Source organism: Bacteroides sp. AF39-11AC (genome assembly GCF_003474285.1).
Lineage (GTDB): Bacteria > Bacteroidota > Bacteroidia > Bacteroidales > Bacteroidaceae > Bacteroides.
Window position 1 is genome coordinate 173,015 of the sequence record NZ_QROH01000001.1, and the last position, 57,671, is coordinate 230,685.

General features: G+C 42.4%; 47 protein-coding genes (2 of these 47 running past the window's edge). 30 read left to right on the forward strand and 17 right to left on the reverse strand.

Translation table 11 applies throughout. The annotated features are described in order from the left end of the window. Window positions 1-2,987, reverse strand: partial view of an efflux RND transporter permease subunit gene (locus tag DW036_RS00515; protein WP_118460454.1) — the 5' portion only. The gene continues 226 nt to the left of window position 1, outside the view; the window shows 2,987 of its 3,213 coding nt (coding positions 1-2,987); the start codon lies at window positions 2,985-2,987; its stop codon lies off the left edge, out of view. 90 nt (window positions 2,988-3,077) lie between these two features. Then, a complete protein-coding gene (locus DW036_RS00520; RefSeq protein WP_118460456.1) occupies window positions 3,078-4,250 on the reverse strand; it encodes an efflux RND transporter periplasmic adaptor subunit in 1,173 nt (390 codons plus the stop codon). Between the two features lie 516 nt (window positions 4,251-4,766). On the opposite strand from DW036_RS00520, the gene DW036_RS00525 reads away from it, so the two are divergent. Continuing rightward, a complete protein-coding gene (locus DW036_RS00525; RefSeq protein ID WP_118461128.1) occupies window positions 4,767-6,689 on the forward strand; it encodes an Ig-like domain-containing domain in 1,923 nt (640 codons plus the stop codon). Next, complete coding sequence (locus tag DW036_RS00530; RefSeq protein WP_118460458.1) at window positions 6,634-7,512, forward strand: DUF3108 domain-containing protein; 879 nt, start codon at window positions 6,634-6,636, stop codon at window positions 7,510-7,512. Before DW036_RS00525 ends, DW036_RS00530 begins: the two co-directional genes overlap by 56 nt. 80 nt (window positions 7,513-7,592) lie before the next feature. Here the strand turns inward: DW036_RS00530 and DW036_RS00535 are convergent, their stop codons facing one another. Further along, window positions 7,593-7,994: a PaaI family thioesterase gene (locus tag DW036_RS00535; protein ID WP_118460460.1), complete on the reverse strand. Its 402-nt coding sequence runs from the start codon at window positions 7,992-7,994 to the stop codon at window positions 7,593-7,595. Window positions 7,995-8,149: 155 nt separating this feature from the next. Here DW036_RS00535 and DW036_RS00540 point away from each other — a divergent pair, with 155 nt between their 5' ends. Both DW036_RS00540 and DW036_RS00545 read left to right on the forward strand, forming a co-directional pair. Then, window positions 8,150-9,349 (forward strand): glycoside hydrolase family 88 protein, encoded by a 1,200-nt coding sequence (locus DW036_RS00540; RefSeq protein ID WP_118460462.1) that lies wholly within the window; start codon window positions 8,150-8,152, stop codon window positions 9,347-9,349. Next, window positions 9,346-10,893, forward strand: a complete 1,548-nt coding sequence (locus DW036_RS00545; RefSeq protein ID WP_369905551.1) for a sulfatase — start codon at window positions 9,346-9,348, stop codon at window positions 10,891-10,893. Before DW036_RS00540 ends, DW036_RS00545 begins: the two co-directional genes overlap by 4 nt. 82 nt (window positions 10,894-10,975) lie before the next feature. Here the strand turns inward: DW036_RS00545 and cysS are convergent, their stop codons facing one another. Together cysS and DW036_RS00555 are read right to left on the reverse strand one after the other, a co-directional pair. Further along, window positions 10,976-12,451 (reverse strand): cysteine--tRNA ligase, encoded by a 1,476-nt coding sequence (cysS, locus tag DW036_RS00550; RefSeq protein ID WP_118460464.1) that lies wholly within the window; start codon window positions 12,449-12,451, stop codon window positions 10,976-10,978. 117 nt (window positions 12,452-12,568) lie between these two features. Beyond that, the gene (locus tag DW036_RS00555) at window positions 12,569-13,300 is read right to left on the reverse strand and encodes a hypothetical protein (protein ID WP_118460466.1); all 732 of its coding nucleotides are present in this window, start codon (window positions 13,298-13,300) and stop codon (window positions 12,569-12,571) included. Window positions 13,301-13,368: 68 nt separating this feature from the next. Here DW036_RS00555 and mnmA point away from each other — a divergent pair, with 68 nt between their 5' ends. Together mnmA and DW036_RS00565 are read left to right on the forward strand one after the other, a co-directional pair. Then, window positions 13,369-14,421, forward strand: a complete 1,053-nt coding sequence (gene mnmA / locus DW036_RS00560) for a tRNA 2-thiouridine(34) synthase MnmA (protein WP_118460468.1) — start codon at window positions 13,369-13,371, stop codon at window positions 14,419-14,421. Window positions 14,422-14,527: 106 nt separating this feature from the next. Continuing rightward, complete coding sequence (locus DW036_RS00565; RefSeq protein WP_118460470.1) at window positions 14,528-15,409, forward strand: DUF3078 domain-containing protein; 882 nt, start codon at window positions 14,528-14,530, stop codon at window positions 15,407-15,409. A 193-nt stretch (window positions 15,410-15,602) separates the two neighbouring features. Here DW036_RS00565 and DW036_RS00570 read toward each other — a convergent pair whose 3' ends face one another. Then, the gene (locus DW036_RS00570; RefSeq protein ID WP_118460472.1) at window positions 15,603-17,114 is read right to left on the reverse strand and encodes a GH3 auxin-responsive promoter family protein; all 1,512 of its coding nucleotides are present in this window, start codon (window positions 17,112-17,114) and stop codon (window positions 15,603-15,605) included. A gap of 192 nt (window positions 17,115-17,306) precedes the next feature. Here DW036_RS00570 and DW036_RS00575 point away from each other — a divergent pair, with 192 nt between their 5' ends. Then, a complete protein-coding gene (locus DW036_RS00575; protein ID WP_022393277.1) occupies window positions 17,307-18,317 on the forward strand; it encodes an ATP-dependent 6-phosphofructokinase in 1,011 nt (336 codons plus the stop codon). Between the two features lie 15 nt (window positions 18,318-18,332). Here DW036_RS00575 and rnc read toward each other — a convergent pair whose 3' ends face one another. From rnc to DW036_RS00590, 3 genes are read right to left on the reverse strand one after another with little or no spacing between them, the layout of a single operon-like run. Beyond that, the gene (gene rnc / locus DW036_RS00580; protein WP_118460473.1) at window positions 18,333-19,208 is read right to left on the reverse strand and encodes a ribonuclease III; all 876 of its coding nucleotides are present in this window, start codon (window positions 19,206-19,208) and stop codon (window positions 18,333-18,335) included. A gap of 6 nt (window positions 19,209-19,214) precedes the next feature. Then, window positions 19,215-20,480: a beta-ketoacyl-ACP synthase II gene (fabF, locus tag DW036_RS00585; protein ID WP_118460475.1), complete on the reverse strand. Its 1,266-nt coding sequence runs from the start codon at window positions 20,478-20,480 to the stop codon at window positions 19,215-19,217. A gap of 19 nt (window positions 20,481-20,499) precedes the next feature. Further along, a complete protein-coding gene (locus tag DW036_RS00590; protein WP_004291965.1) occupies window positions 20,500-20,736 on the reverse strand; it encodes an acyl carrier protein in 237 nt (78 codons plus the stop codon). A 149-nt stretch (window positions 20,737-20,885) separates the two neighbouring features. On the opposite strand from DW036_RS00590, the gene purN reads away from it, so the two are divergent. Beyond that, window positions 20,886-21,461 carry a phosphoribosylglycinamide formyltransferase gene (purN, locus tag DW036_RS00595; protein ID WP_118460477.1) on the forward strand — a complete coding sequence of 192 codons (576 nt, stop codon included), beginning with the start codon at window positions 20,886-20,888 and terminating at the stop codon, window positions 21,459-21,461. A gap of 114 nt (window positions 21,462-21,575) precedes the next feature. Here the strand turns inward: purN and pdxB are convergent, their stop codons facing one another. Then, window positions 21,576-22,619 carry a 4-phosphoerythronate dehydrogenase PdxB gene (gene pdxB / locus DW036_RS00600; protein ID WP_118460479.1) on the reverse strand — a complete coding sequence of 348 codons (1,044 nt, stop codon included), beginning with the start codon at window positions 22,617-22,619 and terminating at the stop codon, window positions 21,576-21,578. A gap of 145 nt (window positions 22,620-22,764) precedes the next feature. On the opposite strand from pdxB, the gene DW036_RS00605 reads away from it, so the two are divergent. After that, window positions 22,765-23,481, forward strand: a complete 717-nt coding sequence (locus DW036_RS00605; protein ID WP_118460481.1) for a glycosyltransferase family 2 protein — start codon at window positions 22,765-22,767, stop codon at window positions 23,479-23,481. Window positions 23,482-23,488: 7 nt separating this feature from the next. After that, a complete protein-coding gene (locus DW036_RS00610; RefSeq protein WP_118460483.1) occupies window positions 23,489-24,970 on the forward strand; it encodes a glycosyltransferase family A protein in 1,482 nt (493 codons plus the stop codon). 23 nt (window positions 24,971-24,993) lie between these two features. Here DW036_RS00610 and DW036_RS00615 read toward each other — a convergent pair whose 3' ends face one another. From DW036_RS00615 to DW036_RS00625, 3 genes are read right to left on the reverse strand one after another with little or no spacing between them, the layout of a single operon-like run. Continuing rightward, window positions 24,994-25,914, reverse strand: a complete 921-nt coding sequence (locus DW036_RS00615; RefSeq protein ID WP_118461132.1) for a capsular polysaccharide synthesis protein — start codon at window positions 25,912-25,914, stop codon at window positions 24,994-24,996. 23 nt (window positions 25,915-25,937) lie between these two features. Then, window positions 25,938-26,813, reverse strand: a complete 876-nt coding sequence (locus DW036_RS00620) for a beta-1,6-N-acetylglucosaminyltransferase (protein ID WP_118460485.1) — start codon at window positions 26,811-26,813, stop codon at window positions 25,938-25,940. Window positions 26,814-26,818: 5 nt separating this feature from the next. Then, a complete protein-coding gene (locus tag DW036_RS00625; protein ID WP_369905557.1) occupies window positions 26,819-27,730 on the reverse strand; it encodes a glycosyltransferase family 2 protein in 912 nt (303 codons plus the stop codon). A gap of 201 nt (window positions 27,731-27,931) precedes the next feature. Between DW036_RS00625 and DW036_RS00630 the strand changes: the two genes are divergently transcribed. From DW036_RS00630 to DW036_RS00660, 7 genes are read left to right on the forward strand one after another with little or no spacing between them, the layout of a single operon-like run. Next, the gene (locus DW036_RS00630; protein ID WP_118460489.1) at window positions 27,932-28,942 is read left to right on the forward strand and encodes a glycosyltransferase; all 1,011 of its coding nucleotides are present in this window, start codon (window positions 27,932-27,934) and stop codon (window positions 28,940-28,942) included. After that, entirely contained in the window at window positions 28,935-30,026 is a 1,092-nt protein-coding gene (locus tag DW036_RS00635; RefSeq protein ID WP_118460491.1) for a glycoside hydrolase family 99-like domain-containing protein, read from the forward strand. The genes DW036_RS00630 and DW036_RS00635 overlap by 8 nt, the downstream gene beginning before the upstream one ends. Before the next feature lie 24 nt (window positions 30,027-30,050). Further along, window positions 30,051-30,983, forward strand: a complete 933-nt coding sequence (locus DW036_RS00640) for a glycosyltransferase family 2 protein (protein WP_118460493.1) — start codon at window positions 30,051-30,053, stop codon at window positions 30,981-30,983. Between the two features lie 2 nt (window positions 30,984-30,985). Then, window positions 30,986-32,278: a glycosyltransferase family 4 protein gene (locus tag DW036_RS00645; protein WP_118460495.1), complete on the forward strand. Its 1,293-nt coding sequence runs from the start codon at window positions 30,986-30,988 to the stop codon at window positions 32,276-32,278. A 2-nt stretch (window positions 32,279-32,280) separates the two neighbouring features. Next, a complete protein-coding gene (locus DW036_RS00650; protein WP_118460497.1) occupies window positions 32,281-33,156 on the forward strand; it encodes a glycosyltransferase in 876 nt (291 codons plus the stop codon). Between the two features lie 11 nt (window positions 33,157-33,167). Further along, window positions 33,168-34,307, forward strand: a complete 1,140-nt coding sequence (locus DW036_RS00655; protein WP_118460499.1) for a glycosyltransferase family 4 protein — start codon at window positions 33,168-33,170, stop codon at window positions 34,305-34,307. Between the two features lie 29 nt (window positions 34,308-34,336). Continuing rightward, a complete protein-coding gene (locus DW036_RS00660; RefSeq protein ID WP_118460501.1) occupies window positions 34,337-35,152 on the forward strand; it encodes a glycosyltransferase family 2 protein in 816 nt (271 codons plus the stop codon). On the opposite strand, the gene DW036_RS00665 is transcribed toward DW036_RS00660, so the two are convergent. The 3 genes from DW036_RS00665 to DW036_RS00675 all read right to left on the reverse strand — a co-directional run bounded on the left by DW036_RS00665 (window position 35,123) and on the right by DW036_RS00675 (window position 39,133). Continuing rightward, the gene (locus DW036_RS00665; protein WP_118460503.1) at window positions 35,123-36,256 is read right to left on the reverse strand and encodes a glycosyltransferase family 1 protein; all 1,134 of its coding nucleotides are present in this window, start codon (window positions 36,254-36,256) and stop codon (window positions 35,123-35,125) included. The two genes, DW036_RS00660 and DW036_RS00665, sit on opposite strands and share 30 nt — an antisense overlap. A gap of 29 nt (window positions 36,257-36,285) precedes the next feature. Next, window positions 36,286-37,257: a hypothetical protein gene (locus DW036_RS00670; protein ID WP_118460505.1), complete on the reverse strand. Its 972-nt coding sequence runs from the start codon at window positions 37,255-37,257 to the stop codon at window positions 36,286-36,288. A 112-nt stretch (window positions 37,258-37,369) separates the two neighbouring features. After that, the gene (locus tag DW036_RS00675) at window positions 37,370-39,133 is read right to left on the reverse strand and encodes an LTA synthase family protein (protein ID WP_118461134.1); all 1,764 of its coding nucleotides are present in this window, start codon (window positions 39,131-39,133) and stop codon (window positions 37,370-37,372) included. 196 nt (window positions 39,134-39,329) lie between these two features. Between DW036_RS00675 and DW036_RS00680 the strand changes: the two genes are divergently transcribed. Beyond that, complete coding sequence (locus DW036_RS00680) at window positions 39,330-41,171, forward strand: ABC transporter ATP-binding protein (RefSeq protein ID WP_118460507.1); 1,842 nt, start codon at window positions 39,330-39,332, stop codon at window positions 41,169-41,171. A gap of 166 nt (window positions 41,172-41,337) precedes the next feature. Here DW036_RS00680 and DW036_RS00685 read toward each other — a convergent pair whose 3' ends face one another. Then, window positions 41,338-41,973, reverse strand: coding sequence for a viroplasmin family protein (locus tag DW036_RS00685; RefSeq protein WP_118460509.1), 636 nt, complete (start codon window positions 41,971-41,973; stop codon window positions 41,338-41,340). A gap of 109 nt (window positions 41,974-42,082) precedes the next feature. Between DW036_RS00685 and DW036_RS00690 the strand changes: the two genes are divergently transcribed. The 12 genes from DW036_RS00690 to DW036_RS00745 all read left to right on the forward strand — a co-directional run. Next, entirely contained in the window at window positions 42,083-42,691 is a 609-nt protein-coding gene (locus DW036_RS00690) for a nitroreductase family protein (RefSeq protein ID WP_118460511.1), read from the forward strand. 54 nt (window positions 42,692-42,745) lie between these two features. After that, window positions 42,746-43,273, forward strand: coding sequence for a shikimate kinase (locus tag DW036_RS00695; RefSeq protein WP_118460513.1), 528 nt, complete (start codon window positions 42,746-42,748; stop codon window positions 43,271-43,273). Between the two features lie 107 nt (window positions 43,274-43,380). Next, window positions 43,381-45,273: a biosynthetic arginine decarboxylase gene (gene speA, locus DW036_RS00700; protein WP_118460515.1), complete on the forward strand. Its 1,893-nt coding sequence runs from the start codon at window positions 43,381-43,383 to the stop codon at window positions 45,271-45,273. Window positions 45,274-45,277: 4 nt separating this feature from the next. Then, window positions 45,278-46,051, forward strand: coding sequence for an acetylglutamate kinase (argB, locus tag DW036_RS00705; RefSeq protein ID WP_118460516.1), 774 nt, complete (start codon window positions 45,278-45,280; stop codon window positions 46,049-46,051). A 61-nt stretch (window positions 46,052-46,112) separates the two neighbouring features. Beyond that, entirely contained in the window at window positions 46,113-46,622 is a 510-nt protein-coding gene (locus DW036_RS00710) for an RNA polymerase sigma factor (RefSeq protein WP_118460518.1), read from the forward strand. After that, the gene (locus DW036_RS00715) at window positions 46,612-47,094 is read left to right on the forward strand and encodes a hypothetical protein (protein WP_118460520.1); all 483 of its coding nucleotides are present in this window, start codon (window positions 46,612-46,614) and stop codon (window positions 47,092-47,094) included. The genes DW036_RS00710 and DW036_RS00715 overlap by 11 nt, the downstream gene beginning before the upstream one ends. A gap of 403 nt (window positions 47,095-47,497) precedes the next feature. Next, window positions 47,498-47,893 (forward strand): hypothetical protein, encoded by a 396-nt coding sequence (locus tag DW036_RS00720; protein ID WP_022392291.1) that lies wholly within the window; start codon window positions 47,498-47,500, stop codon window positions 47,891-47,893. Between the two features lie 218 nt (window positions 47,894-48,111). Next, complete coding sequence (locus DW036_RS00725; RefSeq protein ID WP_118460522.1) at window positions 48,112-49,767, forward strand: DUF6377 domain-containing protein; 1,656 nt, start codon at window positions 48,112-48,114, stop codon at window positions 49,765-49,767. A 424-nt stretch (window positions 49,768-50,191) separates the two neighbouring features. Beyond that, window positions 50,192-53,170: a SusC/RagA family TonB-linked outer membrane protein gene (locus tag DW036_RS00730; protein WP_118460524.1), complete on the forward strand. Its 2,979-nt coding sequence runs from the start codon at window positions 50,192-50,194 to the stop codon at window positions 53,168-53,170. 35 nt (window positions 53,171-53,205) lie between these two features. Next, window positions 53,206-55,002 carry a RagB/SusD family nutrient uptake outer membrane protein gene (locus tag DW036_RS00735; RefSeq protein ID WP_118460526.1) on the forward strand — a complete coding sequence of 599 codons (1,797 nt, stop codon included), beginning with the start codon at window positions 53,206-53,208 and terminating at the stop codon, window positions 55,000-55,002. Window positions 55,003-55,020: 18 nt separating this feature from the next. Then, complete coding sequence (locus DW036_RS00740) at window positions 55,021-56,700, forward strand: starch-binding protein (RefSeq protein ID WP_118460528.1); 1,680 nt, start codon at window positions 55,021-55,023, stop codon at window positions 56,698-56,700. A 187-nt stretch (window positions 56,701-56,887) separates the two neighbouring features. Next, on the forward strand, window positions 56,888-57,671 hold the 5' portion of the coding sequence (locus tag DW036_RS00745) for an alpha-amylase family glycosyl hydrolase (protein WP_118460530.1). 560 nt of this gene lie beyond the right edge of the window; the window shows 784 of its 1,344 coding nt (coding positions 1-784); its start codon is at window positions 56,888-56,890; the stop codon falls past the right edge of the window.

A 57,671-nucleotide genomic window follows, 5' to 3' on the forward strand; every position in this document is an offset into this window, starting at 1 on the left:
ACGATCATGGCCAGTGATGTCATCAAGATAGGACGCAGACGGGCTGCGGCACCCAGTACGGCTGCCCATGTTATACTCATACCCATCTTACGACGGTCGAGGGCAAACTCAATAATCAAGATGGCATTCTTAGCCAACAGACCCATCAACATGATCAATGCAATCTGCATATAAATGTCGTTAGACATAGACCCCATTATCATCTTCAGAATAGAGATATTACCGATGGCACTCATACCGTTGACGAACAGGAAGCTACCCAACAGACCGAACGGAATAGACAACAGTACGGCAAGCGGCAGGATGTAACTTTCATACTGTGCACTCAGCAACAGGTAAACGAATACGAAGCAGAGAACGAAAATCAATCCCGTGGTACTACCACTGGTTTCAGCCTCTTCACGTGCCATACCTCCCAATTCGTAAGCGAAACCGGCAGGCAGGTTCTCTTTGGCAACCTCAGAGATAGCCGCCAGTGCCTGACCGGAAGTATAACCGGAAGCAGGAGCAACCATCACCTTCATAGAAGTATACAGGTTGAAACGGCTGATAATGTCGGGGCCGTATACCTTCTTGATGGAAACGAACTGAGTGATCGGGGCCATTTCATCACCGTTGCGCACCTTGATGCTGGATAATGATTCCAGATTCTTGGTGGCTTCGGGTTCTGCCTGAACCATTACACGGTACATCTTACCGAAACTGTTGAAGTTAGAGGCATACAGACCGCCGAAATATCCCTGCATAGTGCTGAGGATGTCACTCGGACTGATACCTGCCTTCTTACAGGCGGCAGCGTCGATGTCCAGCATATATTGCGGGAAGCTCGGATTGAAAGTCGTCTTTGCCGAGTTGATTTCCGGGCGTGCTTCCAATGCCGCATTATAAGATTTCACTACATCGAAGAAGTGGTTCAGGTCACCACCGGTCTTATCCTGCATGTTCAATTCGATGTCACTGGATGCAGAGTAACCCGAAATCATAGGAGGAGCGAAGAACAGTACCTGCGCTTCCTTGATAATCTTTTGTGCACGCATAAAGAGCGTGATGTATACGATGTTTGAATTCTGCATTGTGGAACGTTCGTCCCAGTTTTTCAGCTTGATGATGATAGAGCCGTAAGAAGGTCCCTGTCCGCCGATGAAGCTATAACCCGAAATCACTGTACGGGATGCAACGGCAGGCTCGGCAGCTACAAGGCTGTCCACGCGGTGCAGCACCTCTTGTGCGCGTTCCTGTGAAGTACCCGGAGGCAGAGTTACTACACCCATGATGGTACCTGTATCTTCGTTAGGCACCATACCCGTCGGAGTGATCTTCATGAAGAAAATCAGTAATACGATGGAACCGGCTACAAGACCAAAACTCAACCATTTCTTCTGGATGAAGAACAATACATTCTTCTTGTATTTCTTCAGCAGCTTGTCGTAAGCCACATTGAAGCCTGTATGGAAGCGGCTGATGAAGGTCGATTTCTTTTCGCCATGTTCTTCGTGCGGTTTCAGGAAGATGGCACACAATGCCGGGCTCAACGTCAAAGCGTTCAATGCGGAGAAACCGATAGCGATAGCCATCGTCAGACCGAACTGCCGGTAGAATATACCTGCCGTACCACCCATGAAACTTACAGGGATGAATACAGACATCATGACCAGCGTAATAGAAACGATGGCACCACCCAATTCACTCATGGCGTCGATGGAAGCGGCACGGGCAGATTTATACCCCTGGTCCAACTTCGCATGGACACCTTCGACGACGACGATGGCGTCGTCGACCACTATCGCAATGGCAAGCACCATGGCCGAAAGGGTCAGCAAGTTGATACTGAAGCCGATTAGTTTCAGTACGAAGAACGTTGCAATCAATGCTACCGGAATAGCGATGGCGGGAATCAGTGTAGAACGGAAATCCTGCAAGAAGACATATACCACGATGAACACAAGGATAAAGGCCTCAATCAATGTCTTGATTACCTCATGGATAGAGGCGAACAAGAAGTCGTTGGCACTCTGTGCGATATTGATATGCAAGCCCGAAGGCAGTTTATCGGAATAGTCATTCAACAATGCTTCCAAGTCGCTGATGGTTTGTGTAGCATTACTTCCGGCCATCTGGAACACGATACAGCTGACAGCTTTGTGACCGTTTACGGTATTATTGAAACTATAGGTCAGACGTCCCAGCTCGATTTCAGCGATATCCTTCAGACGGAGTACCTCTCCGTTTTCCATTGCTTTGATAACGATGTTCTCAAACTCTTCCGACTGTTGCAGACGTCCTTTATATCGTATTGTATATTGGAATGTCTGGTTACCACGTTCACCAAACTGTCCGGGGGCAGCCTCGATATTCTGTTCTGCCAAAGCTGCTGCTACGTCATTAGGTATCAGTTTATACTGGGCCATCACGTCAGGCTTCAGCCAGATACGCATGGAGTAGTCAGTACCCAATACCATCGCATCACCTACACCGGCAACACGTTTTACTTCAGGAATAAGGTTGATGTTGGCATAGTTTTCCAGGAACTCGATGTTGTATTGGTCCGTCTCATCATAAATAGAGAATACCATCAACATGGAAGTCTGTCTCTTTTGTGTCGTCACACCTACCTTGGTTACTTCGGCGGGCAGCAGACCTTGTGCCATAGATACACGGTTCTGTACGTTTACGGCAGCCATATCCGGGTTGGTGCCCTGCTTGAAGTAAACGGAAATATCGGCAGAACCACTGTTGGTGGCATTGGAAGTCATGTACATCATGTTCTCCACACCGTTGATCTGGTCTTCCAGCGGTGCAATGACGGAGTTCAACACCGTTTGGGCATTGGCACCCGTGTAGGTGGCGCGCACCGATACGGTTGGCGGTGCAATGTCCGGGTATTGGGTGATAGGCAAGGTTGCCAGACCAATAAGACCCAGGATTACTATCAGTACGGAGATTACCGTAGATAGTACCGGACGATTAATAAATCTATCTAATTTCATGTTATTTAGTGATTAGGGGTTAGTGATTAGTGATAAGTACCTGCGGTATAATGGCGCAGCCGCTTATCACTGATCACTAACCGTTAAACGTTAATTGAACGCAGTTTGGATATTACCTTCTTTCTGGTCTTTCAGTGCTTTCTGATATTCAGCTTCTTTTTCAGCAGGAGTGATGGGAGTGATAGATGCTCCGTCTCTCAGGTTCTGTACACCTTCCATTACTACTTTATCACCGGCTTTCAGGCCTTCGGTCACGTAGTAATACTTACCGTCGTTTAGCTTGAACACCTGAATTTCCGTATTCTTCAGGGTGTTGTCGGGCAGCACTACAAATACGAACTTCTTATCCTGTATTTCTGTAGTGGCAGATTGCGGTATCATGATAACGTTTGTCATCGGGTTGGGGAATACTACATTACCTGTACTTCCGCTGCGCAGAACATTACGCTTGTTGGGGAAAAGGGCACGCATGGTTACAGAACCGGTTTTCTGTTCGATTACACCACTGATCGTTTCCACACGTCCGCTGTCAGCATACATGGTTCCGTCGATGAGCTGCAACTGTACGTCCGGCATCTTCTCCAGAATTTCCTTGGTGCTGCCACCTTCGCGTATCTGTGAAAGTAATTGTCTTTCAGTCATGGAGAAGTAAGCATACATTTCGGATATATCGGCAACGGTAGTCAGCGGAGTAGCTACGGAAGGGCTCACCAGACTACCTACACGGTAGGGGATGCTACCTACTACGCCATCGCTGGGGCTGGTTACACTAGTATACGACAGATTGTTTTTGGCGTTTACTAATTGTGCTTCAGCTTGTGCCAATTGTGCTTTTGTTTGTGCCAGCTGATTCTCAGCCATCTGCAAGTCATAGTTGCTGATGATGTTCTTCTTGTTTAATTCGCGCTTGTTGTTCACGGTAAGTTCCTGCGTGTTTACTGCAGCTTTGGCTGTTTCAACAGCAGCTTTAGCTGAATTCACGGCAGCCTGATACTGTACGGGATCGATGCTGAACAGCACTTGTCCTTTGCGTACTACTGAACCTTCGTCTACATGTAATTTGGTGATGAAACCGCTTACCATAGGGCGGATTTCGACATCTTGTTTACCTCTGATTGTAGCCGGATAGCTGTTCGTTAAGTTGGCAGTGGTTGTTTCCACTGTAATCACTGCAAATTCGGGTGCTTTACCCGTAGTTTTGTCACTTTGTCCGCAACTGAACAGTGACAGGCAACATGCCAATAAAATCAATCTACTCTTCATACTTGTAATTATTCTCTGTCTTTTGGTTTATTTTTTCATCTTGTTGAATACAGGCTTTTCATGTCTTGTCATAGTTGGATTATGCGGAGGACAAAGGGGGAAAACTAAAAGCACTCTTCGGGTTTTCCGGCTGCAAAATTATCTATTTTTGAACAGATTAGTTCTATTTGCGTCTATTTTTAACTATGTTTCATACATATATTATATATAGGGCACTTTTCTGGCTGTATAAAGTGCTTTACTCCACTGCTTATACTTGATTGCTGAGTCTTAATCTTCCAAATATAAAACTTTATGGTTTTAGAAGTGGAACAATAAACAGACTTGAGATGTAATCCCCCCGGGTGTTTAGTTTCATCGAAGTTATTGTTAAGACTCTTATACTTTAGAACCTTTCCTCTATCTCATATGTTTTAACTATCTTCATGCTCTTTTTTGATAAAATACTGTAAAGCATACTGCTTATTAAGGGATAACCTTTATTTTTGCAGCATGTTACGTAACAAATATTCAAATATGAAATCTCTTTTCAATCGTTTGGCAGGTGTTGCCATCGTTGCTGCCGTGTTTTATTCCTGCGCCAGCATCGGTCGTCCGGAGGGTGGTGCTATTGATGAAACTCCCCCCCACTTCGTTGGTAGTACGCCTGTGCCGGGTGCACTCAATAATAATCGAAAGAAAATAACGATTGAATTCGATGAATTCATCAAGCTTGATAAGCCGGGTGAGAAGATCGTGATTTCTCCTCCTCAGGTGCAGCAGCCGGAGATAAAATCCAATGGGAAAAAGGTGGTGATCACCTTGAAAGATAGCCTTAAGCCGAATATGACTTATTCGATAGATTTTGCGGATGCTATTCAGGACAACAATGAAGGTAATCCGTTGCCCGATTTCGGATTTACTTTCTCTACCGGTTCTGTAATTGACTCGATGGCGGTATCCGGTACCGTATTGAATGCATTCAATCTGGAACCGGTGAAAGGTATGCTGGTAGGCATGCATTCCAATCTGGCGGATTCGGCCTTTACAACGTTGCCTTTCGAACGTGTAGGTCGTACCGATAGCCGCGGACGCTTTACGATTCGGGGGGTCGCTCCGGGTGAATACCGTATCTATGGATTGCAGGATGCCGACCAGAATTTCTATTATAGTCAGCCCACCGAGGTGATTGCTTTCGAAGACTCCCTGATTATTCCTTCTATGGATCAGCGGATGCGCTTTGATACACTTTGGAAAGACTCTCTGACGATAGATACGATTATGGAGAAGATGTATACCCATTATTCTCCGGATGATGTTATATTGCGTTGTTTCAAGGAACTTACTTTATCGCAACGTCTTATTAAGAGTGAGCGACCTGAACCCCGGAAGTTCTCCTTCTATTTCTCGGTTCCGGCAGACAGCTTACCATTGTTGAAGGGACTGAATTTCGATGAAACCGATGCTTTTATTGTGGAGAAACCTACCGGACGCATCGATACGCTGCAATACTGGATAAGGGATTCCTTGGTCTATCAGATTGATACCCTGAAGATGAGCCTTACCTATCTTTATACAGATACGCTCAATCAGCTGGTTCCCCGTACGGATACGCTGAAACTTGTGTCAAAGCTCAGACCCAAGTCCGAGAAAGAACTGGAGAAAGAGCGCGAGAAGAAAGAGAAAGAGCTTGAAAAGGCCAAAAAGAAAGCCGAAAAGGAAGGCAAGGAGTATGTAGAGCCGACGGTATTCTTGCCCGTCGATGTATATGCGCCGGGTACGATGGATATTTATGATTATATTTCCCTTACGTTCACTGAACCGCTGGCAAGTGTTGCTGATAGCACAATTCATCTGAAACAGAAGATAGACAGCTTGTGGCGCGATGTTCCTTTCGACTTTATTCCGGACTCATTGAACCTGATGCGTTACAATGTATATGCGGATTGGGAACCCGGTGAAAGTTATACCTTTGAGGTGGATTCTACGGCTTTCCAAGGAATATACGGCCTTTTCACCGATAAGGTAAAGAAAGAATTCAAGGTGAAGAAGCCTGAAGAATATGGACAGATATTCTTTGATGTGAGCGGGGCGGACTCACTGGCATTTGTTGATTTGCTGGATGCACAGGACAAGGTAGTGCGTACAGTACCAGTCGTCAATGGCAGGGCGGATTTTTACTTCCTGAATCCAGGTAAATATAGTGCACGCCTCATTAATGACAGGAATGGAAACGGTGTATGGGACACCGGAAAATATGAAGATAAACGGCAACCGGAAGAAGTGTATTATTACTATCAGGTGTTAGAGCTGAAAGCTAATTTTGACCTGACACAGAGCTGGAATATACATGATAGGCCACTGGATAAACAGAAACCGGGAGAACTCAAAAAACAAAAACCAGATGAAGACAAGAAAAACAAAAACCAGAATAACCGCAACTCCGGCAATCGCCGGTAAACGCGGATGGGTATTCTGCCTATTGGGAGCCCTGTTACTTACTATTGCTACACCTGCCAAAGCACAATGTACGGCAGAAAATACCGCTTTTCAATCCGGTGAGCATGTGATGTATGATTTATATTTTAACTGGAAGTTTATTTGGAAGAAGGTAGGGCTGGCAAGCCTGACAACTTTCTCCACAACTTATCAGTCGAAACCAGCCTACCGTTTCAACTTGCTTTCGGTAGGTAGTAAAAAGACGGACTTCTTTTTTAAGATGCGTGATACGCTGACATGCTATGTCAGTGAGAAACTGGAACCGCTTTATTTCCGTAAGGCAGCCGAAGAGGGTGACCGCTATACGGTAGATGAGGCATGGTTTTCTTATAAGGATGGTGTATCCAACGTAAAACAGAGGCGTATCTGGCACAATCCGGTTCGCGATCCGCAAGAGATGGAATATAGTGACAGCCGTTGTATCTTCGATATGCTGAGTATACTGGCGCAGGCGCGTTCTTACGATCCGGCAGATTATAAAGTAGGCGACCGCATCCTGTTTCCTATGGCTACCGGACGCAAAGTAGAAGAGCAAACGCTGATTTATCGTGGAAAAGAGGAAGTGAAAGCCAATAATGATACGATTTACCGTTGCCTTGTATTCTCTTTTGTAGAATATAAGAAAGGAAAAGAAAAAGAGGTGATTACTTTCTATATCTCAGATGACAAGAACCATCTTCCAGTCCGCCTGGATATGTATCTCAACTTCGGTTCGGCAAAGGCGTTCTTTAAGAGTGTACAGGGGAATCGTTATCCGATGACTTCGGCTATAAGAAAGAAATGAGGGGGTAGTGATTAGGGGTTAGTGATTAGTAGGCTGCGCTATCCGCACGGTGCTAATCACTAATCACTAACCCCTAATCACTAATAAAACGGTAACGGATCGCCTTTTCGGAATACGCTGGATTCAAACGTAGCAATCAGCTTTTCATCTTGGTTGGTGATGTCTATCTGATAATATCCGGTAGTACGTCCGATGTATCGTTCGCGTGCTTCGGCATACAACGTATCGCCCGGACCACTGGCACGCAAAAAGGTAATATTGGAAGAAAGGGAGAATGCCAATGAGCCATGCGAATTGGCTGCGGCAGCCAATGCCAGGTCGGCAAGGGTGAAAATAGCGCCTCCTTGTGTACGATGTCCTGCATTGAGGTGATTTTCTGTGATAACAAGGCGTGCTTTACTATATCCTTCGCGCACTTCCAGCAATTCTACACCGGTTTGTTCTGCAAAGAGATCTTTTTTGAAAAATTCTTGTGGAGTCATGTTTTTAATATGATTAAAAAGTTCAATCTGTATGATTTATGTGCAAATGTAACAATTTTGCCCTTTTCCTGTATAATTTAGGGGGGTCTTTTCTGTAAACCTGCGCTACATTTGCTGACGAAAGAATACGAAACTTTAATAAACAAATCATTATTATGAAAACAATCCTCACGACATTGGGAGTATCTCTCCTTGTTCTGGCGGGTTGCACAGGTCAGAAGCAGGCCGAAAGCAACTTTATCCAAGAGAATATTGATAATGCGGTGGCACAGGAGACCATTCAGACCGACATTATTGAGAAATCAGGAAAAATTCTGAATCCAAGAACCATTAACAAAGACGGTAGCATTGTGTATGTACCCATTGATGACTGGTGTTCCGGTTTCTTTCCCGGTAATATCTGGTATACCTATGAACTGACGGGTGACAAGAAATGGTTGCCGTTGGCTGAAAAGTATACTGAAGCATTAGACTCTGTACAATACTTGACTTGGCATCATGATGTAGGTTTTATGGTTGGTAGCAGTTACCTGAACGGATACCGTTTTGCTAATAAAGAGGAATATAAGCCTGTAATAATCCAGACTGCAAAATCTCTTTCCACCCGTTTCCGTCCGGCAGCAGGAGTACTTCAATCCTGGGATGCAGATAAAGGCTGGCAGGCACAGCGTGGTTGGAAATGTCCGGTTATCATAGATAATATGATGAATCTGGAACTGTTATTCGAAGCTTCTAAACTTTCAGGAGATTCTACTTACTATAACATTGCTGTGAAACATGCTGATACAACCATGAAGAATCACTTCCGTGATGATAATAGTTGTTATCATGTAGTGGACTATGATCCTGTAACCGGTGAGGTACGTAAGAGACAAACTGCGCAAGGCTATGCTGATGAGTCAGCCTGGGCGCGCGGACAAGCTTGGGCCATCTACGGATATACCATGTGTTACCGCTATACTCACGATCAGAAGTATCTGGATATGGCTGAGAAGATTTATAACTTTATCTTCAATAATCCGAACTTGCCGGAAGACCTTGTTCCTTATTGGGATTTCAATGCTCCTAATATTCCGAATGAACCACGTGATGCTTCTGCAGCAGCTTGTACGGCATCTGCTTTGTATGAACTGAGTACATACATTCCCGGCAAGAACTATAAGGAAACCGCAGATAAAATCATGGAAAGCCTTGGTTCTCCAGCTTACCGTGCCGAAGTGGGTACTAATGGCAACTTCATCCTGATGCACTCTGTAGGTAGTATTCCTCATGGTGCTGAAATTGATGTTCCATTGAACTATGCAGACTATTATTTCCTGGAAGGAATCATGCGTAAAAGAGACTTAGAAAAATGATAATCAATCGGTTTAGTTTGTTTTTGGGAGGCTTGGGCCTGTTTGCCTTGCAAGGCTGCAAAACCCAGCAAGAAGAGCAGGCGCAACTTCCAAATGTTATTTATGTCTTCCCCGACCAGTACCGCAATCAGGCAATGGAGTTTTGGGGACAAGACGGGTTCCGTGATAAGGTAAACTTCCGCAATGACCCGGTGCATACACCTAACCTGAATGGCTTTGCCCGTGAAGCACTGGTGTTGAGTTCCGCCCAGAGTAACTGTCCGTTGAGTAGTCCTCACCGTGGTATGTTGCTGACGGGTATGTATCCCAATAAGAGTGGGATTCCTTTAAATTGTAATTCAAATCGCCCTATCAGTTCCCTGCGTACTGATGTGGATTGCATAAGCGATGTGTTCAATAAGTCCGGGTATGACTGTGCTTACTTTGGTAAGTTGCATGCTGATTTTCCTACACCGAATGATCCGCAACGCCCCGGCCATTACGTAGAAGACCGTGTTCCGGCTTGGGATGCTTATACACCGAAAGAACGGCGTCACGGCTTCAATTATTGGTACTCTTATGGTACTTTCGATGAACATAAGAATCCCCGTTACTGGGATACGGATGGAAATCGTCACGATCCGAAAGAATGGTCACCGTTGCACGAGTCCAAGATGGTAGTTTCTTATCTGAAGAACGAGGGGAATGTGCGCGATCCGAAGAAACCATTCTTTATAATGGTAGGTATGAATCCGCCTCACAGCCCGTACCGTTCATTGGACGACTGTATGGAAGAGGATTTTAACCTGTACAAAGATCAACCTTTGGATAGTCTTCTGATCCGTCCCAATGCAGACAAGAAACGTGAGAAGGCAGAGAGCGTTCGTTATTACTTTGCTTCTGTTACCGGTGTAGACCGTGCTTTTGGTCAAATACTGGAAACACTGAAAGAACAGGGACTGGATAAGAATACGATTGTAATCTTTGCTTCCGATCATGGTGAAACCATGTGTAGCCAGTTTACGGATGATCCGAAGAACTCTCCTTATTCCGAATCTATGAACATACCGTTCCTGGTACGTTATCCCGGTCATATACAGCCGCGTGTAGATAATCTTCTGATGTCTGCACCGGATATCATGCCGACTGTCCTGGGGTTGTGTGGTTTGGCTGATTCCATTCCGGCCAATGTGCAAGGACGTAACTGGGCACCACTTTTCTTCGATGAAAAGGCGGAAATTGAACGTCCCGGTGGTGCTTTGTATATCCAGAATTTGGATGGAGACAAAGATGCGGATGGTAAGGTACAAACTTACTTCCCTTCTTCAAGAGGATATAAGACAGCACGTTATACTTTGGCTTTCTATATTGATAAGAAAGACCATAAGTTGAAGAAAAGCCTGTTGTTTGATGATGAAAAGGACCCTTATCAGATGAATAATCTTCCGTTGGAAGAAAATAAAGAGATCGTTGCAGAGCTTTGCCGTGAGATGGGCAAGGAGTTGAAAGCAATAGACGATCCCTGGTATAAGGAGCGTATTCTTTCCGACATGATACCTTACTAAAACTCTCTTTTTTAAATGGAACTGCCTCCCTTGATTCTACAGAAATCAGAGGGAGGCAGCTTTTTTACAGTTACAGTGGAATTTACTTATTCAGTTTCCACTCAGAACTATCTTTACCGTCTTTAATTTCAAAGCCGAGTGCTGTAAGTTCATTGCGGATCTTATCACTGGTAGCCCAGTCCTTATTGGCTTTGGCCTTCATGCGCTCTTCCAGTAACATATCTACTACTTTACCGAAAGCAACTTCACGCTCTTCATTGGAATTGCTTTCTTCTTTCAATCCCAAAATATCGAAACAGAAGAGATGGAATGTCTCTTTCAAGTCTTTCAAGTCTTCGGCAGTAATGGTATCATTACCTGCAATGATATTGTTAATCATTCTGGCTCCATCGAAGAGGTGAGCAATGACTATCGGAGTATTTAGGTCATCATTCATGGCTTCATAACACTTCTCACGCACAGCTTTTACATCTACACTGGATGTAGCAGACGGGGTGATCTTTTCCAGTCCGTTTACGGCATCCATCATTCGACCCAATCCCTTTTCTGCAGCTTGCAGAGCTTCGTTGCTGAAGTCTACCGTACTGCGGTAGTGAGCTTGCAGAATGAAGAAGCGGATGGTCATCGGGCTGTAAGCCTGTGTCAGCAACTTGTGTGTACCGTTGAAGAACTCATCCAGATTGATGAAGTTACCATATGATTTACCCATCTTCTGTCCGTTGATGGTAATCATATTGTTGTGCATCCAGTAGTGTACCATATCATTGCCCTGTGATGCTACCGATTGTGCAATCTCACATTCATGATGAGGGAAAATCAAGTCCATACCACCGCCGTGAATGTCGAAATGCTCACCGAGGTATTTCTTACCCATGGCTGTACATTCGGCATGCCATCCCGGGAAACCGTCGCTCCACGGAGAAGGCCAACGCATGATATGCTCCGGTTGGGCACATTTCCACAAGGCGAAGTCGGCGGGGTTATGCTTTTCGGTTTGTCCGTCCAGTTCGCGGGTGGTGTTCAGTACGTCATCCAGATTGCGACCGGAGAGTTTTCCGTAATGGTAATTCTTATTGTATTTCTCTACGTCGAAGTAAACGGAACCTTCGCTGACGTATGCATATCCATTCTTCAGAATCTCTTTCACCAATTCTATTTGCTCGATGATATGTCCTGAAGCATGCGGCTCAATGCTGGGAGAAAGTACGTTTAACGCTTCCATAGCCTTATGGTAGCGGTTGATGTAGTATTGCGCTACTTCCATCGGCTCCAGTTGCTCCAGTCGTGCTTTCTTGGCTATTTTATCTTCTCCGTCGTCAGCATCATGCTCCAGATGGCCTACATCGGTAATGTTGCGTACATAGCGTACCTTATATCCCAGATGGGTAAGGTAGCGGAAAAGCAAATCGAAAGTAATGGCAGGACGTGCATGTCCCAAATGCGCGTCACCGTAAACGGTAGGACCGCAGACATACATACCTACATGTGGAGCGTGCAATGGCACGAATAGCTCCTTTTTCCTATCTAAGGTGTTGTAAATTGTCAGTTGATGTTCCATAACGTTTGATTTTTAGTTTTTTTAAAAGCACAAAGTTACAACAAATTCATAAGATAATAAGTTCTTTCATTCTTTTTTCTTACTGACAGCTAAGAGGGAAGCGGCTATTGGATGAATTTATTCTTCTTTAGGAACGGGGTCTTGCAGTTGGAAACGTTCCGTCAGGTAGAGCAGTGTCTCTGCGGCTTGCTTAACTTCCGTCTGAGAGGGGATAGGGCGGCTATTGAATGCGAATAGCATATATTTCGGACCCATAGCAAAGGAGGCGAATAGCTTTCCTTCAAGGAAGCCTTTTATTTCTTTAAATAGTTCATCTGTAGTCCGTTGTTGTGTGTCCTGATAAGGTAATAGGAGTATGAGATCGCCTTTTGCTACTGCCACAGTTGTAGTCTTTTCTTTCTCTTCGAATATGGCATGAAACTCTTTTTTATGGTAGCGTAAGGTATAAGATACCGGGGAAGTACGTTTTACATCTTCTGTTTCGGGAAGGGAGGCTATGAATTGTTGTAAAAGGGAATTGATCTTTCGGAGATTTTTATACCATCCGAAATAAGCTAATCCCCAAGTGAGGGGAACGACAAATATTGCCGGACAAGCCATTGAGAAGATGATTACATCGAACAGGGTCGCTGTCTGTTCTGTAGTTCCGGACAGGATGTCAGCTATGAATTTGATTAATCCGAATACTAATATAATGAGACTTGCCATGGCGCTAAGGCTGAGTGAAAGCATCAGTACGTCTCGTGTCATTTGCCAAAGGTTGGAGTAGACACGTTGCCCGTCCATGTCATTTTTTAGTAGTGAAAGGGATTTCTTCCAGGTGATATGATCACAGATGTAGTAGTTCATTAGCGTTGTTGTCTTTTTAAAGATAGCAAATGTAGTGATTTTCTTTTTCCTTTGTTATTTTTGCACCCATGAAATCAAAGAAACGTGTATTACTGGGTATGAGTGGGGGGACGGATAGCTCCGTTGCCGCCATGTTTTTGCAGGAATCCGGTTATGAAGTTACCGGTGTGACGTTTCGTTTTTATGATTCGGAAGGCTTTGAGGAGTCTCTGGATGATGCTCGTACTCTTGCTTCCCGTCTGAATATCTCACATATTATCTATGATGCCCGCGAGCTATTCAGTGAACGTATTATAAGCTATTTTATAGATGAATACCTTTCTGCCCGTACTCCTGTTCCTTGTACTGTTTGTAATAATGAACTGAAATGGCCCTTGTTGGCGAAGATAGCCGATGAAATGGGTATTTATTGGATTTCAACTGGGCATTATGTCCGTAAAGTTCTTCAAGGAAATCATTACTTTATAGCACCGGCAGCCGACCGGGATAAGGATCAGACTTTCTTTCTTTGGGGGCTTAAACAGGATATTCTGGAACGTATGATTCTTCCAATGGGGGATTGGACTAAAGATAAAGTCCGTACCTATGCTGCCGCACGCGGCTTTGAACGAGCGGCAACAAAGAAGGATAGTCTTGGCGTTTGCTTTTGTCCCATGGATTACCGCTCTTTTCTACAACGTGAAGTTCCGCAGGAGCTTTTGCCGGGAAAAGGCAGATTTCTCGATGAAGGCGGTGCTATTTTAGGATGGCATGAAGGATATCCTTTCTACACAATCGGTCAGCGTCGAGGGTTGGGTATCCATATGAACCGGGCTGTCTTCGTGAAAGAGATACGTAAAGCATCGAATGAGGTAATACTTGCTCCCCTTGCTTCCCTTTATAAAGAAGAAATGTTGCTGAAGGATTGGAACATCGTGGATGCTTCACGCTTAATAAACTCCAAAAACGTTATCGTCAGGATTCGCTACCGTAAGCAAGCCAATCATTGCACAGTCAGCATTACAGAAGAAAACCTTCTTCATGTGCAACTGCATGAACCGTTGGAGTCTATAGCTTCCGGGCAAGCTGCTGTTTTTTATGATGAGGCTGGTATACTGTTGGGAGGAGGGATCATCATATAATCTTCATACCGTCATTCTTTAATTTGTTCCTGAACAAAAAATAGTTTACGTTGTTTGAAATAGAAAGACGTCTATTTTTTACGAAACAATTAAAACGAACAACAGTATGAAACGTATATATTTGATGATATTATTTGCCGTCTTGGCAACGATCGTCTCTGCCCAAACGGACGATAAAGGATACAAAGAAGGAGCATGGGTACTGAAAGGTGTGACAGGTGTGAATATGTCGCAAACTGCTATGACAAACTGGTCGGCTGGTGGTGAGAACTCTGTAGCCGGGAATGCCTACCTGAATGGTTCGCTGACGCATAAGAGTGGAGACTGGCTGTGGGTAACGAATCTGGTGCTGGATTATGGTTTGTCGAAGACCAAATCTCAGGGGATGAGAAAGAGTACCGATAAAATTGGATTATCTACCCAGTTGGGATATGCAGCTACCAAAGTTTGGTACTATACGCTTATGGCTGACCTGAATACTCAGTTTGCCAAAGGTTATAATTATCCGGACAAGAGTCACTATATATCCAATTTCTTTGCTCCTGCTTATTCCAATTTCGCTTTAGGTATGGAGTATAGACCGAAGAGTAACTATTCTATTTTCCTTTCACCGGCTTCTACCAAGATGACCTTTGTGTGCGATGATTATCTCTCTGATTTAGGTTCCTTTGGAGTTGATCCGGGTGATCATTTTAAGATTGAAGCCGGTGCTTTCCTGAAAGCTCGTGCAGAATTGCCTGTCATGGAGAATGTAAACCTGATTACTACGGCTGACTTCTTTACTCCTTATAATAAAGACTTTGGCAATGTAGATGTAAACTGGGATGTACTTATCAGTATGAAGATCAATAAAGTACTTTCGGCAACTCTGAATATGACTTTGAAGTATGACAATGATGTGAAAACCTTTACTGATGAGGGCATTGAAAGAGGTCCAAAGGTACAATTCAAAGAGATACTGGGCGTTGGATTGGCTTATAATTTCTGATTGCCTGGGATGACTGTCTGTTTCCCCTGCTGAAACAAAATGTTTCATTACTTGAAACTGTTTGTTTCTCGGCGTGAAACTACTTGTTTCCCGTAATGAAACTGTTTGTTTCAAGGCATGAAACAATTAATAGGAAAGGCCGTACTAATTCTTATCAGTACAGCCTTTCCTATTATAGTATTACTTTATAATTTTATTTGTTTAGTTCTAACATCTCCTCGATATATACCCTTGTATTGCTGAGGCGCGGTACTTTATGTTGTCCGCCCAACTTTCCTTTTTGCGCCAACCAATCATGAAACAAGTCTTTACGGGCAATAATAACTTCCAGGGGTTGCAGGGCAATGTTCTTTTGTCGTTTAGCTTCGTAATCGGAGTTGACTTCTTTCAATGTATCATCCAGTATCTTGGCAAAATTCTCCACGCTATCCGGCATCTGAGCAAACTCAATCAACCATTGATGGCGGCATTTGGCTTTAGCATCCATAAATACAGGAGCAGCCGAATAATCAGAAATCAATGCTCCGGTCGCTTCACAAGCTTTAGCTAACCCTCTTTCTGCATTATCCACAATTAATTCTTCACCGAAGGCATTGATGAAATGCTTGGTACGTCCGGTGATAACGAACTTATATGGGTCTTTCTGTGTGAATTTTACAGTATCCCCAATCATATAGCGCCACAATCCTGCAGAAGTAGAAATGACCAGTGCATAATTCTTGTCTACTTCGACTTCCTCCAGACAATAGATGCGGGGATTCTCTTTCTCCACATCTTCCAATGGAATAAATTCGTAGAAAATACCATAGTCAATCATCAGCAGCATAGCCGGATCATTCGGATCGTTCTGTGTCCCGAAATATCCTTCAGAAGCATTGTACGTTTCTACGTAATGCATCTTGGGCGAGCGGATTACTTCTTTGTATTGTTCGCGATAAGGTGTAAAAGCAACGCCCCCATGGAAGAAGACTTCCAGATTGGGCCATATTTCCTCCAGAGATTCCTTACCGGTTTTTTCAAGAATACGCTTGATGAGCACCAACATCCACGAAGGGACACCGGAGAGGCTGGTTACATCCTTTGAAACGGCACTGTTGGCAATAGCTTCTATTTTCTTTTCAAAGTCGCTCATGAGGGCAATCTTCTTACTCGGAACGCGAACACAGTTTACTAATGGATGTATGTTTTGAATCAGAATAGCGGAAAGGTCGCCCACGAGTCCGTGTCTGGAATTGAGGTTGGGACTATGGCTTCCACCTAAAATCAGACCTTGTCCGGAGAAGAAACGGCTGTCGGGGTTCTGTGCCAGATAAAGAGTAACTGCATCTTTGCCACCTTGATAGTGTGTGTCGTTCAGTGCCTCTTTGCTGACGGGCAGGAATTTGCTTTTATCGTTTGTAGTACCCGAAGACTTGGCAAACCAGCGTATCTCTGATGGCCAGAGCAGGTTTTGTTCTCCTGCACGCAGGCGTTCCACATACGGCTTTACCTCTTCGTAAGTCTGTATGGGCAGTCTGTTTTTAAAGTCTTCATAAGTATGAATGCTTTTATAATCATATTTCTTTCCCCATTCTGTATTCTCGGCCATGCGCACCAGACGGTTCAATACTTGGTGTTGCAGCTCTTCTGCACGGTTGGCATATAAGTCGATTCTTTTCAGGCGGGGGCTAAAATACACTTTATTCAGCAATGTTGTGATATTCATCTCTCTTAGTTAAAACTATTTTGTAGCGCAAAAATAATCTTATTTATTGGCTTCTCTATCTTTTTTCTCTTTTTTTTCTATCTTTACGGACGTATTCAGTTGACAAGTTAACAAGTTGACCAGTTGGCAAGACAAAAAGACAAGTTTACCTGTACCTGATACCTTTCAACTTGTTTTCTAAAAAAGGTAGTTATGAGAATCGGAATTTTGACTTCGGGGGGCGATTGTCCCGGCATTAATGCCACCATTCGTGGAGTATGCAAGACTGCAATCAATCATTATGGAATGGAAGTAATAGGCATTCATAGCGGCTTTCAAGGATTGCTGACTAAAGATGTGGAGTCGTTTACCGATAAGTCTTTGTCTGGTTTATTGAATCAGGGCGGAACGATGCTGGGTACTTCCCGTGAAAAGCCTTTCAAGAAGAATGGTGTGATGTCCGATGTGAATAAACCGGCACTTATTGAGCAGAACGTTAAAGAGTTAGGACTGGATTGCGTGGTCTGTATCGGTGGTAATGGTACGCAGAAGACTGCTGCGAAACTGGCTGCCATGGGGCTGAATATTGTATCCGTACCCAAAACAATTGATAATGATATTTGGGGGACAGATTTCTCTTTTGGATTTGATTCTGCTGTGAGCATTGCTACGGATGCCATCGACCGGTTGCACTCTACCGCCAGTTCGCACAAACGGGTGATGGTGATTGAAGTGATGGGACATAAAGCAGGTTGGATTGCACTTTATTCCGGTATGGCAGGTGGTGGAGATGTGATCCTGATACCCGAAATTCCTTATAATATACATAATATAGGTGAGACTATTCTGAATCGCCTGAAGAAAGGGAAACCTTATTCCATTGTAGTGGTTGCCGAAGGGATACAGACGGATGGACGGAAACGTGCTGCCGAGTACATTGCTCAGGAGATAGAGTACGAGACGGGTATAGAAACCCGTGAAACGGTGCTTGGTTATATTCAACGTGGAGGTTCACCTACGCCGTTCGACCGGAATCTGTCTACTCGCATGGGCGGACATGCCACAGAACTAATAGCCACAGAGCAATTCGGTAGAATGATTACATTAAAAGGGGATGAAATATCTTCTGCACCTCTGGAAGAGATAGCCGGAAAGCTGAAGTTGGTAACGGAAGATAACGACCTTGTGGTTCAAGGGCGACGGATGGGAATCTGCTTTGGTTGAAATACGGGCGAATGATTATTCGCCCACCTCATGTCCGGTTACTGTAGTAACTTCCTGATTCTCTTCAATCAGGGCACTCTCAATAATTTCTTCAGCTTCCTCCGTATTTTCCTGCGGATGGTTTTGCGCTTTACTTGCCTCAATCTGTTCTTTGAAGGGGGCATCATTCTTTATTTTCTTTAAAGCAGCCTGAGCAGCATTTTGTTGGGACTCTTTTTTAGAATATCCGGTTCCTTTCCCTGCCGATATGCCTTCGATGCGTATTTCGGTGTGGAACATAGGATTGTAATCTTCGTCAAGAAACTGTTCGATAAGTTCGAATGAAACTTCGACTTTGCTCTTCTGGCTCCACTCAATCAACTTCGATTTAAAATTCACCTCTTTGCGTGACATCTTATCGAGGTCGATGTAATTCTTGAATATCTTTTCTTCCATGAACCGCTTACAGCGTTCGTACCCCTGATCCAGATAGATAGCACCGATAAATGCTTCGAAAGCATTTCCGTACATATAGCTGTTGTGCGAGGAAGAACGGGTGGAATATTTTACCAGTTTGTCCAAACCGATTTCTACCGCCAGTTTATTTAGTGTCTCCCGTTGCACGATTTTGGAACGTGTATTTGTGAGGAATCCCTCGCGGCGGCCTTCAAAATGCTTGTAGACAATATCTCCCACGATGGCGTCAAGAATGGCGTCACCCAAGAACTCCAGTCGCTCATTATTTAAAGGGCGGCCTTTCTCCGAACGGATGGAGGTAGATTTGTGCAACAATGCCTGCTGATATAGCTGGATGTTGCGGGGATAGAATCCCAGTATCTTATAAAAACAAAAATAAGACTCTTTGTCCTTACGGAATAAGAGCCTTATTTTGTCTATTTGATTACGTAACACGACTGATTATTCTGCGTATTTTTTGAAAATAACACATGCGTTATGACCGCCAAATCCAAATGTATTGGACAGAGCTACGTTCACTTCGCGCTTTTGAGCCTTGTTGAACGTAAGGTTCAGGTCATAGTCGATGTTTTCGTCGTTATCACCCTCTTCGTGGTTGATGGTCGGAGGCACAATGCCGTTTTGGATGGCAAGGATACTTGCAATAGCTTCTACCGCACCAGCGGCACCCAGTAAGTGACCAGTCATGGATTTTGTTGAACTGATGTTCAAGTCAAATGCATGTTGACCAAATACCTCTTTAATGGCTTTAGCTTCCGATATATCACCTACGGGAGTAGAAGTACCGTGAACATTGATATAATCTACTTCTTCGGGTTTCATTTCGGCATCTTCCAACGCGTTTCTCATTACTAACTTGGCTCCCAGTCCTTCCGGATGTGAAGCTGTCAGATGATGAGCGTCGGCAGACATTCCTACACCGGCAACTTCTGCATAAATCTTAGCACCACGTGCTTTGGCATGTTCCAGTTCTTCAAGAACCAGGCAACCGCCACCTTCACCCATCACGAAACCGTCGCGGCTTGCGCTGAACGGACGAGACGCGGTTGTGGGAGATTCATTGCGGGTTGATAATGCATGCATAGCATTGAAACCGCCTACACCGCCAACGGTGATTGCAGCTTCCGAGCCACCACTTACAATAACATTAGCCTTGCCTAAACGGATCAGGTTGAAGGCATCAGCGATAGCATTTGTGGAAGTAGCGCATGCAGAACAAGTTGCGTAGTTGGGCCCGTGGAAACCGTACATAATAGAAATCTGTCCGGCAGCAATATCCGAAATCATCTTGGGGATGAAAAACGGATTGAACTTGGGACCGTTTTCTTTACCGGTCAAGGCATAGTTACTTACCTCTTCTTCGAATGTACGGATACCACCGATACCGGCGCCAAAGATGACACCGATTCTGTTTAAGTCCTCATTTTCGACGTCAAGACCGGAATCATTAACCGCTTCTTTAGCAACAGCAATAGCATATTGTGTATACAAGTCCATTTTGCGGGCTTCTTTACGGTCGATATATTTGGTTGCATCGAAGTCTTTCACTTCGCAGGCAAATTGGGTCTTGAAAAGGGAAGCATCGAAATGAGTAATAGGTCCAGCTCCACTAACCCCATTCACAAGGTTTTCCCAAAATTCGGGAACGCTGTTGCCAATGGGAGTAATGGCGCCAAGACCTGTTACTACAACTCTTTTTAATTCCATATTAAATTGATGGATAGAATTACTTAGCGTGTTCTTCGATGTAAGAAACGGCGTCGCCTACAGTACCAATCTTTTCAGCTTGGTCATCCGGAATTGAGATACCGAATTCCTTTTCGAATTCCATGATAAGTTCTACAGTGTCAAGAGAATCAGCTCCTAAATCGTTAGTGAAGCTAGCTTCGTTAGTAACTTCTGATTCTTCAACGCCTAATTTGTCGACGATAATCGCTTTCACTCTTGATGCAATTTCAGACATAACTTTAAGTTTTTAATTAATAATTAGTTTTATTTCTTTAAATTTGCGGGGCAAAGGAATAAATATTTATCGTCACTCGCAAATATTTGGGGAATTAAATGCAATGTTTTGCACATTTTTCACGATTTTGTGCACTAAAAGGAAGGCTTATGAGGAAAAAGATTGCTGTTTTAGCATCGGGAAGCGGAACGAATGCCGAAAATATCATTCGTTATTTCCAGGAAAAAAGTTCGGCTTGTGTGGCCCTGGTTTTAACTAATCGTCAGAGTGCGTTCGTTTTAGAGCGCTCACGCGGGCTTGGAGTGCCTTGCTTTTATTTTTCCAAGGGTGATTGGGAGAGTGGAGAACCGATTTTATCGGCGTTGCAGGAGCATAATATTGATTTTGTAGTGCTGGCCGGATTCCTGGCTCGTATACCAGACTCTATTTTGTATGCTTATCCCAATAAAATGATAAATATACATCCTTCATTGTTGCCAAAGTTCGGTGGAAAGGGAATGTATGGCGACCGCGTACACGAAGCTGTGATTGCTGCAGGTGAAAAAGAAAGTGGTATCACTATACACTATACGAATGAGCATTATGATGAAGGTGCCATCATTTGCCAGGTGAAATGTCCGGTGCTGCCGGAAGATACTCCCGATGAACTGGCACAACGTATTCATGTGCTGGAATACGATACTTATCCCAAGGTTATAGAAAAATTGCTGGAATCCGAGGTCTAAGACTCTGTTTAAGGACTTACCGGAGCTGTATCAAGTCCGTATCATCTCCGTATCTATACGCTTGGAGTTGGTACGGACTTGGTACGGGCTTGATACGGAGTTGGTATGAAGTTGTTATGAAATCACTACGCGGAAGGCTGTTTTCTCTCTTCTCAGTGGATAATCTCCTCTTAATTTCTCAAATAGTTCCGGATGTTGTTTTAAGGCTTCACTGTCCCGTCTTGGATCATACATCTGCAGGTAGGCTTCTGTTTCGGTAGTTGCAGTGATCATCGGATTCTCCGGTTCGGGTGGAACAATTCGGTAATCAGCCTGTATACCAAAATGCTGGCAAAGAGAATCTAACGACATGCGGGTGGCCTTTGCTTTTCCATCTGCTGAATATCCGGCAATATGCGGCGTCCCGATGAATACCTTATTTAATAAGGTGAGATTAATATCCGGTTCGTTTTCCCATACATCAATGACGGCATCTGAGATTAACCTGTTTTCGAGAGCCTCCAATAAAGCCTTTGTCTCAATAACTTCTCCGCGAGAAGTGTTGATGATGATGGGGGAACGCTTCAGTGAGCGGAAGAATGACTGGTCTGCCAGATGGAAAGTCTTATATTTCCCTTCTTTATATAAAGGTACGTGGAATGTGAGGACGTCGCACTCTTCGGCAAGGAATTGTAAGGAACTGAAGTCGGCACTTCCTTCTTCATCTTCTCGTGGCAAGTCATTCAGTAATACTCGCATGCCCAGTTCGCGAGTCACCTCCGCTACTTTACTGCCTACGTTGCCTACTCCGACAATGCCTATGGTCATTTCAGATAACTTCTTTCCTTTCAGGAGTTTTGCCAGTAGAAGTGTGGATTGAAGGTATTGGGCTACGGATGCAGAGTTACAGCCCGGTGCATTCTTCCATACGATGCCTGCCTGCCGACAATATGCTGTATCTATATGATCGAAGCCGATTGTGGCCGTGGCAATAAACCGAACCCGACTCCCTTCTAATAATTCCCGGTTGCAATGGGTGCGTGTGCGGATGATCAACGCGTCTGCATCTTTCACTAAGGAAGGTGTGAAGTCCTTTCCGGGGACATATATTACTTCATCTGCTATCTTTTCGATAGCTTCCTTTATAAAAGGTATTTTATTGTCGATAATGACTTTCATTTCTGTATTTTTTTTCTATATTTGTTGCAGGCAAAGTTAGTCATAAAAGCGGTAAACTGTTTGGCTGTGTGCTAAATAATACATAACTTTGTCAACTTGTACAAATATTAGGATTTGTAGAATAAAGATAAAACAGTTATAAGGAATGAAGTGTATCCATATCATTACGCCTGTAAAGGATTCCATTGAGTTGACTTTACAGACGGTAGATGCTATTATGGCATCTGACGTTAAAACTCCTTTTACATATACCGTTTACAATGATTTCAGTACGGAGGAGAATACGGCCAGGTTACGAGAAGCATCCGTGAGACTGGGTTTCGAATTGGTAAACCTTGCGGATGTCACAAGCAACCCTTCGCCTAATTATCTGCTGATTCTGCAAATGTCGCAAGAACGTGCCATTGCGGAAGAAGCCGGACTGATCATAGTGGAATCTGATGTGGTGGTGAAGAAAGATACTTTGCAATCTTTGTTCGACGGCGCTTTGGAAAGAAAAGATTGTGGAATTGCTGCTGCTGTCACCGTTGATGAGAAGGGTGATATAAACTATCCTTATTTATTTGCAAAAGGGCGAGAGAATCAGGTGTTTCCCGAAAAGAAGCATTGTAGTTTCTGTTGCTCGTTACTGACGTTGAACTTCCTCCGTTCGTTTGATTTTCATCAGCTGAGTCTTGAAAAGAATTGGCACGATGTGGCAATTTCCCATCAATCATTGAAAGAGGGATTCAAAAACTATCTGTTTACTACACTTCCGGTGTGGCATCGTCCGCATGGTAGTCGTCCGTGGAAACAATTAAAGTATAAGAATCCGTTGAAGTATTACTGGTTAAAGTATACCAAAGGACTGGATAAAATTTGAAAATACTATGGAGTATCGATTGGTTTCTATTATTATACCTATTTATAATATGGCAAAGTATCTGCACGAGACTTTGGATTCGGTGCTTGCTTCAGATTATCCTAATTTTGAAGTAATACTGATGGATGACGGCTCGACAGATAATTCTTTGGACATTGCCAAAGAGTATGCGGAAAAAGATCCACGGGTAAGTGTACATACCCAGCCGAATAGTGGGCCGTGTGTTGCTCGTAATAATGCTATATCATTGTCTCATGGCGAATACATATTGCCGGTAGACGCGGATAACCGGATCAGTCCGACATTCATAAGCCATGCTGTAGTAGAATTGGAACGAGACCCGGATGTTAAAGTGGTCTGTCCGCGAGCCGAATTTATAGGCGACCGTAGTGGTGAATGGAAGTTACCACCCTTCTCTTTGAAGCTGTTGGCACGTAAAAATATGATTGATACCTGTGCACTCTACAGAAAAACAGAATGGGAAAGAGTAGGTGGATACTGCGAAGAGATCATTGCACGTGAGGATTGGGAATTCTGGATATCTGTACTGAAAGATGGTGGAAAAGTGGTTCGTTTGCCTCAGATAGAATTGTATTATCGTGTACGTGCCGGGTCCAAAAGAATTATAGACCGTTCGTTGAAGCCACATGTTACGAAAGTGCTTAACAAGCGTCACGCTGAATTTTTTGAACGGGAGTTAGGTGGAAAGTTGCGTTCTGTGCGTTCCTGGTCCAGATGGATCAATCGTATTGAGCGCTTTTTTCGTCCACGGTGTATGGCTGTAGCTCCTGGTTATTCAAATATGAGTGACTTTGTGAAAGTGCTTCCGGTTATTTTTGAAGATCGGGGTACTGTTATTTATAAAGGAAGAAATGAACTGAGGGAGTTTGATATAGCAGGACGGAAAGTGGTCGTTAAATCTTTCCAGATACCTCACTTGCTGAACCGGATTATTTATAATTTTTTCCGGGAATCTAAGGCACGGCGTTCATTTCGCTATGCGGCCATGTTGCGCCAGTTTAATATAGGCTCGCCTGCACCCATTGGTTTCTGTTCGGTTTCCAGTTGGTTCTTGTTCGGAAAGAGCTATTTTGTTTCGTTAAGGTCTGAATGTCCTTATACTTACCGGGATCTTCCACAACGTCCTTTTGAGGAACAGGAAGAAATACTTCGCGCCATAGCCCGTACCACTGCCGCTTTGCATGAACATGGAATTTTGCATAAGGATTATTCGGCAGGGAATATCTTATTTGCAGAAAAGCCGGAGGGCGTCTCTGTAGAGATTATTGATTTGAACCGGATGCGCTTTGGTAAGGTATCTTTGGAAGAAGGGTGCAAGAATTTTGAAAGACTACCCGGCACTGATGAGATGTTTGCTGTGTTGGCGGATGAGTATGCCAAATCCCGTGGCTTTGACAAGGAAAAATGTTTGCAGCTAATAGAAAAAGCTCATAAATCTTCTTCGTCTTTTTCGTCTAAGATTTCTTGATGTCTGACTTTTGAAGGTAGTTTCTATGTTTGGCCTGCATCTGCCCCATGGGTAAAATTATGCAGTAGGTGGGCATAAATCGTTTCTTTCCCTTCGGAGGTGAGCATATTGAATTGTTTCTTATAGGTTAATTTGTGGAAACCATAGTTTTTACTAAATTCCTCCATAGACTTTTCATTAAATGGCATGTTGAGACACTTGGACAGGTTGCTGATTCTTTGCAGAGGGACATTGTCGATCATTTCCGTAATAGCCGGGATATTTTCATAGGCTATGCTAACGAGATAATCGAAGAATAAGTAAGTGACGATTCGTTGATGATTCTTCCAATAACTATAGAACATGTCCAGTAGGGAAGCGGGTAGAATATTGTCCTTGCCACATGCTATAAAAAAAACTGTCCACTTGCCGTTTGCCACATTGGTGTTTTTTGCCGTATGATGGCAAGTGTAGAAATCGGCATCGGGATTCATTATTGAGTCTACATCTCTGGTAAAAAGTAGGGTGCTGTCAGCCCATATTCCTCCATGTTCTTTAAGCAGATTTATCCTTAGCATGTCACTGAAATGGGTGAGACTTATTTCGTGGTTTTTCACTTTTTGAAAGATGTAATCCGGCATTGTAGCATATTCCTGATAGTTTTGCTCTGTGATTAATATGACAGGATGTTGGCCTGCATAACGTTTTGCAGAGGCGTAGCAGACTTTAACGATATCAGGCATGTTCGCTTCTCCTTGCCACCAGCATATCCAGATGGGGCATGTCTTGCCAATCGGACTTTTCTTGGTACTTGCTCCTTTGTATTTCTTTATAATATCTTTTGCACCGGACTTCTGTGAGATTACTGTTTTGAAGTATAAATGTTTGCTGTGATGCAAAAGCGTCTTCTCGATTGATTTGAAAAAGGATTTGACGGGGTTGATATCTGGATTCATGGTATTCATATTTTTCTGCTTTATGTTACTTGTCAATAGGTAGATTCAATCAGCTTGATTAACTCTTCTTCCTGCGAACTGAATTTGCGGGCAAACAGTTTGTCGGAGTTGACTAGTTCGGTGTAATCTTGTATCTTCCATGTATAAGGATCTCCTCTATTCCAGTCAATCAGCCGCATGCTACCGATGTTGTTGTCTTCTATATTATAGATATTCTTTTTGAATGGAGAGTTCCATAACAGAGTTTGAACAAAAATCTCATCAGGACAGAGTGTGTATCGGAAGCGTCGGAGAACAAAAGGCTTTTTCTTTAATAGATATAGGCAAAAATTGTGAGTGATACTGAACCACTGGGAGCCTTTCCGAAATTCAACTTCTTGCTTTCTATGGAAGTGAACCACTTTTTGTGCTATTAGCGCAAGGTTGTGGCAGGGTGCTGTAATGACATGCCACTTGCTGTTGTTACGTTTCAAGTGCTTCGTGAAGAAATAATAGCGGGATATTTTCCGTTTCAGGTCTTTCTGATGTTTATTGTCAGACCAATATCCTACGAATTCCTTACCTGTATTTATTTGAAAGAAAGAATGGATGTAGTCTTGTGTCTGTATGGGCAGATCTGTTCCTGATAAAAGATGATAGTAAGAATAGACTTCTTGTGTCAAGGCTGTTTCCAGTAACAGGTATTCGGTTTCTACCTGACTGAGATCTCCCCAGTAAACTTTATTTCGCGTAGATAAAATGTGCAATTTAGCTCGCTGCATTTGTAAAGAACGTATCTTCTCATACAGTTCCGTTGATCGGTGGTCTATATGTAGATAGATATCATTCCGCTCATCATCGAGCATTGATAATAGAGCTCTTAATACTGGATATTCATTGTGAGCAATAATCAGGTATGCATGCTTCATTACAATTACTTGTTGAAATGTAGTTTAAAGAAATCGGAAATGGTGTTGTCGGTTTGGATCAATCCATCACGTTTCAATAGTTCATAGGAATTAGCTCCTATGATTCTATTATATTCCATTTCCAGTTCTCCTTTTTTGTAGAGTTCGTAAAAGTGGCGCCAATGCATTCCTATATGTTTATGAGGATTCTGCTCCAATTGCTTTCCACCATTAATCATTTTTTCCAGAAAGCGTTTTTTATCCCGGACAGAATAATGGTATATACATATGTTGCTTTTCTTTTCATTTTGTGGAAACATTAATACTTTGTGGTTCCCAGTGGAGATTTGTATATATGAGGTGGTACGATGAAGCACCTTTCCTCTTTGTGGAAGATAAAGAGAATAGCGAGATAAATTGTATGCTTTGTATTTTAATGGGTTTATTATTGGGCGGATAGTTTGATTCCATTTCCAGAATGGTTTACCTGCTTCCGGATATATGCACTTCATAGAACATTTCAAAACATTGGCTTTGGTCGTTTTAAGTTCTGTTTTAAGGTCTCCGGTAGGGGAATACCATAGTTCATCAGCGTCGGCATTGATGACCCAGTCTGCATGATACTTTTTTTTAGCAAGTTTAATCATACGGTCTACCCATACTTTCTGGTTGTAGTTGGTAGCTTTTTCAAAGATAACTTCTTTTATCCAGCCTTTTTCTTGGTATTTACGGATAATCTCAATCGTGCCGTCTGTGGAGTTGTTGTCTGTTATGAGAAAGCTGTCTATTCCCATTGCTTTATGGAAACGGAGACTCTCTTCCAATATGTCTTCTTCATTTTTGACTAATAATGTCATAATGAGTATCGGATTGGATGTCTTCTTAAAAGCCTGCGGGGCTTCTTTGAGTACATGGGCTATTTTGTTAAGAAGAGGCATTAGCATTTACTATTAAATCATTGTTTAGGTTACGAATTTACAAAGATATATTATTTTTTTATATGCGACCTAATTTAAGCCGATAAATGAATGCTGGATAAGCAGGTTTGCTTTATATTTCAAAGACTACTTTGTGTTTGTACCTTTTTAGTCTATCTTTGCAGAGAAATGAAAGAATCCTTTTTTTGAAAATAATAATGTATGGAAAGTTCTCCTTTGATAAGCATTATTACTCCGGTATATAATGTTGAACAATATTTGCGGCAGTGTATTGAGTCAATTATTATGCAGGACTTTCAGGACTGGGAGTTGATATTGGTTGATGATGGGTCTACTGATAAATCCGGAGCAATTTGTGATGAATATGCGTTGAAAGAAGGTCGTATTCGTGTATTGCACAAGGAGAATTCCGGGCAGGCTGATAGCAGGAACGTGGCATTGCAGCTGGCAAAAGCGGATTTGATAGGGTTTGTGGACAGTGATGACTGGATAGAGTCCGATATGTATAGTGTATTGTATCATACGCTGATTGAAAATCAAGCCGATATTGCAATTTGCGGATATTTTCAGGATTATAAAGATGTTTCGGAAGTTTCATGTGCTATTGGAGAGATTGTAGTATATAATCGGGATGAAGCGTTGAAACTTATATTGGAGGATAAAGTCATTAAGAGCTTTCTTTGGGATAAGTTATTTCATCGGAAAGTGATAACAGACTTGCTACCTAAATCTTATTATTACGAAGATTATGCTACTCTGTTTAAATGGTTTATTAATGCCAATAAAATAGCTTTTTGTCAAAGGCCGGAATATCATTACCGTCAACGTAAAGGCAGTACGGATCATGATGCAGATCCTCGGAAAAAATATCATTTCTTTGTTGCGGAACAAGAAAGATATAATTATCTGCAAAGGCATCATCTTCTATTGGAAAGGTCGAAAGAATTTGCTGCTAAAGTGGTGATGACCGGAATTCAAGAGACTAAAGGTATTGCCAGACGTGCAAAAGACCGGGAAAAGGACTTGTATTATATAAAAAAAATCAGACAGGAATTGCAACAATACTTGCCTGTAGATTATAGAGAATTAGGCTTAAAAAGATATATCAGATTGTGGAAATTGCAACATTTTCTTCCATGGTACATATTTTCGTTGCGTTTGAGCCAATTATTTGTGTTTAAGAAAAGAAATAAGAAAATGTGTTATGAATAAAAATAAGAGTTCAGCCAGAGTAATTGCTTTTTATCTGCCTCAATTTCATCCTGTACCAGAGAATGATAAGTGGTGGGGAAAAGGATTTACGGAATGGACCAATGTAGGAAAAGCACGTTCTTTGTTTCCCGGACATTATCAGCCTAAAGTTCCGGCAGATTTAGGGTATTATGATTTACGGGTCCCTGAAACTCGTAAGGCACAAGCCGATATGGCACGGGAGTATGGAGTAGAAGGTTTTTGCTATTGGCATTATTGGTTTGGCAATGGGAAGCGTTTATTAGAACGTCCATTCAATGAAGTATTGGCTTCAGGTGAACCGGATTTCCCTTTTTGCTTAGCATGGGCTAATGAATCATGGAGAGGCTTTTTTCATGGCATAAAGGCTAAAGAAACGTTGATAGACCAACTCTATCCGGGCAAGGAAGATTATATTGCCCATTTTAATGCGGTGCTTCCTGCATTTAAAGATCGTCGTTATATAACAGTAGATGGTAAACCTCTATTTATGATTTATCATCCTTTTGATAATCAGGGAGAAGTGAATATCTTTATGAAACTGTGGCGCGAATTGGCAATACAGAATGGATTGAAAGGAATCTTTTTTGTAGGCCAGACCTATCATTTGGATGATGAAAGAGCGGGGCTGGAGGCTATGGGCTTTGATGCTATAAATGTAGTGCGTATGTTTGAGTATGAACGAAAACAGAGAAGTCTTTACAGGAAAGCCCGACGTTGGCATAATTGGTTTGGGCTTCCATGGATTGTAAATTATGAAAAGGCCAGCCGTTTTTTTGTAGCAGACGAAGATAGTGATAAAAATATTATTCCTACCATTATTCCTAACTGGGATCATTCACCGCGTTCGGGAAAACAGGGCTTGGTTCTGCATCATTCGGAGCCGGAATATTTTGAACGGCATATGAAAGACGTAATGATGCATCTTGAAGGGAAACCTTTGGAACACCGTCTTGTTTTTGTAAAGTCATGGAATGAATGGGCAGAGGGAAATTATCTGGAGCCGGATCTGCGATATGGAAAGAAATTTTTGGAAGTGATTCGAAAGTATGTTGAGGAGGGGTAAACAGAACCGATAATATTTTTTCATATGAAAAAAAAAGTAGCAGTCATCATACCAGCCTATAAAAGTCGTTTCTTGTCGCAGACTTTGGATTCTATGGTAGTACAAACGAATCAGGATTTTACTGTATATATAGGAGATGATGCCAGTCCTCATGATTTGAAAAATATAATATCTCTTTATCAGGGTAAACTGGATATCGTTTATCATCGTTTTGAGACAAACTTGGGTAAGAAGGATTTGCCCAGACATTGGGAACGATGCATTGAGATGTCTAAAGAACCTGTCATTTGGTTTTTTTCAGATGATGATTTAATGCCATGTGATGGGATTGAACGAATATTGAAGGCCTTGCAGGAATGTGGTGAGAAGAATATAATGTTCCGTTTTCCTCTTGTTGTTGTAGATGGTGAGAATAATGAGATGTATGTGAATCCATCATTTACAGGTGAAAAGATTTCTGGATACAACTTTCTACTGGATAAATTGGAAGGTAGAATTCGTTCTGCAGCTTGTGAATATGTGTTCAGCCGTGATGTTTATCAGAAGGGAGCTGGCTTTGTCAAGTTTCCTTTGGCTTGGTGCTCGGATGATGCAACGTGGACGAAGTTTGCAGATTGTGCAAAAGGAATTATTGCCTTGCCAGGAAAACCCGTTTGCTGGAGAAATGTAGAAGGTGAAAATATTAGTAATTCTAATTGTTACGATAGTCGAAAAATTGAAGCTACCAGATTGTTCTTAAAATGGATAATTAATTATTATCCAGCTAAACTTAATGAAAAAAAACTGCACCACGCTTTAAAGACTTATGTGCATACGATATTACATTATTCTGTAAACAATAACTTTGGATTATGCGAACTTTGGAGGATATGTCGTATTTTGTGGACGATTCGCCCATCTATAGCGTTGAGCGTAGCATTTTGTATGTGTAAAGTAAAATTGAATATAAAGAGATAAAGATGAAAAAAATACTTTTTATTATTCCTTGTATCCCTTACCCACTGACTTCGGGTGGGAATCAGGCCTTTTTCCATATGGTAGATTATCTTCGTCACAAGATGTCTGTTTCAATATTACTCTATCCTAAAGGGAAAGAGAAGGAAGATGTGGAGAAATTGAAAAAAATATGGGATAACGTGGACTTTTTTATCTTCACAGAACAAATGGCAGAGCCTGAAACCCGACATCCTTCTTATTATAAATGGTTAAAGAAGATTGCTCTATCTGCTACTCGTAAGATGCGGCGCCAGTTGCTCATTCATGACAAAGATGTAGTACGTAAGGATATGACTTTTACTTCTTCTATTTTTGAGCCACTTCCTTCAAAATATGCAGAATATGTATCAACTGTTTCCCGATCTGGTTTTGATATTATTCAGGTTGAGTTTTATCCTCTGATATCATTGGGCTATCTTTTACCGAGGGATGTGCAAACTATTTTTGTACATCATGAATTGAGATATGTTCGCAATGAGAATGAAATGACTTTTCTTGATAAAGTGACGGATGAAGAACGTATGTTGTATCGTATTGGAAAGGACTTTGAACATTCTGCATTGCAAACCTATAAGCATGTGATTGCCTTGACTGAGGTGGATCGCCAAATGTTGATTGATTTTGTTGGTGGCGGAGAAAAAATATATGTATCTCCTGCTGTTGTAAAAGTAGCTGATGCTTGTGATAAACAGGTTGTTCCCACTGCTTCCAGATTGACTTTTGTTGGAAATGAGGGACATTACCCGAATCTGGATGCAGTCGTCTGGTTCTGTCAGGAGATAGCCCCTTGTTTGCGTAGTCAGGGTTTCCATTTCACTTTTCAAGTGATAGGACCATGGAGAAGTTCATATATAAAAGAGTTACAAGCTTCTTGTCCCGAAATGGAGTTGGTAGGTTATGTGGAAGATTTGCATAGTTTTTTAAATGGAAGCATTGTGCTTGTCCCGATTCGTATCGGCAGTGGAATGAGGATGAAGATACTGGATGCTGTTTCTTCAAAAGCTCCTTTTGTTACTACTACTAAAGGTGTTGAAGGTATTGATTTTCGGCATGAAGAAGAGTGTTTGAAAGCAGACAGTGCATCTGATTTTGCATCTGCTGTTATCAGATTGGCCAATGATGAAAAGTTGCAGATTAAATTGGCAAATCAAGCAATAGGTCGATTGCAAGGATTATATAATCCACAAGAAATGTTGGAACGGCGATTGAATATTTACAGTAAGGTTTTGAATGTAGAGTTGAATTTAATAGATTAGTTATGCTATCAATCGTAATTTGTTCTGTATCACCTGAACGTTTGCTACAAGTAAGCCAGAATATACATGATACTATAGGGGTGGAATATGAGATTATTGCTATAGATAATACAGAGAAAAAATGGCCTATAGCACGGGCTTATAATGAAGGTGCGCGTCAGGCTCGTTATCCTTTTCTCTTCTTTGTCCATGAGGATGTGAAATTCCATTCGCAAGATTGGGGAAGTATTATTGAAGATAAATTGAATGAACCGGATTGTGGGGTTATTGGTTTTGCCGGTAGCAAAGTCAAACTCAATTGTTATTCTGGTTGGATGCAAAATAAAGATTGGGCTTGCTCTTTTTTCTATCAGGGAGGGAGAGCAAGAACTGAGCTTCAGGTTGCATGTGTCACTTTGGAACATCCTTTTGAGGAAGTTGTAATTTTAGATGGTTTTGGAATGTTTGTATGTAAGGACGTATGGAGTTTGTATCCTTTCGATGAAAGACTATTGACGGGATTTCATTGTTATGATCTGGATTTTTCAATACAGATAGCTGCAAGCAGGCAATATAAGAACTATGTTTGTTGCTCACCGAAGGTACTGGTGGAGCATTTTTCATTAGGAAAATATAACCGAAGTTGGTGTCAGGATACTATTCGCCTGCACAAGTTGAAATGGAATAAAATTCTTCCTTTGAAAGTGGATGGATTGGAACTCAGCAAGAAAAAAGAGCGAAAGTTTGAAGAACGTTATTTTGATTACTTTGTACGTGATTTGATAAAAGCTGATTATCCAGAAAAGAAAATAGCATTGAAGGATTTTCTTGCTTATCCTTTCTCTTGGAGGCATTTGAGGCATTGCGTTTCGAATGTATATAGGTATTTAAAATCGTAATTTGTTACATTATGAGATTGGTGTTTCTTTCACATTCCAGTGATTGTACAGGAGGGGCTCAAAGATGTTTGTTAGATTTGTTGAAGGGGATCAAGCAGAATCATCCGGAGTGGCAAATTTATGTGGTGTTTCCTGGTCAGGGTGATTTGGTTGATGCTTGTTCTGCTTATATCAGTGGTTATAAGATACTTCGAATGAGGTGGTGGCTGGTTGGTGGGAATGGTCATATTGGTATAGGTGATAAACTCGTATATGCTCGTAAGTTATTTAAGTATTCTATAAAATTAGCTCGTTATCTGAAGCAGATAAAGCCGGATTATGGAATAACAAATACAATTGTGCTCCCTCATCTGGCATGTGCTTGTAGGTTTTTGAAGATTAGACATTGTTGGTTTATTCATGAAATACCTGATGCTACTTGGCAAGATAATGGCTTTATATTCAAGTCTCAGTCTGTTTTTAAGTTGGTCGATAAATTGTCTGCTAAAGTTTTGGTTACTTCTGAATATGCAAAATGCTATTATCAGAATATAATGACAGGTGGTAAGGTTCATGTTATTACGCAGGCTGTTGAGTTGCAAACTGTTTTGGGAGTGAACAAAGACCGAAGTTTACATGATCGCTACACGCTGTTGTTGGTAGGGGCTTTTGATTCGAATAAGGGGCAAATGGAATTGCTACAGGCAGTAAAGAGTATTGTGGATAAAGAAAAAGATATTTTTTGCTATCTGGTTGGACCTGATTATGGTTTTATATCCATATGTGAAGATTATATTAAGAAGAATGGATTAAGCTCTAGTGTGAAAATAGTTCCTTTTGTCAAACAAATATATCCATATTACTATTTGGCAGATGTACTGCTGGTTTGTTCAGCCTTTGAAACTTTCGGCAGGGTTGCTGTTGAGGCTCAAAAATGTGGATTACCAGTAATTCTTTCTGATGTAGGAGCCAATTTGGAACGTATAGAAAATGGTATAAACGGTTTGCTTTATCAAAAAGGTAATATCATGGACTTAGTAGAAAAGATAGAGCTGCTTAGGGATACGACTGTTAGAAATACATTTTCTAAGAATATAAATTTAGTTATGTTAGAAGAAAAGTATAGTAGTGATCACTTTGCTTCGAACTTTGCTAAGTTGTTGAATCTTTAATTACTAAAAGTAATTTTAAATATTTTGAAATGAAACTGTCTATAATAACGATCAATTATAATAATGCTATCGGACTGAAAAAAACGATTGAAAGTCTTATTGAACAGAGCTATCAAGAATATGAGTATATTGTGATAGATGGAGGTAGTGATGACGGTAGTAAAGAGGTTATTTGGGAGAGCCTGAGGTATGTTTCTAGCTGGTGCTCAGAGAAGGATACAGGCGTTTATAATGCTATGAATAAAGGAATTATGAGGGCTACAGGGGAGTACCTGTTATTCTTGAATTCGGGTGACTATTTGTATGATTCTACTGTATTAGAAGATGTTACTTCAACTCTGTCTGGTGAAGATATTATATATGGAGATTTGCTTTATGTCGAGAATGGTGTGGAAAGAGAGGTTTGTGTATATCCTACAACCTTGAATTTAGATTACTTTTTTGAGCACTCATTGGGGCATCCCGCTACTTTTATTAAAAGAAGTTTGTTTCAAGATTCTCTTTATTCTGAAGATTTAAAGATTGTTTCAGACTGGGAATTCTTTTTGAAGAAAATAGTATTAGAAGAAGTCTCTTATAGGCATATTAGTAGAACGATAACAGCCTTTGGTATGGGGGGAATTAGCTCTCAGATAGATGCATGTAATGAAGAGCGGGAGATGGTTTTGCGTAAGTTCTTTCCAAGTATGTTGCGTGATGCTTTGAAAGCGGCTGCACATATGAAGAAACAACCTTTGTATGAACTTTTCTGGGAGCTGAGTAATACGCGTCGTTTTCAACACAGAATAAAACCTGTCATTGCCTTTCTTGTCGGGCTAAATAAGTGTTTTTCCCGCAGAAGATAGTTTAATATATTCTTCTAATGTTTTGAGATAGACATTCTCTGTTTCTCGGGCTGCTTTTTCCCATGAATAGAGCTTTAGTCTTTCCTGTCCGGCTTTTATTAATTTTGTACGTTTGCTCTTGTCACTAATGACATTAATAATAGTATCTGCAATGGAGTTGATAGAATAAGGATTAAAGAAAGCACCTGCATCACCTGCTATTTCAGGAAAACATGTTGTGTTACTTAGAGCTACGGGACAATTGCAGGCATATGCTTCTAAAATAGGAATTCCAAATCCCTCATAATAGGAAGGATATACAAAGAGTAATGCACGGCTATATAGTTCGTTTAAGTCTTTATCTTTGGTAGCAATTTGTATTATATTAGAGGCTATATTGTAATTTGATATTTGTTGTAGTTCACTATCAGAAAAAGGTTTTCCCGTACAGACCAAATGTATTTTTTTATTTGTTTGGTGAACTATACTGAATGCTTCTAATAGAGCCTGGAAATTTTTATAGAAAGTTCTGTCTCCTACAAACAAGATATATTGCTCCGGTAAAGGTAAGTTATGCTCTTGGGATGGGCGGAGACTTGTTCCATGGTAAATAACATCTATTTTCTCAGGAGCTATATTTAGTATATCAATAATATCCTTTTTGGTATATTCGCTGATTGCGATAATCCGATTGGCTTTAGTAATGATTTCTCTCTTTTGACGTATGATTTCTTCTGATCCTTCAATAAGATTGGAAAACCTCTCATAAATCATGTCATGAACAGTGACTACTAAAGGAGAATTACCAGTGTATTTAAGGAAAGATGGATCGTAATAGGTCGGATGGTAAAGATATGGAATAGGAGATTGCAGCATCTTCTTTGTCAGTCTCTGATTCTTACAATATAATTTTTGAGTATACTGTTTAGATAAGAAATATGGGATATATAAACGGTGCTTTGCAATCTTTGTTTGTGATAAGTAGTGGTTCTCTGTATATCGTACAGCAATATCATATTTGAATTGCAACTTGGATATGATTTCACAAAAATATCGCGAGATCCCTCCAAATTTCTGCTGATCGAATATTTGTGAATCATATATAATGTATGGTTGTATCTTCATTTGCTATTATCTATTTGATTTATAGTATGCTACCAATAACATCCTGCTTCGATTTGTCGGGCCTTCTCGGGAGTTTCGCTTTCAGAAGGTTTAACCCAATATTCGTTCATCAGTTGTGAGTAATTATAAGTTGCATTATAAGTACTATCTTCCCATCTGGCACCTTTTATTCCGAATATCAACTGTAGGCTACCTCCCATGTGTATAGCTTTCTTTCCGGTGCGTTTGATATGTGCGGCTAATGGAAGTCCGTATGCTCCACAACCTAAGAGGCAGATGTCATAGTCTCTTTTATCTATTTCGTTTTTCATAAATTCGAGGGCATCAAACCATGTCTTGAATCTACTGTCGGTGTGATTTCCAATTGTTTGAACAGCCTTAATAGTCTGTAAATCAAAAGTAGGTAAGATTCTCAAATCTTTGTGGATGAGCTCTTTTTGCAGATACTGTTTTTGTATTGTTTCTGCAAAAGGGTGTACTACTAAGACTTTTTTATTCTCTAAAGCAATAGTCCACGGTATATCACTCCAAAAAGGGTTGTAAGGCTCAAAATCTATTTTATATGCATTCTGTAATTCGTTGGAAAAATATTGTTCTTCATATCTCCAGGAAGCAAGAATATCAATTAAAGACATGTCTTCAATCATCATTTCTGAAAAACGTTTTAATTGATCAGGGGTTGCAGAAAAAAAACCGGCATTGTTCCTCATTGTATATATTGTTTCTTTTTCCCACCACCAAGGAAATGCTTCTCCTTTTATATATTTTACGATTTTTCTTTTCTGATGAAAAATACCTAAATAGTTGGTTACACATCCTATTTCTACAGAACCCAATCTTGAAAGCATACAAGGCTCTGGTGATAATATTTTTTTTCTGATTTGGCTTGATATGATATTGGGGTTTGTTTCTTTGTATGGGGTGCAATGTTGTGGTGTTCCATGCTTTCGGATGTAACGTCGACGTAACTTTTTTAGTAGTTTTATAAATATTTTCTGCATAGAACTAAGAGACATTATATTATAACTTATGCAATGATAAGGATTTTATGAAAAATAACGCTTTCTTCCTGTGTTAAAAAGATAAAAGAACTTTTTAAAGAAATGAGTAATTTTATTCTTTTTTGAAGTAGTTGAACCGTATCATCTCATCCGATATATCATATGCCTCCTTTGCTAAATCCACCTCCTCAGATGTATAACCTTCTCCTTCCACATTCATCTGTGAACCTATGGCGAACCCTTTCTTGTTGGGATTGAGAATGCTCTCTCCAAGTCCGGTCCAATAATAATCGTCAAGTTGGAGCAGGTTCAGTAGGGTGGGATACATGTCTATTTGCCCCATAACTTCATTATAGTGCATGCCTACAGGAGAGTTTACAACAATGAAAGGAGTGAACGGTTTGTTGGATACAATATCTTTGCCACCGGGGCTTTCGCATAACTCTGTCCGATAATATGCCAGACCTTCGTGGTCGCCTGTTATTACGATTAGTGTTTCTTTATATTGTGGAAGGGTTTTCAGGTATTCTATGAATTTGCCAATTGCTTTATCCGTATAGCGAGCAGTCGTCATATAGTCACCCATTTTTTCTGGAATGTCGGAAGAGAATGAAACTTCTTTCAGGTATTCCGGTAATATGAATGGAGCATGGCCGGAATAAGTAACAAGTTGCATACATGCGTTTTCTCCTTTTCCCCAAATCTCTCCTTTTTCTATTTTCTCTTGGCATTGTGCAAAGAATGAACCGTCTCCAGTGCGTTTGTGTGTGCCGAAAGCTTCAGTCAATTTGAAGTCATGATAAGCGATAATGGTGTCTACGCCGAAGCTCTGGGCTATGGGACCTTGATTCCAGGTAGACAATTTATCAATGGTTAACAGATAATTGCGTGAATGATTCTTTTCGCGCATGGCTTTCTGTAATGACGGATAAATATGATTGGGATATTGACTGCTGTAAGTACCGCTATTGATGGGTAATAATCCGGTGCAAAGCATGAGCTGTGCATCAATAGAACGCCCGCCTTTTACCTGAGTCAGTACGTGTGGAGCATAGAGGGTGGTAGAGTCTTTCAATAGTTTATTCATATAGGGGGTAATCTCCTGTCCCTCCACTTCTTTTTCTAACACCCAGCTTTCCAATGATTCTGCCAAGATAATGATGCAATTGGTGCGACGATTGGTATTATTACTGATTAATGCGGCTTCATGTTTCGGCTTTGCACTTAACCATTCTTGTATTTTGGCTTCCAGTTCAGGAGTTAGTTGTTGTTGTGGACCTATCAGATCATAACATAGACTACCGAAAATCGTATAAATAGAAGGACCGCTTGAACATAAATAGGCTTTATCACGATACTTCCCATAAGCCTTTGAGAATCCGCCTTTCATAAGGGTTACTGTTTCAAAAATGCAGATAATTACTGCAAGTGTTCCTAAATAAGGAAGAACTCGAACCGGGCGTTTCGGGTGTGATGTTTTGGTGCGTAGGTGAATTATAGCTGCTATAAGGGTGGATAGTGGGAAAAGCAAATCATACCACCGGAGAGAGTCAATCACGCTACCGGTGAAATCGGCTAAGTTTCCTGATAGTCCATAGCTGTTCAATGGTATAGCTGTATAATAAGTCCTGAAATACATAAGATTAGCTATCAACAGAAAGTCCAGTAAAAGCATGATGAAAGTTTCCGTTTTCCACATTCGGAAGAAGGCATAGGGGATAAGTAATATAAACGTGGCTATCAGTTTTGTTGTATAACATTCAACTGTAGAAAGAGAAGCAAACGTTGTGGGAATACACCACAGAATGTCGAATAATATGAATTTAAGAAAAATAGTAACTCCAAATGTCAGTATGGACTTATCAATCTTTGTCATAATAAAGCGTATATTGATATCTGGGCGCAAAGGTACAATATATTTTCTCGAAAATCATTCTGTAATTCACATAAATGACTCATAATGTCTGTTTATTGAGGGGTGCATAGATAAATCTCGTTAATATTAAATTTATCTTCTTCTTCTTAAAGATATTTCTTGTATCTTTGTGCCCCTAATTCATTAATACCAAGCAATGAGGGAATTTCTGCAACTGATGCGACGTTTTGTGTCGCCTTATAAGAAGTATATAGGATGGGCGGTTTTGCTCAATGTTTTATCGGCTGTTTTCAACGTCTTTTCGTTTACTCTATTGATTCCAATTCTGAATATTCTGTTTAAGACAGGTGATGGCTCACAGGTTTACCACTATATGGAGTGGGGAAGTGACAGCTTGAAAGATGTGGCGATCAATAACTTCTATTACTTTGTCACCCGATTGATTGAAACGCACGGACCAACGATGACGCTTCTGTTTATGGGGCTTTTCCTAGCCTTTATGACTATGTTGAAAACTTCTTGCTACTTCGGTTCTTCCGCCATCATGATTCCTTTGCGTACAGGAGTTGTTCGCGATATCCGTATCATGGTTTATTCCAAAGTAATGCATTTGCCGCTTGGTTTTTTCTCGCAGGAGCGGAAAGGAGATATTATTGCACGCATGAGTGGTGACGTAGGTGAGATTGAAAACTCTATTACCAGTTCGCTGGATCTGTTGCTGAAGAATCCTATTCTGATTCTACTTTATTTCTCGACACTTATTATCACCAGTTGGCAGCTGACTTTGTTTACTGTAGTGGTGCTTCCCGGAATGGGGTGGCTGATGGGTAAAGTCGGCAAAAAACTGAAACGTCAGTCTTTGGAAGCTCAGAGTAAATGGAGTGATACGATGTCGCAGTTGGAAGAGACTCTGGGCGGTTTACGAATCATTAAAGCCTTCATTGCTGAAGATAAAATGGTGGACCGTTTTACTAAGTGCAGTAATGAGTTGCGTGATGCGACTAATAAGGTAGCTATCCGTCAGGCTTTGGCCCACCCGATGAGTGAGTTCTTGGGAACACTTCTTATTGTATTGGTACTGTGGTTTGGTGGTATATTAATTTTGGGTAATGATCACTCTTCGCTGGAAGCTCCTACATTCATCTTCTACATGGTTATCCTTTATAGTATCATCAATCCGTTGAAAGAATTTGCGAAAGCAGGATATAACATCCCGAAAGGTTTGGCTTCTATGGAGCGTGTGGACAAGATTCTGAAAGCAGAGAATCCTATTAAAGAACCTGTAAACCCGAAACCTTTGCATGGAATGAATCATGAGATTGAGTTTAAAGATGTTTCTTTCAGCTATGATGGAAAGAGGGAGGTTCTGAAACATATTAATTTGGTTGTGCCTAAGGGACAGACTATTGCATTGGTAGGTCAGTCTGGTTCAGGCAAGTCTACCTTAGTTGATTTATTGCCACGTTATCACGATATACACTTCGGTGAAATCAGTATTGATGGCGTTAACATTAAGGATTTCCGAATCCATGATTTGCGTGGTTTGATAGGGAATGTAAATCAGGAGGCTATCCTGTTTAATGATACATTCTTCAACAATATAGCTTTCGGCGTAGAGAATGCTACCATGGAGCAGGTTATTGAGGCAGCAAAGATTGCAAATGCTCACGACTTCATTATGGAGACAGAACACGGATACGATACAAGCATCGGTGACCGTGGCGGTAAACTTTCCGGAGGACAACGCCAACGTGTCAGCATAGCCCGTGCCATCCTGAAGAATCCGCCTATCCTTATTCTTGATGAAGCTACTTCTGCTCTTGATACGGAATCTGAACGTCTGGTACAGGAGGCTTTGGAACGTCTGATGAAAACGCGTACCACAATTGCTATTGCCCACCGTCTTTCTACGATTAAGAATGCAGATGAAATTTGTGTGCTTTATGAAGGAGAAATCGTGGAAAGAGGTAAGCATGAGGAGTTGCTGGAGAAAGACGGATATTATAAACGGTTGAATGATATGCAGTCTCTGTCTTAAATAGGAAACTCTGAACTTAAGAGGCTAATAATTTTTTTTCGATTTTGTCAGCACAGAGGATAAATAAATCCAGAATGCTTGGGATATGCTCGTTCCCACTACCGGAAACGGGTATCAGTGCTTGTTTTGTAGACTTTAATAAACAGAGGAAAAGAGAATGGAAGGCTTATTTTCTTCCGAAATCAGCAGGTATTTCTCCCCACTGTTTAGTTTCCCACTTCATGATTTTGGTAGTATACGTATTTTCGCGTAACCACTTCTCAGCGCGTTCTATTAGTTTGAAAAGTTCTTCTGTCTTGGGTTCACGGGGTAGCTTTGTTTTACATTTCTTCTGCTTTATCCAGTTGATGGCATTCACGCTGTCGCTGTAGATGGGCATATCGAAGCCTTTCTGTTTCAACAGGGCAAGTCCGTGGACGATAGCAAGAAACTCACCGATGTTGTTTGTGCCATATACCGGGCCGAAATGGAATATTTCTTGTCGGCTGGCTACGTGTACACCGCGATATTCCATAGCTCCGGGATTACCGCTACAGGCAGCGTCTACGGCAAGGCTATTCTCTACGACAGATGAGGGAAGAGGAGTATTCGCATCTTTCTTTTGGGCGGGAGCGGCCGGAGAGGATCGTTTGATATACTCATACGGAGAAGATTCAAAGGCTTTTTCCGCTTCTTCGCGCGTCTCGAACGACTTGTATTTCGCTCCTTCGTAGCCTTTGGTTTGCAACTGACAGTCCGTCCAGGAAGTATAAATACCCGGATTGACGCCTGACCATACAACGTAAAACTTCTCTTTACTCATAATTGGGTGCAAAGGTACAAATATATTCTACAACTTCGAACAACTTCACTCTTTCACTTGTTTCATTATATAAGACAAAAATGATAATTACGAAAAGAAAGGATTAAATATGGTCAGAGAACGGACATTTGCCGAAGCATTGGAGCATCGGCGCAGTTATTATTCTATCAGTAACGACTCTCCGGTTCAGGACGAGGAAATTGTACACATCATCCGTACAGCAGTAAAGCATGTGCCTTCGGCATTCAACTCGCAGACTACACGTATTGTGTTGTTGCTGGGGGACGAACATCAGAAATTATGGAGAATCGTGAAGGATCAGTTGGAAGAGCGCCTGTCCGAGGAACAATATCGCCAGTCGGAGAAGAAGATCGATACCTCGTTCTCTTGCGGATATGGCACGATACTCTTTTTTGAAGACCGTTCCATTGTAGAAGGGCTGCAAAAACAATTCCCTACTTATCATGAGAATTTCCCGAAGTGGTCGCAACATACTTCTGCCATGCATCAGCTGGCCATCTGGACCATGCTCGAAGATAAAGGCCTGGGTGCTTCACTGCAACACTATAATCCGTTGATTGACGAAGATGTACGCAGCACGTGGCACCTTCCCGAAACTTGGCAGTTGATTGCACAGATGCCTTTCGGTACTCCTGTTGCCGAACCGGGCGTGAAAGAATTTGATGATTTGAGCGAACGCATTAAAATTTTTATCTGATAGTAAATCTCTCAGAATAGAATTGCTTACCTTTGTACGCAAAGGTAAGCGCTTATGATACGTATTTTCTTAACCGGCTACATGGGAGCCGGTAAAACAACTTTAGGAAAGGCTTTTGCCCGCGAACTGAATATACCGTTCATCGATCTGGACTGGTATATCGAAGAACGTCTTCACAAATCCATACGTGAATTGTTCACCGAGCGGGGAGAGGCCTCTTTTCGTGAACTGGAGCGAACCATGCTGCATGAAGTGGCTGAGTTTGAAAACGTCATTATCTCGACCGGAGGCGGTACTCCTTGCTTCTTCGATAACATGGAGTATATGAACGAGCATGGGCAGACCGTTTTTCTGGATGTTCATCCTGACGTTTTGTTCCGCCGCTTGCGAGTGGCTACGCAGCAACGTCCCATCTTGCAAGGAAAAACAGACGAAGAACTGCGGACTTTCATTATAGAAGCCTTGGAAAAACGTGCGCTGCACTATGGTAAGGCAAGGTATCGTTTCGATGCCGGACAATTGGAAAGCCGCCGGCAAATAGCGGATTCTGTGCAGCAGTTACGTAACTTGCTGAGCATTTAACCGCTTGTAAATGTGCAATTTTAGGTGGAAAACGCAATAAATATCGAGAATTATCGTATTTTTGTCGCCCTATTAAAATCAAACAACAAACATCTGAGTTACAAAAAATGAGAAAATGGCGTATTGAAGATTCAGAAGAGCTTTACAACATTACAGGTTGGGGCACTTCGTACTTTGGTATCAATGACAAAGGTCATGTAGTGGTAACACCTCGTAAAAATGGTGTCGGCGTCGATTTGAAAGAATTGGTGGATGAATTGCAATTGCGAGACGTGGCGGCTCCTATGCTGATACGTTTTCCCGATATTCTGGACAATCGGATTGAGAAGACTTCTTCGTGTTTTAGACAGGCCGCTGAGGAATACGGCTATAAAGCGCAGAACTTTATCATCTATCCTATCAAGGTTAATCAGATGCGCCCTGTGGTAGAGGAGATTATCAGCCATGGAAAGAAATTCAATCTCGGGTTGGAAGCCGGGTCGAAGCCTGAACTTCATGCTGTGATTGCGATTAACTCAGATTCTGACTCGTTGATTATCTGCAACGGTTACAAAGATGAGAGCTATATAGAGTTGGCTTTGCTTGCCCAGAAGATGGGTAAACGCATTTTTCTTGTAGTAGAAAAAATGAACGAGCTAAAGCTGATAGCCAAGATGGCGAAGCAGTTGAATGTTATGCCTAATATTGGTATTCGTATCAAGCTGGCTTCTTCAGGAAGTGGCAAATGGGAAGATTCAGGAGGAGATGCAAGCAAGTTCGGACTTAGTTCCAGTGAATTGCTTGAAGCACTTGACTTTTTGGAATCAAAAGGGCTGAAAGATTGTCTGAAATTGATACATTTCCATATTGGTAGCCAGGTGACAAAGATCCGTCGCATTAAGACAGCCTTGCGCGAAGCATCTCAATTTTATGTGCAACTTCACTCTATGGGATTCAAGGTAGAATTCGTTGATATCGGTGGAGGTTTGGGCGTAGATTACGATGGAACACGCTCGTCCAGCAGCGAAAGTAGCGTCAATTATTCCATTCAGGAATATGTGAATGACTCTATTTCCACTTTAGTAGATGCCAGTGATAAAAATGATATTCCCCATCCCAATATTATTACGGAAAGCGGACGTGCACTAACTGCCCATCATTCCGTACTTATTTTTGAAGTCTTGGAAACCACCACTTTGCCCGAATGGGACGATGATGAAGAAGTAACTGAGGAAGACCATGAATTGGTGCAGGAACTTTATGGTATCTGGGACACGTTGAATCAGAATAAGATGTTGGAAGCCTGGCACGATGCACAGCAAATCCGTGAAGAAGCGCTCGACTTGTTCAGTCATGGAATCGTGGATTTGAAAACACGTGCACAGATTGAGCGCCTTTACTGGTCCGTTATGCGTGAGGTGAACCAGATTGCAGGCGGGTTGAAGCATGCTCCCGATGAACTTCGCGGACTGCCGAAACTGTTGGCGGATAAATATTTCTGTAACTTCTCGCTCTTCCAGTCTCTGCCGGACTCTTGGGCTATCGACCAGATATTCCCGATTATGCCTATCCAGCGTCTGGACGAACGTCCCGACCGTGCGGCAACCTTACAGGACATCACTTGTGACTCGGATGGAAAGATAGCTAACTTTATCTCGACTAAGAATGTGGCACACTATCTGCCCACTCATTCTTTAAAGAGTAAGGAACCTTATTATATGGGTGTGTTCCTGGTAGGTGCTTATCAGGAAATTCTGGGTGATATGCACAATCTTTTCGGTGATACGAATGCTGTGCATGTATCTGTTAATGAGAAAGGATATACCATCGAACAAGTGATTGATGGTGAAACTGTGGCGGAAGTGCTTGACTATGTTCAATATAGCCCTAAGAAGCTGGTGCGTACACTGGAGACTTGGGTGACTCAATCAGTAAAAGAAGGACGTATTTCATTGGAAGAAGGTAAAGAGTTCCTTTCCAATTATCGTTCCGGTCTGTACGGATATACCTATTTGGAATAAGAATATGAGAGAAAAACTAACAGTAATAAAGGTGGGTGGCAAAATCGTGGAGGAAGAAGCTACCCTCCATAAGTTGTTGGATGACTTTGCAGCTATCGAGGGCTACAAAGTCTTGGTACACGGAGGTGGCCGTTCGGCCACAAAATTGGCTGCCCAACTGGGCATTGAAAGCCAGATGGTAAACGGGCGTCGTATCACGGATGCCGAAACACTGAAAGTAGTGACGATGGTGTATGGCGGACTGGTAAACAAGAATATTGTAGCCGGACTTCAGGCGCGTGGTGCCAATGCATTGGGATTGACTGGTGCGGATATGGATGTAATCCGTTCCGTAAAACGCCCGGTGAAAGACGTTGACTATGGCTTTGTGGGTGATGTAAAGCAAGTGAATGCAGAGTTTTTGGGTGATTTGATCTATAAAGGAGTAGTTCCCGTAATGGCTCCGCTGACGCACGATGGTGCGGGCAATCTGCTGAATACAAATGCCGATACTATTGCAGGAGAGACTGCAAAAGCCCTTGCTGCTTTGTTCGATGTGACATTGGTATTCTGCTTTGAGAAGAAGGGTGTGCTTCGTGACGAGAACGATGACGATAGCGTGATACCTCAGATCACTCCTGCCGAATTCGAACAATACGTAGCGGACGGTGTTATTCAAGGAGGTATGATACCCAAGCTGGAGAATTCTTTTGAAGCTTTGAATGCGGGAGTAACTGAAGTGGTAATTACCTTAGCGTCAGCAATTAACGAGAATAGCGGAACCCGCATTAAAAAATAATTCAAAAAAAGTAGTGAGCAACTGTAACTTTCCATATACTTAACCGTCATTATTAATAGAGATGCAAGAAATCAGTTTTCGGAATGACATTCTCCCTCTGAAAGACAAACTCTTTCGGTTGGCTCTCCGGATTACTTTCGACAGAGCAGAGGCAGAAGACATTGTGCAGGAAACACTGATAAGAGTCTGGAACAAACGTGATGAGTGGACGCAATTCGGTTCTATTGAGGCTTATTGCCTGACAGTGGCAAAGAACCTGGCCATAGACCGTAGCGAAAGAAAAGACGCTCAGACCGTGGGACTGACACCTGAAATGGAACAGGCCTCCGGAGCATCCAACCCTTACGATCACTTGGTGGATAAAGAGCAAATGACACTTATCCATCGTCTGGTCAATGAACTTCCCGATAAACAAAGGCTGATCATGCAGCTTCGGGATATAGAGGGTAAGAGTTATAAAGAAATCGCGGTCGTCCTGCATTTGACGGAGGAACAGGTAAAAGTGAACCTCTTCAGGGCGAGGCAAAAAGTGAAACAACGGTATTTAGATATAGATGGTTATGGACTGTAAATATATAGAACAACTTTTAGAACGCTACTGGCAGTGTGAGACTTCCCTTGAGGAAGAAGCACAGTTGCGTGCTTTCTTTAACGGAAGCGACGTTCCGGAGCATTTGCTTCGCTACAAAGACTTGTTCGTATATCAGCAACTGCAACAGGAAGTGGGGTTGGGAGCAGATTTCGACGCCCGTGTGCTTGCAGAAGTGGAGACTCCGGTGGTGAAGGCAAAACGCCTGACGCTTACCGCGCGTTTCGTTCCATTGTTCAAGGCCGCCGCAGTAGTGGCAGTGGTACTTTCATTAGGGAATGTGATGCAACATTCATTCTATAGTGATATAAAAGAAGTGGCCGCAGCCGATACAATAGGCAAACAAATTACCGCACCTTCGGTAGCTCTCTCGGGAGACGTGACGATTACCCATGAACAACAGATTCTGGATAGTCTGCAACGAGTAGACAAGAAGGTGGAACTGAAAAAGTAACGTTTTCATTTGCTTTTAAAAATAACATTTTCATTTGCTTTAAACATAAATATAGTTAGTGTGCTTTATTAAAACAACAAATTGAGGCTGTGAAGTTTCAATTCTCTCAATTCTTATAAAAACTAACTAAGATAGATGGGGCGCCGCGAGATGCAGCGTCCCTTTTATTTTGTATCTATATTGATGCTATCTTGCCTGCTTCATATTAAGTTTTCTGTCTAAGAAAACGGATAATTAGTAATGTATAAATCCCTAAAAAATAGATATAGACATTCTTGACTTATTGTCTTTGATAATCAGTGTATTATGTACTGTCTATATAGACTTTTTATTCATTGATATAGAGCGATAGGTTGATTCTTTATGCCTAACTTCGCTTCCAGAACCAATAAATAAAATGATCATGAAGCGTACATTAAAAAGATTTTCAGCTATAGCGTGTTTCACGCTTATTGCTTTTACTTCCTGCTATCTTCCAGGAAGTGACCAGTATAAAATTAAGTCAGCAACAGCCGATTATGTAAGTGCCCGACTGAATAAAGGTGAGAAATATCAATGGGGACACCTTGAGCGAAAGAATGGTTGCCATTATGATGGTAAAGATTGCAAGTATGCTGAGGTTTACTATGTGGTTACTACAGAATCAGGCGAGGAATTGGAGAAGAAACTTTATCTCTTGATGTCGGAGCATTGCGATTCGGTATATGAGATTGCAGAAGAAGCTGACAAAGAGTGGAATTCCAAGAAATATCCTTCGGCAGAAGAAGTCAAGGAGCTTATTAAGCAAGCCCTGAAGTAACTGTTACTTTACTTTGGAAAAGTACGTTCCTATAGTATAAACTAAGAAGTTAATAGGTCTTTCTTTCCGGCTCGAGAGAGTCGGATGAAAGGCCTTCGTCCCTACAAGTTAATAAGCTTCATGGTTAACTGTAGGGGCGATTTATTAAAAACGAACTGGTAAGATGGTTATTATAGCAGGATTTTATATCTTTGTCCTGTTAGTAAACGTTTGTAAGCATGAAAGACCGGTACCTGCTTTTTGTAATCTCTTTGCTGTTCTGTTGCCTTCTGCAAGCGCAGGAGAAAATAGATTCTTTACTGGTAGTGCTGGACAGGACAATTGAGAATACCGCTCAATATGAGCAGGCCAGGCTGAAACGCATTGATCAGATTAAAGAATATTTCCGGACTCGTAAGAGTACTTCTCCTTCCGAGGAATACCATATCAATCAACAACTTTTTGATGAATATGAAGCGTATATTTGCGATTCTGCAAGATACTACATCAATCGCAATATTGAGATTGCCCTTCAGAATAATAATCAAGACTGGCTGAATGAAGCCAAACTGAAGAAAGCAAGCATCTTGGGAAAAACGGGTCTGTATGCGGAAGGCGTGGCATTATTGAAGTCTATAGACAGCAAACTACTCTCCAGAGAACAACTCATTGAATATTACATCACTTTTGAGGATATTTATCTCTATCATGCAGAGTATGCGATGGACGATGAATATCAGATTGAATATCTGAATAACCTGTATACCTACCGTGACTCTGTATTGCAGATGGTAGAAGAGGGATCTTATCAGTATGTCATAGCTTATACTCCCGAACTTCTTCAACAAGGAAGAGGCGAGGAAGCCATTGAAATGTTAGAAGTTTATCATCGGAAGCTTTCACCGGATACACGGGATTATGCAGTGGTGACCTCTATTCTTGCCTTTATCTATCAGAGTACAGGACAGAGGGAAAAGCAAAAAGAGTACTTGATAAAGAGTGCAATTGCCGATATTCGTGGTGTGGTGAAAGAGAATAATTCCTTGCGTGCATTGGCGGAATTGTTATATGAAGAGGGGCAATTGCAACGGGCGGATGTTTATATGAAACGCAGTATGGAAGATGCCAATTTCTACAATGCCCGTCTCCGGAATGTGCAGGCTTCAAGGATGCTTCCCGTCATAGACCATGCCTATCAAGTGGAAAAACAGAAACATCAGCAAGTGTTGCAGATATTTCTGGTCGTTACCAGTTTACTGACGCTGTTTCTGGCATGTGCGGTCTGGTATGTAATTCGTCAGGTGAAGAAACTGGCCCGTGCGCGGCAGGATTTGCTGACTGTGAATGAAGAGCTGAAACTTCTGAATGAAAGATTAACCGAAGTAAATCAGAGACAGCACGAAACGAATGATTCGCTGACGGAGGCTAATCATATTAAAGAGGAGTACGTCGGTCGGTTTATGGGATTGTGTTCCACATACATTGACAAGTTGGAGGGATACCGCCGGATGCTTAACAAACAAGCTGCTTCGGGAAAGGTGGAAGAACTCTACAAAACGTTGAAATCGTCCCGTTTCATCGATGAAGAGCTGAAAGAATTCTATCAGAACTTCGATAATTCGTTCCTTAGTATTTTCCCTGATTTTGTGAAACGCTTTAATGAGTTGTTGCCGGAAGAAGAAAGAATTATTCCTAAACAGGATGAACGGCTGACAACGGAACTTCGTATATTCGCCCTGATTCGTTTGGGCATTACGGACAGTGCTAAGATTGCAGGGTTCCTGCGTTATTCCATTACTACTATTTATACTTATCGTTCCAAATTGAAGAATCGTTCTCTTTGCCGTGATAATTTTGAAGAAGAGGTGATGAAGATTGGGTCTTTTGCTGGTTAGTGAGCTATATGGTATAGAAAAGAACAAAAGTGATTAGTGTTTAGTGATAAATGATTAGCGCCATTCGGTATATTATTTTTTAGACGCGGATGACACGGATAACGCGGATTTAAAAGGCTGCGCTATAAAAAAGATCCGCGTCATCCGTGTCATCCGCGTCTAAAATATTATTTATCATTTAGTTCATAACCCGTCAGAAATGAACCCAAAATCCCGTTTTTTCTATTCTGCTTTCTTTGTTTTCATTTAGTTTTTTAACGCCCTTTGTTTGCTCTATCTCGCTGATATATAATATTTTGACCCTTTTACTAATCTAGATTTTCTTTAGTCCTCTTTTCTTTCCCCCTTCTTTTTACAGACATTTGCACTGTCGCCTCAACCTGTGGAGGTGAACAGAATGATTGCTAATCTAAAAACTAATAGTATGAATGTAAAAAGAACAAAGTTATGTTTGTGCCGGTCTCTCCTTCTCATGACCGGATTACTTTTTGCAGTGGCATCCTTTGCCCAGGATTTAACCGTGAAAGGAAAAGTAACGGATACCACGGGCGAAACTGTAATTGGTGCTAACGTAACCGTGAAAGGTACAACTAATGGTATCATTACCGATATTGACGGTAATTACACTTTGTCCGGCGTGAAGCCTTCTTCCGTCCTTGTTTTCTCCTTTATTGGCTACAAAACACAAGAGATCCCCTGTAGTGGACGTAAAGAAATCAATGTGGTATTGTCAGAAGATGCTCAGGCATTGGATGAAGTTGTAGTAGTGGGCTACGGCTCATTGAGCAAGAAAGAACTTTCCAGTTCCATTGTGCAGGTAGACAGATCGAAGTTCCTGCAAGGTTCCATGAACAATCCGATGGAGATGCTGACCGGTAAAGTTGCCGGTTTGACCGTAAACAATACGGCGTCAGCCAATCCGAATGCAAGCTCTTCCCTTCAGATTCGCGGTGCAACATCTATTTCGGCATCCAATGACCCGTTAGTGGTAATTGACGGTGTGGCAGGTGGCGATATCCGCAACCTGGCAGCACAGGACATTGAGTCGATGACCGTACTGAAAGATGCCGCTTCCGCTGCCATCTACGGAACACGCGGTGCCAATGGTGTGATTCTGATTACCACACGTAAGGGAGCCGGAGAAGCCGGACGTGCCCAGGTGACTTACGACAGCTGGTTCGGTGTGAACCTGGCAAAGAGCGGTCCGGATATCTTGAACGCAGACGAATTCCGTCGTTCCCGTCGTGCAACGGATTATGGGTATTCTACTGATTGGTATGACCTCTTGCTGCGTGATTTCTCTTATGATAACAACCAATATCTTTCTATCGACGGCAGTACTAAGAACGGATACTATGGCGCTTCTTTCAATTATAAGAAAGCAACCGGCCTCGATCTGAACAGCAGCCGTGAAGAATTCGGTGGACGCTTCGTCCTGAACCAGCGTATGATGGATGGAATCGTAGAACTGAACGGTTCACTCAACGCCCGTCGCGTGAATGAAGTGTGGGGTAACGACGGTATGTTCGATACTGCCCTGAGCATGAACCCTACCATGCCTTTGTATAACGAGGACGGAACTTACTTCCAGCCTACTTCTCCTACCGGAGCACGCAACCCGGTGCAGGAACTGAAAGAAATCGACAATAACGGCCAGCGTGTTTACCTGCTGGGTACTGCTGAGGTAAAAGTCAACCTGATCCGTTCGGAAAAGCAAATGCTGAATACTTCATTGAGCTACTCTTTGCACTATAACGATCTGAAACAGCACTATTATACCCCTTCCACTGCCGGTGAATCTTACTGGAACGGCTATAACGGACGTGCAGAAGTGACTTACCAGAAGTGGTACACTTCCCGCCTGGAGTGGTTAGGTAACTACTCGTTGGATCTGGGTGACCACAACTTCAAGGCAATGGTAGGTTACAACTATGAGCAAACCACCTGGGAGCGCCTGCAAGCCGGAAACAGTGATTTCAATTTCGATGATATTCTCTGGAATAATCTTGGAAGCGGTTCTTACCTTGCCAAAGGAAAAGCAAGCATGGGTACCGGTAAATCTCTTGCCAAACTGATCGGTGTCTTCGGACGTATCAACTATAATTGGAAGAATCTGTTGATTGCTTCCGCCTCCATCCGTTACGAAGGTTCTACGAAATTCGGTGCGGATCATAAATGGGGTGCTTTCCCGTCCCTTTCCCTTGCCTGGGAAATGGCGAATATGGGCTTCCTGAAAGACCACCAAAACATCGTTCAGAGTTTGAAGCCCCGTGTTTCCTATGGTGTAACAGGTCGTTCGGACTTCGATTGCTACCAGTCACTGGCCACTTACGGCTCTCATAAAAATGCCCAGCTGAATGTTACGGATACCTATCTGATGGACGGTGCCTGGGTAACAGGTTATGCTCCTTCAGTGAATGCCAACTCCAAGCTGGGCTGGGAAAAGAGTGTCAGTATGAATATCGGTGTTGACTTTGCCTTGTGGAACAGATTGCGCGGTTCTGTTGAATGGTTCGACCGCCAGTCACGCGACTTGCTTTATAACTATACGGCTCCACAGCCTCCCTACATCTACTCTACGATTCTGGTAAACGTAGGAACCACCGTGAATCGTGGTATCGAAGTTTCTCTGGAAGGCGACGCTTTCAAAGGAACTCCCGTAGAATGGACAACGGGTGTCAACTACTCTTACGGCACTACGAAACTGGATAAACTCTCCAACAGCCTGTACAAAGCTTCTTATGTGGAACTGTATCAGAAACCGGGTGTAGGTACGAGCGAATACTTCTTCCGCGTGGAAGAAGGCAGCAAGATCGGCCAGTTCTATGGCTACGAGTATGCCGGTGTAGAGAATGGCGATATGATGATTTATACCGATGAAGGCGAAAAAGTTCCTGTATCCAAGGCAGATGTGAAGTACAAACGCCATATAGGTAATGGTACGCCGACCTCTTATCTTTCCTGGAGTAATACGCTCCGTTATAAGAACTTCGACCTGAGCCTGATGTTCAATGGTGCTTTCGGTTTTGAAATCTTCAATATGCGTCGTTACGGAATGGGTCTGAAAGGTTGCGGTACGGACAATGTGCTGCGCGATGCTTATGGAAAAGATGCGGATATTACAACCGGTGGCGGTGTTATCTCTTCCTTCTTCCTCGAAAAGGGTGATTATTTTAAGCTGGATAACCTGACTCTGGGATATACCATCACCCCGAAAGAAAACAAGTTCATCAAAGGTATGAGAGTTTATCTGACAGCTAAGAATCTGTTTACGCTGACCGGTTATTCCGGTAACGATCCCTCAGCCGTTGCCATCAACGGACTGACTCCGGGTGTAGATACAAACAGCGCCTATCCTTCGGCTACCCAGTTGAGCGTAGGCTTGAATATCCGTTTCAAATAAGGCTATCGTTTTAATCATTAATACAGAAAAGAATTATGAAATATCTGAAATATAAATGTCTGTTGGCAATCATTCTGGGTTGTTCATTGAGCGGTTGCTTCGACCTTACGGAAGAAGTGTTCGACCGTGTAGACTCCGGTGTCTATTATCAGGACGAGAATAGTGTGAAGAGTGCGGTAGCTACTATTTATTCCACAGGTGCTACCAGTTATGCCGAATACTTCTGGTACATGCAGGAATTTCCTGCCGATCAGGTGACCTGGCGTGTATGGAATGGCGGTCAGTGGGGATATGATGAAGGTGAAAAGTTTATCTTCTCCATTCAGAACTGGACTCCCGATGCCAAGATTATCCGTAGTGCCTGGGAGAATGCATGGACCACTATCGGCCTGTGTAACACTTTATTGGCTGATATGGGGAAGTTAACTTCTGCCGACCTGAAGATGACTGATGAGAAACTGAAAGCTTATGAAGGCGAGGTACGTACACTCCGTGCCTGGGCTTATTACAATATCTTCGAAATCTGGGGTGGCGCATTGCCGCTGAATATTGAACCGGCCACCGTAGACGGTGAATTGCCACCTACTGCCGATCCGGACTTTGATACAAGTTGCAAGAAGATTTATAACTTCATTGCCACCGAGCTGGATGATTGCTACGAAGGAATGGTGGAGAATCAGGTGAACCGCATGAACAAGGCTGTGAACCGTATGATCAAGGCCCGCCTGTTGCTGAATGCCGAAGTGTTCATCAAAGAAAATCACTATACCGAATGTGCCGAATTGTGCCGTGAAATAATCAGTGGTAAATATGGCAAATATGAATTGGCAAAGGATTACCGCGATATTTACTCTATCAATAATACGGAATGTCCCGAAGTCATCATGGCTTTTGCCTGCGAAGACGGTAAACTGAATATGGGATGGATGCGCATGACTTTCTATCCTTATAATATATGGGATTATTTCGGAGGCACTTACAGTCAGAGTGGTTGGAACTGTACTTGTCTGGTTCCTTCGTATGACAATGCGGGAACGGTGAATGAATTGGGAGGTACACAAGGAGCTGCCTGCTTCCTCGATGCGGCTTACGGTGATAAACTGGGTGCAGTCTACGAACGCTTCGACGACCGCGACATCCGTAAAAAGAACTATAATTATGATAAGAAGAACGGCTACAGCGGCATCTTCCTGAAAGGTACCATAAAAGCTAACTATGGTAAGGGTGAGCCCTTGAAAGCCGATGCCGACCGTGACGGACAAGACTTGGCGTATGTAGATCAGGTAGGTACGTTTATGAACCTCGGACGCAACTTGGAAACCGTCATGTCACCGCGTTGGGGTGAGACGAACTCCGGTCTCCGTCTGGTGAAGTACCCGGTATATCCTACTTCCGCAGCCATTGACTTCCAGAACATCGACGAGGTGGAATTCCGCCTGAGCGAAGTGTACTATATGCTGGCAGAGTGTGAAATGCGTGCCGGACAAGCCGACAAGGCCAAAGAACTGGTGAACGAAGTACGTAAACGTTACTTCAGTGCCGGTGACTGGGCAGACGTGAAAGACAAACCGGGCCGTGGCTTCACCGCTTTCGATATGGACTGGATGTTGAGCCAGTGGGGTGTTGAGTTCCTGAATGAAGGTCGCCGCCGCCGTACAGACCTGCGTCGTTTCGACAAATTCACGCAAGGCCAGTGGTGGTTCTTCGGACGTGCCACAGACAATGGTCAACTTTATCCCGCCAAGCGCGATCGTAAATATGAGTGGTATCCGTTGCCTGCTTCTGCACTGCTTGTCAATCAAGGACTGATACAGAACCCGAATTATAAATAACTCAAAAACAGAAAATCCATGAAAAAGATAGTTTACTGGCTGTTTATGTTGCCGTTGTTTGCTCTGCTCAACGGGTGCGACGATACAGATACGATTATATTCGATGACGAACTGCCTCAGTTCGAAATCAAGGCGAACGCCATATTGCTGGAAGTCATCATGCCGAAAGGCAGTGCTGCCGATGACGAATACTACATTGTGGGCGATTTTAACGGAGGAGCCGAAGCTGCTGTAGGTAATCTGGAATGGCAGTTGGAGAAAGCTACCGGTAGCGAATCCAAGTGGGGAATCTATCTGCTACCTTCCACGTTTAAAGATGGAAAGACATTGGCAGACGGCTTCTATTTCGTATCGGCATCGAAAGGTGAAGAACGTTCGGTGAAGAATGAAGCTGTGGTACATCGGTTGGATGTAAAGGTGGGAACCCGTACCAATGTATGGGTAGACCGCTGGGAGGCTTACTTTAATACGGAAGAAGAAGGACATGATGGCTTTGTGGTGTATGTGGCTGATAAGTCCGGTTGGGATAATCTTTACTTGTACGGTTGGGCTGGTGCCGGTGATGTGACACCTGCTTGGCCGGGTATTGCGGTGAAAGGTACGGAAGTGATCAATGGGGTTACTTATAAATACTTCGATATGGGGAAAGCTCTGGATGGCTATGAAGGTGTGAATCTTATTTTCAATAATAATGATGGAAAGCAGTTTGATGGTCCGGTGGTGACACTCAATAAGAACTTCTATTTCCGCATTACCGATAAGGGTTACGAAGAAATCGATCCGGAAGCAAGCTACTTTATTTATGTGGACGACCAGTCCGGTTGGGGAGATCTGGCACTTTACATCTCCGGGGCAGGTGATAACAATGAAGACTGGCCGGGACTTGAACCTGCCGGAACGAAGGAAATCAATGGAGTGGTTTATAAATACTTTGAAACCGATGTGGAATTGATGAATCAGAGTCTGAAGCTGACATTTAATAATAACAAAAAGGAAGACGATCCGGGACTCGTGCTGTCTTTCGTAAAGAACATCACTTTCAGCCGCGATTTCTATTTCAGCATAACTCCTGACAAGTGTGAGGAGATAGATCCTGCAACACACGGTACGAGCTATTCCCTTTATGTGGAAGATAATACCGGTTGGGGTGCGCTGGCGTTGTATGGCTATGGAGATGTGGAACTTGGTGGCGGCTGGCCCGGTCTGCAGGTTTCGGAAACGAAGGTAATCAACGGTACAACGTATAAGTGTTTTCATTTGACACCGGCTTGCACAAATAAGAATATCAACCTGATATTCAATAATAACGGCGGTGGAAATCAGTTGAAAGACTATAACCTGACGATAGATCGTGATTACTATCTCCGCATCTCGGCAGAGGGCTGTAGTGAAATAAAGGATTGTACCGTATATGTGCAGGATAACTCCGGTTGGGAAGCTTTGACTCTCTATGGTTGGGGCGACGCTGAACTGGGTGGCGGCTGGCCGGGCATGCAGATCACCGGAACGAAGGAAGTTAATGGTATGGCTTATAAATACTTTGACTTATCGGAACATATTGGTAAGAATGTGAATCTGATTTTCAATAACAATGGAGGCGGACAGCAAATAGAAGATGGCGGGCTGTATACAGCATTGATAGGAGATATTTACTTCTCCATCACAGCTACTTCTTATGAAAAACTGCCCAAGCCCTAAGATGCTTTGAGTTTCAAGATGGGAAACCGTTTGTTTCATGCCTTGAAACAAGTTGTTTCATTACTTGAAACTCTCTGTTTCACACCGAGAAACTCTTAGTTTCAAGCAATGAAACTAAGAGTTCCACCAGCTGAAAAATAAGCTGAAACTCTTTTATCAGATAATTAATAGGTATAACATTATAGATATGAGACTAAAAGATATCCTTAAGATTTTGTGCTCCAGCCTTTTGCTGTTGAGCTTTACCGGATGCAGTTCGGATGATGATCCTGATATGCCGCCTCTCGCAGATGACGTTACTACAGACGGAATGGTGATTTATGAAGCCAATCCGGCACTCTTCGGTGAAACGCAAGCACTGAATGGACTGACTGCCCAACTGCCACGTATCAAAAAGCTGGAAGCCAATGTTCTTTGGCTCATGCCCATTTTCCAGCAAGGTGAAAAGAATGCTGTCGGTTCTCCGTATTGTGTGAAAGACTATCGGGCTATTAATCCTGCCTATGGAACACTGTCCGATTTGAAAGCATTAGTCACGAAGGCACATGCCGAAGGTATGTTGGTCATCCTGGACTGGGTGGCTAACCATACCTCCTGGGATCATGCCTGGACTACGGAACATAAGGACTGGTATACGCAGGACGCCAACGGTAATATTGTTTCTCCCCCGGGAATGGGTTGGGACGATGTGGCTGATTTGAATTATGACAACACAGCCATGCGTGCCGCCATGCAGGAGGCTATGCTTTACTGGCTGACCGAAGCTGACATAGACGGATTCCGTTGCGACCATGCCGAAGGTGTGCCCAATGACTTTTGGAAGGAAACTATCACGAAGCTTCGTGCCGCCAAAAGTACCTTGCTGATGCTTGCCGAAGGTTCACAAACCGCACTCTACGATGCAGGCTTTGATATGCTGTATGCTTGGAACTTTGCTTATAAACTACAGGATGTATATGCAGGAAGCGCTT

What these genes read in the sequence shown, in the direction of transcription:
- DW036_RS00520 (WP_118460456.1), bottom strand. Translation starts at nt 4,250, where the DNA reads ATGAAGAGTAGATTGATTTTATTGGCATGTTGCCTGTCACTGTTCAGT.
- DW036_RS00525 (WP_118461128.1), top strand. Translation starts at nt 4,767, where the DNA reads ATGAAATCTCTTTTCAATCGTTTGGCAGGTGTTGCCATCGTTGCTGCC.
- DW036_RS00530 (WP_118460458.1), top strand. Translation starts at nt 6,634, where the DNA reads ATGAAGACAAGAAAAACAAAAACCAGAATAACCGCAACTCCGGCAATC.
- DW036_RS00535 (WP_118460460.1), bottom strand. Translation starts at nt 7,994, where the DNA reads ATGACTCCACAAGAATTTTTCAAAAAAGATCTCTTTGCAGAACAAACC.
- DW036_RS00540 (WP_118460462.1), top strand. Translation starts at nt 8,150, where the DNA reads ATGAAAACAATCCTCACGACATTGGGAGTATCTCTCCTTGTTCTGGCG.
- DW036_RS00545 (WP_369905551.1), top strand. Translation starts at nt 9,346, where the DNA reads ATGATAATCAATCGGTTTAGTTTGTTTTTGGGAGGCTTGGGCCTGTTT.
- cysS (WP_118460464.1), bottom strand. Translation starts at nt 12,451, where the DNA reads ATGGAACATCAACTGACAATTTACAACACCTTAGATAGGAAAAAGGAG.
- DW036_RS00555 (WP_118460466.1), bottom strand. Translation starts at nt 13,300, where the DNA reads ATGAACTACTACATCTGTGATCATATCACCTGGAAGAAATCCCTTTCA.
- mnmA (WP_118460468.1), top strand. Translation starts at nt 13,369, where the DNA reads ATGAAATCAAAGAAACGTGTATTACTGGGTATGAGTGGGGGGACGGAT.
- DW036_RS00565 (WP_118460470.1), top strand. Translation starts at nt 14,528, where the DNA reads ATGAAACGTATATATTTGATGATATTATTTGCCGTCTTGGCAACGATC.
- DW036_RS00570 (WP_118460472.1), bottom strand. Translation starts at nt 17,114, where the DNA reads ATGAATATCACAACATTGCTGAATAAAGTGTATTTTAGCCCCCGCCTG.
- DW036_RS00575 (WP_022393277.1), top strand. Translation starts at nt 17,307, where the DNA reads ATGAGAATCGGAATTTTGACTTCGGGGGGCGATTGTCCCGGCATTAAT.
- fabF (WP_118460475.1), bottom strand. Translation starts at nt 20,480, where the DNA reads ATGGAATTAAAAAGAGTTGTAGTAACAGGTCTTGGCGCCATTACTCCC.
- DW036_RS00590 (WP_004291965.1), bottom strand. Translation starts at nt 20,736, where the DNA reads ATGTCTGAAATTGCATCAAGAGTGAAAGCGATTATCGTCGACAAATTA.
- purN (WP_118460477.1), top strand. Translation starts at nt 20,886, where the DNA reads ATGAGGAAAAAGATTGCTGTTTTAGCATCGGGAAGCGGAACGAATGCC.
- pdxB (WP_118460479.1), bottom strand. Translation starts at nt 22,619, where the DNA reads ATGAAAGTCATTATCGACAATAAAATACCTTTTATAAAGGAAGCTATC.
- DW036_RS00605 (WP_118460481.1), top strand. Translation starts at nt 22,765, where the DNA reads ATGAAGTGTATCCATATCATTACGCCTGTAAAGGATTCCATTGAGTTG.
- DW036_RS00610 (WP_118460483.1), top strand. Translation starts at nt 23,489, where the DNA reads ATGGAGTATCGATTGGTTTCTATTATTATACCTATTTATAATATGGCA.
- DW036_RS00615 (WP_118461132.1), bottom strand. Translation starts at nt 25,914, where the DNA reads ATGAATACCATGAATCCAGATATCAACCCCGTCAAATCCTTTTTCAAA.
- DW036_RS00620 (WP_118460485.1), bottom strand. Translation starts at nt 26,813, where the DNA reads ATGAAGCATGCATACCTGATTATTGCTCACAATGAATATCCAGTATTA.
- DW036_RS00625 (WP_369905557.1), bottom strand. Translation starts at nt 27,730, where the DNA reads ATGCCTCTTCTTAACAAAATAGCCCATGTACTCAAAGAAGCCCCGCAG.
- DW036_RS00630 (WP_118460489.1), top strand. Translation starts at nt 27,932, where the DNA reads ATGGAAAGTTCTCCTTTGATAAGCATTATTACTCCGGTATATAATGTT.
- DW036_RS00635 (WP_118460491.1), top strand. Translation starts at nt 28,935, where the DNA reads ATGAATAAAAATAAGAGTTCAGCCAGAGTAATTGCTTTTTATCTGCCT.
- DW036_RS00640 (WP_118460493.1), top strand. Translation starts at nt 30,051, where the DNA reads ATGAAAAAAAAAGTAGCAGTCATCATACCAGCCTATAAAAGTCGTTTC.
- DW036_RS00645 (WP_118460495.1), top strand. Translation starts at nt 30,986, where the DNA reads ATGAAAAAAATACTTTTTATTATTCCTTGTATCCCTTACCCACTGACT.
- DW036_RS00650 (WP_118460497.1), top strand. Translation starts at nt 32,281, where the DNA reads ATGCTATCAATCGTAATTTGTTCTGTATCACCTGAACGTTTGCTACAA.
- DW036_RS00655 (WP_118460499.1), top strand. Translation starts at nt 33,168, where the DNA reads ATGAGATTGGTGTTTCTTTCACATTCCAGTGATTGTACAGGAGGGGCT.
- DW036_RS00660 (WP_118460501.1), top strand. Translation starts at nt 34,337, where the DNA reads ATGAAACTGTCTATAATAACGATCAATTATAATAATGCTATCGGACTG.
- DW036_RS00665 (WP_118460503.1), bottom strand. Translation starts at nt 36,256, where the DNA reads ATGAAGATACAACCATACATTATATATGATTCACAAATATTCGATCAG.
- DW036_RS00670 (WP_118460505.1), bottom strand. Translation starts at nt 37,257, where the DNA reads ATGCAGAAAATATTTATAAAACTACTAAAAAAGTTACGTCGACGTTAC.
- DW036_RS00675 (WP_118461134.1), bottom strand. Translation starts at nt 39,133, where the DNA reads ATGACAAAGATTGATAAGTCCATACTGACATTTGGAGTTACTATTTTT.
- DW036_RS00680 (WP_118460507.1), top strand. Translation starts at nt 39,330, where the DNA reads ATGAGGGAATTTCTGCAACTGATGCGACGTTTTGTGTCGCCTTATAAG.
- DW036_RS00685 (WP_118460509.1), bottom strand. Translation starts at nt 41,973, where the DNA reads ATGAGTAAAGAGAAGTTTTACGTTGTATGGTCAGGCGTCAATCCGGGT.
- DW036_RS00690 (WP_118460511.1), top strand. Translation starts at nt 42,083, where the DNA reads ATGGTCAGAGAACGGACATTTGCCGAAGCATTGGAGCATCGGCGCAGT.
- DW036_RS00695 (WP_118460513.1), top strand. Translation starts at nt 42,746, where the DNA reads ATGATACGTATTTTCTTAACCGGCTACATGGGAGCCGGTAAAACAACT.
- speA (WP_118460515.1), top strand. Translation starts at nt 43,381, where the DNA reads ATGAGAAAATGGCGTATTGAAGATTCAGAAGAGCTTTACAACATTACA.
- argB (WP_118460516.1), top strand. Translation starts at nt 45,278, where the DNA reads ATGAGAGAAAAACTAACAGTAATAAAGGTGGGTGGCAAAATCGTGGAG.
- DW036_RS00710 (WP_118460518.1), top strand. Translation starts at nt 46,113, where the DNA reads ATGCAAGAAATCAGTTTTCGGAATGACATTCTCCCTCTGAAAGACAAA.
- DW036_RS00715 (WP_118460520.1), top strand. Translation starts at nt 46,612, where the DNA reads ATGGACTGTAAATATATAGAACAACTTTTAGAACGCTACTGGCAGTGT.
- DW036_RS00720 (WP_022392291.1), top strand. Translation starts at nt 47,498, where the DNA reads ATGAAGCGTACATTAAAAAGATTTTCAGCTATAGCGTGTTTCACGCTT.
- DW036_RS00725 (WP_118460522.1), top strand. Translation starts at nt 48,112, where the DNA reads ATGAAAGACCGGTACCTGCTTTTTGTAATCTCTTTGCTGTTCTGTTGC.
- DW036_RS00730 (WP_118460524.1), top strand. Translation starts at nt 50,192, where the DNA reads ATGAATGTAAAAAGAACAAAGTTATGTTTGTGCCGGTCTCTCCTTCTC.
- DW036_RS00735 (WP_118460526.1), top strand. Translation starts at nt 53,206, where the DNA reads ATGAAATATCTGAAATATAAATGTCTGTTGGCAATCATTCTGGGTTGT.
- DW036_RS00740 (WP_118460528.1), top strand. Translation starts at nt 55,021, where the DNA reads ATGAAAAAGATAGTTTACTGGCTGTTTATGTTGCCGTTGTTTGCTCTG.